Source organism: Bacillus sp. ISL-34 (genome assembly GCF_018613325.1).
Classification (GTDB): Bacteria; Bacillota; Bacilli; order Bacillales; family DSM-1321; genus Peribacillus.
This window is the reverse complement of the sequence record NZ_JAGGQJ010000040.1, coordinates 1-56,227: the sequence shown is the minus strand read 5'-3', so window position 1 is coordinate 56,227 and position 56,227 is coordinate 1. Positions and strand designations below refer to the sequence as shown.

At 41.1% G+C, this 56,227-nt stretch carries 72 protein-coding genes and 2 other annotated features (1 of these 74 cut by a window edge); of the genes, 69 read left to right on the top strand and 3 right to left on the bottom strand.

Annotation, left to right across the window (positions count from 1 at the left end):
- The 62 genes from radA to rpsI form a co-directional block, all read left to right on the top strand.
- Nucleotides 1-420, top strand: the 3' end of a protein-coding gene (gene radA, locus J7E52_RS25105) for a DNA repair protein RadA (protein WP_214751077.1). 969 nt of this gene lie to the left of the window's left edge; the window shows 420 of its 1,389 coding nt (coding positions 970-1,389); the start codon falls outside the window, past its left edge; the stop codon is at nt 418-420.
- Nucleotides 421-422: 2 nt separating this feature from the next.
- Complete coding sequence (gene disA, locus J7E52_RS25100) at nt 423-1,496, top strand: DNA integrity scanning diadenylate cyclase DisA (RefSeq protein ID WP_214751075.1); 1,074 nt, start codon at nt 423-425, stop codon at nt 1,494-1,496.
- 227 nt (nt 1,497-1,723) lie between these two features.
- Nucleotides 1,724-2,821: a PIN/TRAM domain-containing protein gene (locus J7E52_RS25095; protein WP_214751073.1), complete on the top strand. Its 1,098-nt coding sequence runs from the start codon at nt 1,724-1,726 to the stop codon at nt 2,819-2,821.
- Between the two features lie 21 nt (nt 2,822-2,842).
- Nucleotides 2,843-3,532 carry a 2-C-methyl-D-erythritol 4-phosphate cytidylyltransferase gene (ispD, locus tag J7E52_RS25090; protein WP_214751071.1) on the top strand — a complete coding sequence of 230 codons (690 nt, stop codon included), beginning with the start codon at nt 2,843-2,845 and terminating at the stop codon, nt 3,530-3,532.
- Nucleotides 3,533-3,546: 14 nt separating this feature from the next.
- Nucleotides 3,547-4,026, top strand: a complete 480-nt coding sequence (ispF, locus tag J7E52_RS25085) for a 2-C-methyl-D-erythritol 2,4-cyclodiphosphate synthase (protein ID WP_134784433.1) — start codon at nt 3,547-3,549, stop codon at nt 4,024-4,026.
- Between the two features lie 90 nt (nt 4,027-4,116).
- Entirely contained in the window at nt 4,117-5,574 is a 1,458-nt protein-coding gene (gene gltX, locus J7E52_RS25080; RefSeq protein WP_214751069.1) for a glutamate--tRNA ligase, read from the top strand.
- Nucleotides 5,575-5,616: 42 nt separating this feature from the next.
- Nucleotides 5,617-5,865: a binding site (T-box leader), on the top strand.
- 93 nt (nt 5,866-5,958) lie between these two features.
- On the top strand, nt 5,959-6,600 hold the full coding sequence (gene cysE / locus J7E52_RS25075; protein WP_286198069.1) for a serine O-acetyltransferase: 642 nt from the start codon (nt 5,959-5,961) through the stop codon (nt 6,598-6,600).
- A gap of 1 nt (nt 6,601) precedes the next feature.
- Complete coding sequence (gene cysS, locus J7E52_RS25070; RefSeq protein WP_214751067.1) at nt 6,602-7,999, top strand: cysteine--tRNA ligase; 1,398 nt, start codon at nt 6,602-6,604, stop codon at nt 7,997-7,999.
- A 3-nt stretch (nt 8,000-8,002) separates the two neighbouring features.
- The gene (locus J7E52_RS25065; RefSeq protein WP_214751065.1) at nt 8,003-8,425 is read left to right on the top strand and encodes a Mini-ribonuclease 3; all 423 of its coding nucleotides are present in this window, start codon (nt 8,003-8,005) and stop codon (nt 8,423-8,425) included.
- Entirely contained in the window at nt 8,422-9,165 is a 744-nt protein-coding gene (gene rlmB, locus J7E52_RS25060; RefSeq protein ID WP_137016895.1) for a 23S rRNA (guanosine(2251)-2'-O)-methyltransferase RlmB, read from the top strand. Before J7E52_RS25065 ends, rlmB begins: the two co-directional genes overlap by 4 nt.
- A 4-nt stretch (nt 9,166-9,169) precedes the next feature.
- Nucleotides 9,170-9,679, top strand: a complete 510-nt coding sequence (locus tag J7E52_RS25055) for an NYN domain-containing protein (RefSeq protein ID WP_034305067.1) — start codon at nt 9,170-9,172, stop codon at nt 9,677-9,679.
- Nucleotides 9,680-9,764: 85 nt separating this feature from the next.
- A complete protein-coding gene (gene sigH / locus J7E52_RS25050; RefSeq protein ID WP_094246690.1) occupies nt 9,765-10,397 on the top strand; it encodes an RNA polymerase sporulation sigma factor SigH in 633 nt (210 codons plus the stop codon).
- A 201-nt stretch (nt 10,398-10,598) separates the two neighbouring features.
- Nucleotides 10,599-10,748, top strand: a complete 150-nt coding sequence (rpmG, locus tag J7E52_RS25045; protein ID WP_101225867.1) for a 50S ribosomal protein L33 — start codon at nt 10,599-10,601, stop codon at nt 10,746-10,748.
- 50 nt (nt 10,749-10,798) lie between these two features.
- Entirely contained in the window at nt 10,799-10,981 is a 183-nt protein-coding gene (gene secE, locus J7E52_RS25040) for a preprotein translocase subunit SecE (protein WP_214751063.1), read from the top strand.
- A 257-nt stretch (nt 10,982-11,238) separates the two neighbouring features.
- Nucleotides 11,239-11,772: a transcription termination/antitermination protein NusG gene (nusG, locus tag J7E52_RS25035; RefSeq protein ID WP_048677866.1), complete on the top strand. Its 534-nt coding sequence runs from the start codon at nt 11,239-11,241 to the stop codon at nt 11,770-11,772.
- Between the two features lie 174 nt (nt 11,773-11,946).
- Nucleotides 11,947-12,372, top strand: a complete 426-nt coding sequence (gene rplK / locus J7E52_RS25030) for a 50S ribosomal protein L11 (RefSeq protein WP_034305057.1) — start codon at nt 11,947-11,949, stop codon at nt 12,370-12,372.
- 104 nt (nt 12,373-12,476) lie between these two features.
- Entirely contained in the window at nt 12,477-13,172 is a 696-nt protein-coding gene (gene rplA / locus J7E52_RS25025; protein ID WP_061141095.1) for a 50S ribosomal protein L1, read from the top strand.
- 46 nt (nt 13,173-13,218) lie between these two features.
- Nucleotides 13,219-13,369: a sequence feature (ribosomal protein L10 leader region), on the top strand.
- Between the two features lie 39 nt (nt 13,370-13,408).
- Nucleotides 13,409-13,909 carry a 50S ribosomal protein L10 gene (rplJ, locus tag J7E52_RS25020; RefSeq protein ID WP_137016894.1) on the top strand — a complete coding sequence of 167 codons (501 nt, stop codon included), beginning with the start codon at nt 13,409-13,411 and terminating at the stop codon, nt 13,907-13,909.
- A gap of 61 nt (nt 13,910-13,970) precedes the next feature.
- Nucleotides 13,971-14,330 carry a 50S ribosomal protein L7/L12 gene (gene rplL / locus J7E52_RS25015; RefSeq protein ID WP_034305050.1) on the top strand — a complete coding sequence of 120 codons (360 nt, stop codon included), beginning with the start codon at nt 13,971-13,973 and terminating at the stop codon, nt 14,328-14,330.
- Nucleotides 14,331-14,525: 195 nt separating this feature from the next.
- Complete coding sequence (locus tag J7E52_RS25010) at nt 14,526-15,131, top strand: class I SAM-dependent methyltransferase (RefSeq protein WP_214751085.1); 606 nt, start codon at nt 14,526-14,528, stop codon at nt 15,129-15,131.
- A 238-nt stretch (nt 15,132-15,369) separates the two neighbouring features.
- Nucleotides 15,370-18,939 (top strand): DNA-directed RNA polymerase subunit beta, encoded by a 3,570-nt coding sequence (gene rpoB / locus J7E52_RS25005; protein ID WP_214751061.1) that lies wholly within the window; start codon nt 15,370-15,372, stop codon nt 18,937-18,939.
- A 184-nt stretch (nt 18,940-19,123) separates the two neighbouring features.
- Nucleotides 19,124-22,723: a DNA-directed RNA polymerase subunit beta' gene (gene rpoC / locus J7E52_RS25000; protein WP_214751059.1), complete on the top strand. Its 3,600-nt coding sequence runs from the start codon at nt 19,124-19,126 to the stop codon at nt 22,721-22,723.
- Nucleotides 22,724-23,018: 295 nt separating this feature from the next.
- Nucleotides 23,019-23,267 carry a 50S ribosomal protein L7ae-like protein gene (locus J7E52_RS24995; RefSeq protein ID WP_034305040.1) on the top strand — a complete coding sequence of 83 codons (249 nt, stop codon included), beginning with the start codon at nt 23,019-23,021 and terminating at the stop codon, nt 23,265-23,267.
- Between the two features lie 104 nt (nt 23,268-23,371).
- Nucleotides 23,372-23,794, top strand: a complete 423-nt coding sequence (gene rpsL / locus J7E52_RS24990; protein WP_034305038.1) for a 30S ribosomal protein S12 — start codon at nt 23,372-23,374, stop codon at nt 23,792-23,794.
- Nucleotides 23,795-23,835: 41 nt separating this feature from the next.
- On the top strand, nt 23,836-24,306 hold the full coding sequence (gene rpsG, locus J7E52_RS24985; RefSeq protein WP_048677878.1) for a 30S ribosomal protein S7: 471 nt from the start codon (nt 23,836-23,838) through the stop codon (nt 24,304-24,306).
- A gap of 44 nt (nt 24,307-24,350) precedes the next feature.
- Nucleotides 24,351-26,429, top strand: a complete 2,079-nt coding sequence (gene fusA, locus J7E52_RS24980) for an elongation factor G (protein ID WP_214751057.1) — start codon at nt 24,351-24,353, stop codon at nt 26,427-26,429.
- A 121-nt stretch (nt 26,430-26,550) separates the two neighbouring features.
- A complete protein-coding gene (tuf, locus tag J7E52_RS24975; RefSeq protein ID WP_214751055.1) occupies nt 26,551-27,738 on the top strand; it encodes an elongation factor Tu in 1,188 nt (395 codons plus the stop codon).
- 420 nt (nt 27,739-28,158) lie between these two features.
- Nucleotides 28,159-28,467, top strand: coding sequence for a 30S ribosomal protein S10 (gene rpsJ, locus J7E52_RS24970; RefSeq protein WP_019244375.1), 309 nt, complete (start codon nt 28,159-28,161; stop codon nt 28,465-28,467).
- A 40-nt stretch (nt 28,468-28,507) separates the two neighbouring features.
- Nucleotides 28,508-29,137, top strand: a complete 630-nt coding sequence (rplC, locus tag J7E52_RS24965) for a 50S ribosomal protein L3 (RefSeq protein ID WP_214751053.1) — start codon at nt 28,508-28,510, stop codon at nt 29,135-29,137.
- A 25-nt stretch (nt 29,138-29,162) separates the two neighbouring features.
- Nucleotides 29,163-29,786 carry a 50S ribosomal protein L4 gene (gene rplD / locus J7E52_RS24960; RefSeq protein WP_053349064.1) on the top strand — a complete coding sequence of 208 codons (624 nt, stop codon included), beginning with the start codon at nt 29,163-29,165 and terminating at the stop codon, nt 29,784-29,786.
- Complete coding sequence (rplW, locus tag J7E52_RS24955; RefSeq protein ID WP_170946989.1) at nt 29,783-30,070, top strand: 50S ribosomal protein L23; 288 nt, start codon at nt 29,783-29,785, stop codon at nt 30,068-30,070. Before rplD ends, rplW begins: the two co-directional genes overlap by 4 nt.
- A 26-nt stretch (nt 30,071-30,096) precedes the next feature.
- The gene (gene rplB, locus J7E52_RS24950) at nt 30,097-30,927 is read left to right on the top strand and encodes a 50S ribosomal protein L2 (RefSeq protein ID WP_034305021.1); all 831 of its coding nucleotides are present in this window, start codon (nt 30,097-30,099) and stop codon (nt 30,925-30,927) included.
- 60 nt (nt 30,928-30,987) lie between these two features.
- Complete coding sequence (gene rpsS, locus J7E52_RS24945; RefSeq protein WP_034305018.1) at nt 30,988-31,266, top strand: 30S ribosomal protein S19; 279 nt, start codon at nt 30,988-30,990, stop codon at nt 31,264-31,266.
- Nucleotides 31,267-31,283: 17 nt separating this feature from the next.
- Nucleotides 31,284-31,625, top strand: coding sequence for a 50S ribosomal protein L22 (gene rplV / locus J7E52_RS24940; protein WP_034305017.1), 342 nt, complete (start codon nt 31,284-31,286; stop codon nt 31,623-31,625).
- A 3-nt stretch (nt 31,626-31,628) separates the two neighbouring features.
- Entirely contained in the window at nt 31,629-32,285 is a 657-nt protein-coding gene (gene rpsC / locus J7E52_RS24935; protein WP_034305014.1) for a 30S ribosomal protein S3, read from the top strand.
- Between the two features lies 1 nt (nt 32,286).
- Nucleotides 32,287-32,721 (top strand): 50S ribosomal protein L16, encoded by a 435-nt coding sequence (gene rplP / locus J7E52_RS24930; RefSeq protein WP_034305012.1) that lies wholly within the window; start codon nt 32,287-32,289, stop codon nt 32,719-32,721.
- Nucleotides 32,711-32,914 (top strand): 50S ribosomal protein L29, encoded by a 204-nt coding sequence (rpmC, locus tag J7E52_RS24925; protein ID WP_034305010.1) that lies wholly within the window; start codon nt 32,711-32,713, stop codon nt 32,912-32,914. Before rplP ends, rpmC begins: the two co-directional genes overlap by 11 nt.
- An 18-nt stretch (nt 32,915-32,932) precedes the next feature.
- Complete coding sequence (gene rpsQ, locus J7E52_RS24920; protein ID WP_048677887.1) at nt 32,933-33,196, top strand: 30S ribosomal protein S17; 264 nt, start codon at nt 32,933-32,935, stop codon at nt 33,194-33,196.
- A gap of 41 nt (nt 33,197-33,237) precedes the next feature.
- Nucleotides 33,238-33,606, top strand: coding sequence for a 50S ribosomal protein L14 (gene rplN / locus J7E52_RS24915; protein ID WP_034305005.1), 369 nt, complete (start codon nt 33,238-33,240; stop codon nt 33,604-33,606).
- Nucleotides 33,607-33,649: 43 nt separating this feature from the next.
- Nucleotides 33,650-33,961 carry a 50S ribosomal protein L24 gene (gene rplX, locus J7E52_RS24910; protein WP_214751051.1) on the top strand — a complete coding sequence of 104 codons (312 nt, stop codon included), beginning with the start codon at nt 33,650-33,652 and terminating at the stop codon, nt 33,959-33,961.
- Between the two features lie 29 nt (nt 33,962-33,990).
- Entirely contained in the window at nt 33,991-34,530 is a 540-nt protein-coding gene (rplE, locus tag J7E52_RS24905; protein ID WP_048677889.1) for a 50S ribosomal protein L5, read from the top strand.
- Between the two features lie 25 nt (nt 34,531-34,555).
- The gene (locus J7E52_RS24900) at nt 34,556-34,741 is read left to right on the top strand and encodes a type Z 30S ribosomal protein S14 (protein WP_034304998.1); all 186 of its coding nucleotides are present in this window, start codon (nt 34,556-34,558) and stop codon (nt 34,739-34,741) included.
- 30 nt (nt 34,742-34,771) lie between these two features.
- Nucleotides 34,772-35,170 (top strand): 30S ribosomal protein S8, encoded by a 399-nt coding sequence (gene rpsH / locus J7E52_RS24895; RefSeq protein WP_034304995.1) that lies wholly within the window; start codon nt 34,772-34,774, stop codon nt 35,168-35,170.
- A 30-nt stretch (nt 35,171-35,200) separates the two neighbouring features.
- Nucleotides 35,201-35,737 carry a 50S ribosomal protein L6 gene (rplF, locus tag J7E52_RS24890; protein ID WP_076372861.1) on the top strand — a complete coding sequence of 179 codons (537 nt, stop codon included), beginning with the start codon at nt 35,201-35,203 and terminating at the stop codon, nt 35,735-35,737.
- A gap of 32 nt (nt 35,738-35,769) precedes the next feature.
- Complete coding sequence (gene rplR / locus J7E52_RS24885; RefSeq protein ID WP_063235799.1) at nt 35,770-36,132, top strand: 50S ribosomal protein L18; 363 nt, start codon at nt 35,770-35,772, stop codon at nt 36,130-36,132.
- A gap of 22 nt (nt 36,133-36,154) precedes the next feature.
- The gene (rpsE, locus tag J7E52_RS24880; RefSeq protein WP_034304987.1) at nt 36,155-36,655 is read left to right on the top strand and encodes a 30S ribosomal protein S5; all 501 of its coding nucleotides are present in this window, start codon (nt 36,155-36,157) and stop codon (nt 36,653-36,655) included.
- A gap of 16 nt (nt 36,656-36,671) precedes the next feature.
- Nucleotides 36,672-36,854, top strand: coding sequence for a 50S ribosomal protein L30 (gene rpmD, locus J7E52_RS24875; RefSeq protein WP_034304984.1), 183 nt, complete (start codon nt 36,672-36,674; stop codon nt 36,852-36,854).
- A 32-nt stretch (nt 36,855-36,886) separates the two neighbouring features.
- Complete coding sequence (rplO, locus tag J7E52_RS24870) at nt 36,887-37,327, top strand: 50S ribosomal protein L15 (RefSeq protein ID WP_034304982.1); 441 nt, start codon at nt 36,887-36,889, stop codon at nt 37,325-37,327.
- Complete coding sequence (secY, locus tag J7E52_RS24865) at nt 37,327-38,622, top strand: preprotein translocase subunit SecY (protein ID WP_214751049.1); 1,296 nt, start codon at nt 37,327-37,329, stop codon at nt 38,620-38,622. The genes rplO and secY overlap by 1 nt, the downstream gene beginning before the upstream one ends.
- A 58-nt stretch (nt 38,623-38,680) precedes the next feature.
- Nucleotides 38,681-39,334: an adenylate kinase gene (locus J7E52_RS24860; protein WP_214751048.1), complete on the top strand. Its 654-nt coding sequence runs from the start codon at nt 38,681-38,683 to the stop codon at nt 39,332-39,334.
- A 565-nt stretch (nt 39,335-39,899) separates the two neighbouring features.
- Entirely contained in the window at nt 39,900-40,118 is a 219-nt protein-coding gene (gene infA, locus J7E52_RS24855) for a translation initiation factor IF-1 (protein ID WP_028390440.1), read from the top strand.
- A gap of 40 nt (nt 40,119-40,158) precedes the next feature.
- Nucleotides 40,159-40,272: a 50S ribosomal protein L36 gene (rpmJ, locus tag J7E52_RS24850; RefSeq protein ID WP_003156543.1), complete on the top strand. Its 114-nt coding sequence runs from the start codon at nt 40,159-40,161 to the stop codon at nt 40,270-40,272.
- 22 nt (nt 40,273-40,294) lie between these two features.
- Nucleotides 40,295-40,660 carry a 30S ribosomal protein S13 gene (rpsM, locus tag J7E52_RS24845; protein WP_034304978.1) on the top strand — a complete coding sequence of 122 codons (366 nt, stop codon included), beginning with the start codon at nt 40,295-40,297 and terminating at the stop codon, nt 40,658-40,660.
- Between the two features lie 22 nt (nt 40,661-40,682).
- The gene (gene rpsK, locus J7E52_RS24840) at nt 40,683-41,072 is read left to right on the top strand and encodes a 30S ribosomal protein S11 (RefSeq protein WP_028390438.1); all 390 of its coding nucleotides are present in this window, start codon (nt 40,683-40,685) and stop codon (nt 41,070-41,072) included.
- A 177-nt stretch (nt 41,073-41,249) separates the two neighbouring features.
- Entirely contained in the window at nt 41,250-42,194 is a 945-nt protein-coding gene (locus J7E52_RS24835; protein ID WP_034304976.1) for a DNA-directed RNA polymerase subunit alpha, read from the top strand.
- 83 nt (nt 42,195-42,277) lie between these two features.
- A complete protein-coding gene (rplQ, locus tag J7E52_RS24830) occupies nt 42,278-42,640 on the top strand; it encodes a 50S ribosomal protein L17 (protein WP_034304973.1) in 363 nt (120 codons plus the stop codon).
- Between the two features lie 366 nt (nt 42,641-43,006).
- Complete coding sequence (locus J7E52_RS24825; RefSeq protein WP_214751046.1) at nt 43,007-43,846, top strand: energy-coupling factor ABC transporter ATP-binding protein; 840 nt, start codon at nt 43,007-43,009, stop codon at nt 43,844-43,846.
- Nucleotides 43,822-44,688: an energy-coupling factor ABC transporter ATP-binding protein gene (locus J7E52_RS24820; RefSeq protein WP_214751044.1), complete on the top strand. Its 867-nt coding sequence runs from the start codon at nt 43,822-43,824 to the stop codon at nt 44,686-44,688. The genes J7E52_RS24825 and J7E52_RS24820 overlap by 25 nt, the downstream gene beginning before the upstream one ends.
- On the top strand, nt 44,688-45,485 hold the full coding sequence (locus J7E52_RS24815) for an energy-coupling factor transporter transmembrane component T family protein (RefSeq protein ID WP_214751042.1): 798 nt from the start codon (nt 44,688-44,690) through the stop codon (nt 45,483-45,485). Before J7E52_RS24820 ends, J7E52_RS24815 begins: the two co-directional genes overlap by 1 nt.
- Nucleotides 45,486-45,499: 14 nt before the next feature.
- Nucleotides 45,500-46,240 (top strand): tRNA pseudouridine(38-40) synthase TruA, encoded by a 741-nt coding sequence (gene truA / locus J7E52_RS24810; RefSeq protein ID WP_214751040.1) that lies wholly within the window; start codon nt 45,500-45,502, stop codon nt 46,238-46,240.
- A 267-nt stretch (nt 46,241-46,507) separates the two neighbouring features.
- Nucleotides 46,508-46,945: a 50S ribosomal protein L13 gene (rplM, locus tag J7E52_RS24805; protein WP_034304960.1), complete on the top strand. Its 438-nt coding sequence runs from the start codon at nt 46,508-46,510 to the stop codon at nt 46,943-46,945.
- A gap of 20 nt (nt 46,946-46,965) precedes the next feature.
- A complete protein-coding gene (gene rpsI / locus J7E52_RS24800) occupies nt 46,966-47,358 on the top strand; it encodes a 30S ribosomal protein S9 (RefSeq protein ID WP_034304957.1) in 393 nt (130 codons plus the stop codon).
- 143 nt (nt 47,359-47,501) lie between these two features.
- Here rpsI and J7E52_RS24795 read toward each other — a convergent pair whose 3' ends face one another.
- Nucleotides 47,502-48,950 carry a DHA2 family efflux MFS transporter permease subunit gene (locus J7E52_RS24795; protein WP_214751038.1) on the bottom strand — a complete coding sequence of 483 codons (1,449 nt, stop codon included), beginning with the start codon at nt 48,948-48,950 and terminating at the stop codon, nt 47,502-47,504.
- A 176-nt stretch (nt 48,951-49,126) separates the two neighbouring features.
- Between J7E52_RS24795 and J7E52_RS24790 the strand changes: the two genes are divergently transcribed.
- The 5 genes from J7E52_RS24790 to J7E52_RS24770 all read left to right on the top strand — a co-directional run bounded on the left by J7E52_RS24790 (nt 49,127) and on the right by J7E52_RS24770 (nt 53,359).
- The gene (locus tag J7E52_RS24790; protein WP_214751036.1) at nt 49,127-49,681 is read left to right on the top strand and encodes a TetR/AcrR family transcriptional regulator; all 555 of its coding nucleotides are present in this window, start codon (nt 49,127-49,129) and stop codon (nt 49,679-49,681) included.
- A gap of 258 nt (nt 49,682-49,939) precedes the next feature.
- Complete coding sequence (locus J7E52_RS24785; protein WP_214751034.1) at nt 49,940-50,470, top strand: ECF transporter S component; 531 nt, start codon at nt 49,940-49,942, stop codon at nt 50,468-50,470.
- A gap of 466 nt (nt 50,471-50,936) precedes the next feature.
- Complete coding sequence (locus J7E52_RS24780) at nt 50,937-51,362, top strand: DUF2521 family protein (protein ID WP_101225882.1); 426 nt, start codon at nt 50,937-50,939, stop codon at nt 51,360-51,362.
- 83 nt (nt 51,363-51,445) lie between these two features.
- Nucleotides 51,446-52,162: an N-acetylmuramoyl-L-alanine amidase CwlD gene (gene cwlD, locus J7E52_RS24775; protein ID WP_214751032.1), complete on the top strand. Its 717-nt coding sequence runs from the start codon at nt 51,446-51,448 to the stop codon at nt 52,160-52,162.
- Nucleotides 52,163-52,300: 138 nt separating this feature from the next.
- On the top strand, nt 52,301-53,359 hold the full coding sequence (locus J7E52_RS24770) for an Mrp/NBP35 family ATP-binding protein (protein WP_214751030.1): 1,059 nt from the start codon (nt 52,301-52,303) through the stop codon (nt 53,357-53,359).
- Nucleotides 53,360-53,403: 44 nt separating this feature from the next.
- Here the strand turns inward: J7E52_RS24770 and gerD are convergent, their stop codons facing one another.
- Nucleotides 53,404-53,964 (bottom strand): spore germination lipoprotein GerD, encoded by a 561-nt coding sequence (gene gerD, locus J7E52_RS24765; protein ID WP_214751028.1) that lies wholly within the window; start codon nt 53,962-53,964, stop codon nt 53,404-53,406.
- A gap of 137 nt (nt 53,965-54,101) precedes the next feature.
- Here gerD and J7E52_RS24760 point away from each other — a divergent pair, with 137 nt between their 5' ends.
- Nucleotides 54,102-54,782: a KinB-signaling pathway activation protein gene (locus J7E52_RS24760; protein ID WP_214751026.1), complete on the top strand. Its 681-nt coding sequence runs from the start codon at nt 54,102-54,104 to the stop codon at nt 54,780-54,782.
- 82 nt (nt 54,783-54,864) lie between these two features.
- Here J7E52_RS24760 and pdaB read toward each other — a convergent pair whose 3' ends face one another.
- Nucleotides 54,865-55,617, bottom strand: a complete 753-nt coding sequence (gene pdaB, locus J7E52_RS24755) for a polysaccharide deacetylase family sporulation protein PdaB (RefSeq protein ID WP_214751024.1) — start codon at nt 55,615-55,617, stop codon at nt 54,865-54,867.
- Nucleotides 55,618-55,749: 132 nt separating this feature from the next.
- Between pdaB and J7E52_RS24750 the strand changes: the two genes are divergently transcribed.
- A complete protein-coding gene (locus tag J7E52_RS24750; protein WP_214751022.1) occupies nt 55,750-55,986 on the top strand; it encodes a hypothetical protein in 237 nt (78 codons plus the stop codon).
- Nucleotides 55,987-56,227 lie beyond the last annotated feature (241 nt).

Here is a 56,227-nt window from a genome sequence, read left to right as displayed (position 1 = left end):
TTTGGAAACCCGAGGCGAATGGCCACGGGAATCGACCACAATCGTGTTTCGCTTTTAATGGCTGTTCTGGAAAAGAGAGTGGGCTTGCTGCTCCAAAACCAGGATGCGTATTTAAAGGTTGCTGGTGGTGTTAAGCTGGATGAACCGGCAATTGACCTCGCTGTCGCAATAAGCATTGCATCAAGCTTCCGTGATAAACCAACAAACCCTGCCGATTGCATCATTGGTGAAGTGGGGCTGACTGGGGAAGTCAGAAGGGTGTCACGAATTGAACAAAGGGTGCAGGAAGCTGCGAAATTAGGGTTTGAGCGGGTTATCATACCGGCTAATAATATAGGGGGATGGACTGCGCCGAAAGGTATTAAGATCGTTGGTGTTTCATCGGTTTCGGAGGCTCTTAAACAATCGTTAGGGGGTTAAGTATGACAGATAAAAAAGGGTACGAGAAAACAAAATTGGAAATCCTGCAAATTGTAGCACCGGGTACCCCGCTTCGGGAGGGTATTGAAAATGTCCTGAGGGCAAATACAGGTGGTTTGATAGTGGTCGGATATAACGATAAGGTGCGAACGATCGTGGATGGCGGCTTCGAAATCAACTGCAGCTGTACCCCCAGCACACTATATGAGTTGGCGAAGATGGACGGGGCCATCATTTTAAATGAAACAGCCGATAAGATCATTTTCGCAAATGCCCAATTAGTTCCCGATAATAGCACACCTTCCACTGAAACGGGAATGCGGCATAGGACAGCGGAACGTGTGGCAAGGGAGACCAAGTCGTTGGTCGTCGCAATCTCACAACGTCGGAATGTCATCACTTTATATCAAGGCAATTTCCGGTATGCCCTTAAAGATATAGGAGTCATACTTGCTAAGGCTAATTTAGCCATCCAGACCTTGGAAAAATACAAGGTGGTCCTGCAGCAGAGCATATCGGTTTTAGGAGCGCTCGAGTTTGAGGAAATCGTGACCTATGCCGACCTTTTGCAGGTATTTCACCGTTATGTAATGGTACTCAGAATCAAGGCCGAGCTACTAACGTACCTTAATGAGCTTGGTACTGAAGGAAGATTGATCCGTTTGCAAATGAATGAAATCCTGGCAGATATTGAAACGGAAGGAAAATGGCTTATCAAGGATTATACATCCAGTAATGATGAAAATCCCGAGGAAATCATTTTTAGGCTTCAAGAGTTGGCCATGCAGGAAAAACTGGATGAAAGCATTCTTCTGAAGGTGCTGGGCTATCATGGATACATACATCTTGATGAGTCAGTACATCCCCGTGGTTACCGTATTCTTCATAAAATCCCACGCCTGCCGGGTTTGATCATCGAAAATTTAGTGAAACAGTTCGGAAGCTTTAGTGAAGTCAATAAAGCTACGGTTGAAAACCTTGACGATGTGGAGGGCATAGGCGAAGTCCGCGCCAATAAAATCAAAGAAGGACTCCGCATTTTAAAAAATCAGCTGGTCACAAATAGAAGGATGTAAGGTGCAACTGGCCCTTTAACATTCTCCTGAAACAGCTTGAAATTGATTGGTGTTTATTTTTGACACTCAAAACTCAGGGTGCTAGGCTAATATTACGAAAAAGAGAAGAAGTCATATTTGTAAATCCACTAATTCCTTAAGTGAATTTAACGTATATAATGAAAACGAATTTTCGAAGGTTTCATTTTATTTTATTGGTCAATAATGAGTAGAAGGAGGTGAAAGGGATGTTAAAACGCATTATACAAGCATGCTTCTTAATAGTCGGCGGAACACTTGGTATGTTACTAATTCCTGAATTATTAATTGTTTTACATGCAGACGATATTGCTTTATTAAACAATCCTTATGTAAGTGTACTGTTGGGTGCCATTATCTTTTATCTTATAACTTTTTGGGCAGTAGATCATGTGATCTATTTTATGAAGTGGCTGGAGGAACAGCTTGTAAAGATACCAATAACGGATATAATCTTTGGCAGCGTCGGTCTTTTAGTGGGACTGCTTGCGGCGTTCTTGGTTGGCTCCGCATTCAGTGCCATCAAGGTTCCTATTTTAAATACAGTGGTACCTATCATCCTTACGCTTTTATTCGGTTATCTTGGTTTTCAGGTGGGCTTTAAAAAACGTGATGAGCTATTGAGTTTATTCATGAAAGGCAATAAGAAAAAGAATACTGATGGTGAAGCAAGCGAAGAGGATGAAGAGGGGTATAGCAAGCGGCTGAAGATTCTCGATACAAGCGTCATCATTGATGGAAGAATTGCGGATATCTGTCAGACGGGCTTTCTGGAGGGTACCATAGTCATTCCTCAATTCGTATTAAACGAACTGCAGCACATTGCCGATTCATCTGATGCATTGAAAAGGAATCGCGGAAGACGTGGCTTGGATATCTTGAATCGGATTCAAAAAGACCTTCCGATTAAAGTGGAGATGTACGAGGGGGATTTTGAAGACATTCAGGAAGTGGACAGTAAACTAGTGAAGCTTGCCAAAATATCGGGCGGAATGGTCGTTACCAATGATTTCAATTTAAACAAAGTATGTGAGTTTCAAAATGTGGCGGTCCTTAATATCAATGACCTGGCCAATGCCGTAAAACCTGTTGTACTTCCTGGGGAAGAGATGAATGTCCAGGTCATCAAGGACGGGAAAGAGCAGAACCAGGGCATCGCTTATTTAGACGATGGCACCATGATCGTTGTCGAGGGTGGCCGTGACCATATCGGGAAACGCATCGATGTACTTGTCACAAGTGTATTGCAAACCTCTGCAGGCCGTATGATCTTCGCTAAACCGAAACTATTAGAAAAAGCATTATAAAGAAGAGTAGGAGAAACCGTTATGTTTTATGAAGTAGTGATACCTGCAGCTGGACAAGGCAAAAGAATGAAGGCGGGCAAGAATAAACTTTTTATTGAACTATCGGGCATCCCGATTATTGTTTATACATTGCGGGTCTTCGAAGAAGATCCTGACTGTCGGGGGATTATCCTTTCGATAAACCCGGCAGAAAAGGATTATTTCAGTCAATTGATAGCAGCGTATGGGCTTAAAAAGGTCAAGAAACTGGTCATGGGTGGCAAGGAGCGCCAACAAAGCGTTTATAATGGACTGCAACATGCAGGAGAAGAAATCATCCTGGTCCACGACGGTGCTCGCCCTTTTATCAATCTTGGGCAAATCAGTGAATTGACTGCCGCCGCCTCCCTTCATGGAGGTGCCGTAATTGCAGTGCCCGTTAAGGATACGATTAAAAAAGCGGCAAACCAAAAGGTAATGGAAACAGTGGAACGATCAAGCTTGTGGGCGGTGCAAACTCCACAAGCTTTTCGTGTATCCATATTAAAAAGGGCGTATGAACAGGCAGAAGCGGAAGCATTTTTAGGGACGGATGATGCAAGTTTACTAGAGCGGATCAATGAACAGGTAGTTATTATTGAGGGCAATTATGATAATATTAAAATTACGACTCAGGAAGACCTATATTTTGCAGAAGCGATTTTACATAAACAACAACATGGAAAAAGATGATTGGGGAGAATGATATGTTTAGAATAGGACAAGGATATGACGTTCATCAGCTTGTGGAGGGCAGACCTTTGATTATTGGCGGGATTACGATTCCGTATGAGAAAGGTTTGCTAGGGCATTCTGATGCGGATGTCCTTCTGCATACTGTTGCTGATGCCTGCTTGGGTGCAATTGGTGCAGGGGATATCGGTAAGCATTTTCCGGATACCGATCCTGAATTTAAAGATGCTGATTCGGCAAAACTGCTGCAGTATATTTGGGCAATTGTAAAAAAAGAAGGATATTCCCTAGGCAATGCGGACTGTACAATCATTGCACAAAGTCCTAAAATGGCACCGTATATTGAGGAAATGCGAGGTAGGATTGCTGAACTCTTAGATGCGTCGATAGACAGAATTAATGTAAAGGCGACCACTACCGAGAAACTTGGATTTACAGGCAGGAGCGAAGGAATCGCGGCACAGGCTGTAGTCTTATTGGTTAAATCAAACTAAATTCGTTTTTATAGTGGATGCCTTTATCCCAATGTATTTAAATGATAATATATACAATAGAATAGAACGACTGGGAGGTCTATATATATCATGAGCAGCGATATTCGAGTTCGCTATGCACCGAGTCCGACTGGACATTTACATATTGGTAATGCACGGACTGCTTTATTTAATTATTTATACGCACGAAATAAAGGCGGGAAATTCATCATCCGTATTGAAGATACCGACCAAAAGAGAAATATTGAAGGCGGAGAGGAAAGTCAGCTTAAATATTTGAAATGGCTTGGCATTGATTGGGATGAAGGTGTTGATGTTGGCGGTGAATACGGGCCATATCGTCAATCCGAAAGGAACGACCTTTATCAGGAATTGTATCAAGAGCTTTTAGATAAGGGTTTGGCATATAAATGCTATTGTACGGAAGAAGAGCTTGAAGCAGAGCGTGAAGGACAGGTCGAACGGAATGAAACGCCAAAATATTCAGGGAAGTGCAAGCATTTAACTGAAGAAGAGCAAGCGGAACTAGTGGCTCAAGGAAGAAAACCGAGCATTCGCTTTGCCATTCCAGCTGGGAAGGTCCTTACTTTCAAAGATATGGTCAAGGATGAGGTTTCTTTTGAAACAGATGGCTTTGGTGATTTTGTTATCGTAAAAAAAGATGGCATACCAACCTATAACTTTGCAGTGGCCGTCGATGATCACTTGATGAAGATTTCCCATGTCCTTCGCGGTGATGATCATATCTCCAATACTCCAAAACAATTGATGATTTATGAAGCTTTCGGCTGGGAACCGCCGGTATTCGGACATATGACTCTGATTGTAAACGAAAGCAGGAAGAAACTGAGTAAACGTGACGAGTCGATCATTCAATTCATTGAGCAATATGAAGAGCTTGGTTATGTACCTGAAGCTTTATTCAATTTCATAACATTACTTGGATGGTCTCCGGTCGGGGAAGAAGAGATTTTCACGAAGGAAGAATTCATTAATCTTTTCGATGCTGACCGGTTGTCTAAATCGCCTGCACTATTCGATAAACAAAAGCTTACATGGATGAATAACCAATATGTGAAGCAATTGGACGGAAATCGTGCAGTGGAATTGTCAATGCCTCACTTAATTAAAGCCGGGAAGGTTTCAGAGACACTGACTGCCGAAGAAGAAGAGTGGGTACATGGGCTAGTTTCCCTTTTTCAAGAGCAGATGAGCTATGGAGCGGAAATAGTCGAGCTTTCGGAACTGTTTTTCAAGGATGAGGTCGTGTTCGAGGAAGAAGCTAAGGAAGTACTGGCTGAAGAACAGGTACCGGAAGTCATGAAAGCTTTCCTTCAGGAGATCGAAGTGCTTGAAGAATTTAACGCGGATGAAATCAAGAAGTCGATTAAAGCCGTACAAAAAAGCACAGGTCATAAAGGGAAAAAATTATTCATGCCGATAAGGGCTGCCGTCACGGGTCAAACACATGGTCCTGACTTGCCTAAGGCGATTTCATTACTGGGCAAAGAAAAAATTAAACAGCGTATTCAGAGTATTTTATATTAACAATTTGTCGAAAATGTAATATAGTATTTAATAATCTTACAAAAGAACGCGTAGATGGGGAGAAGTAAGTAAACGAAGCTTTTTAGAGAGAACCATAACCTGCTGAAAGTGGTTCAAGCCTCTCGTTTTCTGAAATGCACCCTTGAGTCCTTTGCTGAACTAACCTATAGTAGGCACAGGCGGAATGTCCTCCGTTACAGGGATTAAAGTTGGGGATGAAAAAACAGGAAAAAGCTTTACCTGGTTTCTACATTCCAAACAGAGTGGAACCGCGCTTCAAGCGTCTCTGTCTATTTGGACAGAGACGCTTTTTTATATGCTTTAAAAGCTTCAAAGGGGATGTTGGAAAAGGACGGAACATAGGGGGGAATCATTTTGTTAAAGATGTTTAAAGAGGATATCGAAGTGGTTTTTGATCAAGATCCTGCTGCGCGCAGTTACTTGGAAGTCATATTGACGTACGCGGGTTTACATGCGATTTGGAGTCATAGGATGGCTCACGCACTATTTAAGAAGAAATTCTTTTTCCTGGCAAGAAGTATATCTCAAATCAGTCGTTTTTTTACCGGAATTGAAATTCATCCAGGGGCTACGATTGGCCGTCGTTTCTTCATTGACCATGGAATGGGGATCGTCATTGGTGAAACTTGTGAAATTGGAGACAATGTATCTGTCTTTCAAGGCGTAACCCTTGGGGGGACAGGAAAGGAAAAGGGAAAACGTCATCCTACGATAAAGGATAATGTTCTGATTGCTACAGGAGCAAAAGTGCTGGGTTCCATCACCGTTGGGGAAAACTCAAAAATCGGTGCAGGATCGGTCGTTTTAAAGGAAGTGCCACCTAATTCTACAGTGGTGGGCATTCCAGGTAAAGTGGTCATTCAAGATGGTATCAAAATCAATAAAGACCTAAATCATTGTGATCTTCCTGATCCAATCGCTGATCGCTTTAAGGAATTGGATAGTGAACTCAGGGCCTTAAGAGAGAAGCTGGCTGAACAGAAGCAGGAAGAAAGGAGTCTATAATATGGCGATTAAAATATATAACACAGCAACAAGAAAAAAGGAAACCTTCGTCCCGATTGAAGAGGGAAAGGTGAAGATGTATGTATGCGGACCCACTGTCTATAATTACATTCATATAGGTAATGCAAGACCGGCAATCGTATTCGATACCGTTCGTAGGTATTTGGATTACCGTGGATATGATGTGCAATTCGTTTCGAACTTTACGGATGTGGATGATAAGCTGATTCGCGCGGCAAAAGAATTGGGTGAAGATGTCCCGACCATATCAGAGCGTTTCATCAAGGCTTATTTTGAAGACGTGTCGGCATTGGGCTGCAAAAAAGCGGATGCTCACCCAACCGTAATGGAGAACATGGATGCAATCATTGAATTCATCTCGGCATTAATTGAGAAAGGATTCGCTTATGAATCTGAAGGGGATGTGTATTACCGCACTCGTAAGTTTGAGGGGTATGGAAAGCTTTCACATCAGTCCATTGATGAGCTGCGAGTGGGGGCCCGCATTGAAATAGGGGAGAAAAAACAAGATGCCCTTGATTTTGCCCTTTGGAAAACGGCCAAGGATGATGAGATATCTTGGGAGAGCCCATGGGGTAAGGGGCGTCCTGGCTGGCATATCGAATGCTCCGCAATGGTCAAAAAGTATTTGGGCGATACAATCGATATTCATGCAGGAGGTCAAGATCTGGCTTTCCCGCATCATGAAAATGAAATTGCACAATCCGAAGCATTGACGGGGAAGACCTTTGCGAATTATTGGATGCATAACGGGTATATAAATATTGAGAATGAAAAAATGTCTAAGTCCTTAGGCAATTTCGTCCTTGTGCATGACATCATTCAGAAGCATGATCCACAAGTGTTACGCTTCTTCATGTTATCTGTACATTACCGTCATCCCATCAATTATAGTGAAGAAGTGCTTGAAAATGTAAAAGCGTCCCTTGATCGCTTAAGGACATCTTATCAAAACTTAAAGCATCGCCTTCAAGTAAGTGACGGATTGACTGAGAATAATGATGTTTGGTTGGAGAAGCTGAATGAATTACATGAACAATTCATTAAGGAGATGGACGATGATTTCAACACAGCTAATGCAATATCCATGCTCTTTGAACTTTCCAAACAGGCTAATTATTACTTGATGGAGAAAAACACAGACAAGGAAGTGATTGATGCTTTCCTTGATAAATTCAATATCTTATTTTCTGTCCTGGGTTTATCCCTTGAAGAAGAGGGGCTTTTGGATGAAGAAATTGAAGGGTTGATACAGCAGAGAATTCAAGCGCGGAAAGACCGCAATTTTGGGTTATCTGATGAAATTCGTGATCGCTTGAAAAACATGAATATCATATTAGAGGATACCCCTCAAGGTACAAGATGGAAAAGAGGGTAAGTAATGCTTCATTACGATAGTAAGGTAGATGCAAAAATGCTGAACAGTCTTGCTTTAGCATATATAGGTGATGCTGTATACGAAACGTATATACGGCATCACCTCATTCAAAAAGGATCGGTCAAGCCCAATCTACTTCACAAAAAAGCTACATCTTTTGTAGCGGCTAAAGCGCAAAATAAAGTCATCCACTTTTTCCTGGAGTCAGATTGGTTATCGGAAGAGGAATCCGCTGTCGTTAGGCGCGGCCGAAATGCAAAATCCGGTACGGTACCGAAGAATACGGATGTGCAAACGTATCGCTACAGTACAGCCTTCGAGGCACTTATGGGATTTTTGTATTTATCCGGCCGAATAGAAAGAATGGAAGAACTCATCAAAAAATCCATTGAATACATTGAAGAAGAAAAGGGGAGTAACCCATGAGCGAAGAATATATCATTGGCAGAAACCCCGTATTGGAAGCACTTCGCTCCGAACGGGATATTAATAAAATTTGGATAGCCGAGGGCTCGCAAAAAGGCTCGATGCAACCACTCATCGGTCTGGCGAAGGAAAAGAAGGTATTCGTGCAAATCGTACCGAAGAAAAAAATTGACCAAATGGCAGAAGGCATCCATCAAGGCGTTATCGCACAAGTGGCTGCATATGAATATGTGGAGCTGGATGACCTATTCGCAAAAGCGGCTGAACGGGACGAAGCACCTTTTTTCATGATCCTTGATGAAGTTGAAGATCCGCATAATTTAGGTTCGATCATGAGGACGGCTGATGCAGTCGGGGCCCATGGCATCATCATTCCAAAAAGAAGAGCGGTGGGCTTGACGGCAACAGTGGCAAAAGCCTCGACGGGTGCAATCGAATATATTCCGGTAGCTCGCGTCACAAATTTGGCAAGAGCGGTGGAAGAGTTGAAAGAGCGTGGGGTATGGATAGTAGGTACCGATGCGAAAGGCAGCGATGATTACCGTAACATGGATGGGAAGATGCCTATCGGACTTGTTATCGGCAGTGAAGGAAAAGGCATGGCCCGGTTAATGAAGGATAAATGTGATTTTCTCGTCCGTCTCCCTATGGCAGGTCAAGTAACTTCGTTAAATGCATCGGTAGCAGCCGGTTTATTGATGTATGAGGTTTATAGAAAAAGAAATCCCCTAGGGCAATGATGAAATGAATATTCTGTTGGTGGACGGTTATAACATTATTGGAGCTTGGCCGGAACTGAGAGAATTAAAAGAACGGGATCTTGCTGCTGCAAGAGACCGGTTGATAGAAATGATGGCGGAATATCAAGCATTTACCGGATACCGTGTAATTGTCGTATTTGACGCTCAATATGTTCAGGGAATTGCCCGCATATTCAAAAATCACAAAGTTGACGTAATTTTTACAAAAGAAAATGAAACTGCGGATGAAAGAATAGAAAAGATGGCCATTGAACTGAATAATGTCAAAACGCAAATTCAAGTGGCAACCTCTGACTTCACGGAACAGTGGGTGATCTTTGGCCAAGGGGCCCTAAGGAAATCCGCTCGTGAACTGCTTATTGAAATGGAAGAAATTCAAGGCGAAATCAAGAAAGATGTAAGAAAAACAACGACGATAAGACCCGTGGCTAAAATTCCTTTAAGTGAAGAAGTGGCAGAAATTTTCGAAAAATGGCGCCGGGGTAAAATTTGAACCATTGACGGGTAAAATTTACCTGCTGTATAATATTTCTATCTGAGTCAGGTCAGGGGGATAAAATGTGGGTCTCAAATTCGGAATGAAGCTGAACGAAAAGTATCTGCAGTTTGAGGATGATGAATTGATAGGGTTGGTGCACACTGGAGACAGTGAAGCGCTGGATTATTTGATCCAAAAGTATCGTAATTTTGTAAGAGCGAAGGCAAGGACTTATTTCTTGATTGGTGCCGATAAGGAAGACATCGTGCAAGAAGGTATGATTGGTTTATATAAAGCAGTCCGTGATTTTAAAGGGGATAAGTTATCTTCTTTTAAAGCATTTGCAGAACTATGCATTACAAGGCAGATCATTACAGCTATCAAAACAGCAACACGTCAAAAACATATTCCGCTCAATTCCTATGTTTCCCTGGACAAGCCCATTTATGATGAGGAATCGGATCGAACTCTAATGGATATTATATCGGGTACGAAAGTTTTGGACCCGGAAGAACTGATCATCAACCAAGAAGAGTTTGACGATATCGAATTAAAGATGGCCGAGCTCCTGAGTGATCTTGAGAGAAAAGTGTTAGCTCTTTACCTGGATGGACAAACCTACCAAGAAATTTCGGAAGAGTTGAACCGGCATGTTAAGTCAATCGACAACGCCCTTCAGCGGGTGAAAAGAAAGCTCGAGCGCTATCTGGAAGTAAGGGAAATCAGTTTATAATCCCTCCGCTTTTTCCGCTTAATTTCATCTGTCCCTTCTCCACATGGAAGTTTATTATTCACTAAGATTTTCAATGAGTGTCAAGTAAACCGATATTTTGATTTCCGGTGTCCATAATCGTCGAAACCCGCTTTGATATTGACAATAAAAAACAGCCGTGATAAGGTTTTATGGATATAGTAGATAGGATAGGTGTATCTAATGCGAAAAAAAATAGTTCTTGCCTGCACTGATTGCGGTACAAGGAATTATAGTTATGAAAGCAAACAATCGACAAGCGGCGAACGACTGGAAATCAAGAAATTTTGCAGTACGTGCAATTCCCACTCGATTCATAAAGAAACGAAATAACCGTTTTATAAATAGATTGACAGAAGCTTCTAATGCTTGGAGGTACATTCATGAAACGTTTTACCGAATTTTTCAGCGGAGTCGCTCGCGAAATGCAAAAAGTAAGCTGGCCGAAACGCAAGGAGCTTACCAAATATACGATCGTGGTTGTAACGACTGTATTATTTATGGCATTATTCTTTACAGTGGTGGATTTGGGCATTTCCGAATTAATTCGCTTAGTTATTGAATAAGAGATTCGAAAATAAGGTATAATAGTGATAGAATAATATGTGTCAGCAGAAAAGCCCGGAAACGGGTTTTTTAATTTGTCTTTTTTAATAAGTGAAGAAGTTCAATATCGAGCACTGCTGTAATATGATTCATCACAATATATTCTAGTTAAGTCGGGATGACGCCTGTATGGTTTTTTGGCTAAAACGTTCAAAGATAAAGATTAATAAAGAAAATGATTGATTGCAGGGAGGGAAGGACGTTAAAGTCCTAACACATGGAAAAGAATTGGTATGTAGTTCACACCTATTCAGGTTATGAGAACAAGGTTAAGGCTAACTTGGAAAAACGTGTTGAAACTATGGGGATGGAAGACAAGATCTTTCGCGTTGTAGTTCCAGAAGAAGAAGAAACAGAAGTGAAAGATGGCAAAAAGAAAGTGACCAAAAAGAAAGTGTTTCCAGGTTATGTGTTGGTTGAGATCATCATGACGGATGATTCATGGTATGTTGTCCGGAATACGCCTGGCGTAACAGGTTTCGTAGGTTCATCTGGAGCTGGGTCAAAACCGACTGCATTGCTGCCGGAAGAAATTGAAGTCGTTCTTAAGCGAATGGGCGTAGATGAAAGCAAAATCGAAGTTGATTTTGAAATCGGTGATACGGTTCAAGTTAAAGAAGGACCATTTGCAACCTTTGCAGGGCCAATTGAAGAACTTGATAAAGATAAAGGAAAAGTAAGGGTCCTAGTCAATATGTTCGGCCGTGATACACCGGTTGAACTTGATTTTAATCAAGTGGAAAAATTATAAACGGAAAAAAACTTGAAATTGCCTTTTGAAAGTGGTAAAATTTCAAAGGTCAGTATGTTTCAATTTTTAGGCCTCAACGATACAAGCATTCTTTATTAATATATAAAGAATTCAAGATGAGTGGGAGGGTATTACCCTATTACCACATCACGGACTTATAAGGAGGTGTGTCTCGTGGCTAAAAAAGTAATTAAAATGGTTAAATTGCAAATTCCTGCTGGTAAAGCGAATCCGGCACCGCCAGTCGGTCCTGCATTAGGTCAAGCTGGTGTAAACATCATGGGATTCTGTAAGGAGTTCAACGCTCGTACAGCAGATCAAGCTGGTCTAATTATTCCTGTTGAAATCACGGTATTTGAAGACCGTTCATTTACATTCATTACAAAAACTCCGCCGGCTGCAGTATTGCTTAAGAAAGTAGCTGGTATCGAGTCTGGTTCTGGTGAACCTAACCGTAATAAAGTTGCTACAGTCAAGCGTGATCAAGTGCGCGAGATTGCTGAAACTAAAATGCCTGACCTAAACGCTGCAAGCGTTGAAGCTGCAATGCGTATGGTTGAAGGTACTGCTCGCAGCATGGGTATTGTCATCGAAGACTAATCCATGTAATTGCTATTTGTTTCTACGGGGTTGCGATTGATACTCGCAACCTTTATTCGTGGGAGGTCATTCCGTTAAAACCACAATTTAGGAGGATTTATATCATGGCGAAAAAAGGTAAAAAGTATCTTGAAGCAGCTAAGCTTGTAGAAGTTTCTAAGGCTTATGCTGTAACTGAAGCAATCGAAGTTGCTAAAAAAGCAAACTTCGCAAAATTCGATGCGACTGTTGAAGTGGCTTTCCGTTTAGGCGTAGACCCTAAGAAAGCTGACCAACAAATTCGTGGAGCTGTTGTTCTTCCGAATGGTACTGGTAAAACTCAACGCGTATTAGTATTCGCTAAAGGCGAAAAAGCAAAAGAAGCGGAAGCTGCTGGTGCTGACTACGTTGGTGAATCTGACTTCATCAACAAAATCCAACAAGGATGGTTCGAATTCGATGTAATCGTTGCGACTCCAGACATGATGGGTGAAGTTGGTAAACTTGGCCGTGTATTAGGACCTAAAGGTTTAATGCCTAACCCTAAAACTGGCACAGTAACTTTCGATGTAACGAAAGCTGTTAATGAAATCAAAGCTGGTAAAGTTGAATACCGCGTAGATAAAGCTGGTAACATCCATGCTCCAATCGGTAAAGTATCTTTCGAGGATGCTAAACTAGTGGAAAACTTCACTACTATCTATGATACATTATTGAAAGTTAAACCTGCGGCTGCTAAAGGAACTTACATGAAAAACGTTTCTGTAACAACTACAATGGGCCCTGGCGTGAAAGTTGATCCTTCTACTTTCAATAAATAATTGACATACCAAAACTATTATTGTTATAATAAGTTTTGTTGTGAATAAATGAATACTATTTGTACCGTAGACAGTAGGTGCTCGTTACGAGCTTAATTCCCTGCCGAGGTAATTCGATAATAATAGTCCTGGACTATGACTTTTGAAATTACTGCCTTCATGTCTGCAATAGAGATGAAGGCTTTTTCTTTGAAACGGTATAAATGTTTTCAAGCAAATCTACAGGAGGTGTAAGGATGAACGCAATTATTGAACAAAAGCAAAAAATCGTTGCTGAGATTTCTGATAAGTTAACTTCAAGCCAATCAACAGTAGTTGTTGACTACCGTGGATTGACTGTTGCTGAATTAACAGAACTTCGTAAGCAACTTCGTGAAGCTGGCGTTGAGTTTAAAGTTTACAAAAACTCTATGACTCGCCGTGCTGCGGAAAGTGCTGAACTTAGCGCTTTGAACGAATCATTAACAGGACCAAACGCAATTGCATTCTCAACTGAAGATGTTATTGCGCCAGCAAAAATCCTTAACGATTTTGCGAAAAAACATGAAGCGTTAGAAATCAAAGCTGGAGTTATCGAAGGAAATGTTGCAACTGCTGAAGAAATTAAAGCTCTTGCAGAACTACCTTCACGCGAAGGCCTACTTTCAATGCTACTCAGCGTGCTACAAGCACCTATGCGCGGACTTGCTCTTGCTACAAAAGCTGTTGCAGAGCAAAAAGAAGAACAAGGCGCGTAAGCTGACCGCTTATTTAGCCTACTGATTCAAAAAAACCAACCATTTCGAGGAGGAAATAAAAATGACTAAAGATCAAATCATTGAAGCAGTTAAAAATATGACTGTTTTAGAATTAAACGACCTTGTAAAAGCAATCGAAGAAGAATTTGGCGTAACTGCTGCTGCACCTGTAGCTGTAGCTGCTGCTGGTGGCGCTGCTGCTGAAGAAAAAACTGAGTTTGATGTAATCCTTACATCTGCTGGAGATCAAAAAATCAAAGTTATCAAAGCTGTACGTGAAGTTACAGGTCTTGGACTTAAAGAAGCAAAAGAACTTGTTGACAACACTCCAAAAGCAATCAAAGAAGCTGCTTCTAAAGAAGAAGCTGAAGAAATCAAAGCTAAACTTGAAGAAGTTGGAGCTGGCGTTGAAGTTAAGTAATCTTGCATAAACAAAAAGCTCGCTATCACTGGCGGGCTTTTTTTCTTCATTTTTAAAGAAATGACGGAAACTAGCCGTTAATGGATTGATAACGAGGGTTTCGTTATTCGAACATTCCGGCGTGCAAGCATCCATTCTTCAATTCTCTTCTCTCATTAAATCTTCAATATTCCTTTCTGATAGGGGGAGATGACTCTGACAGAGCATTACTACTCACATAAACCGGATGTCGTAAGCAATCCGAAATTTTGGGATTTCACATTAAAGGGACGTACATTTCGCTTCAAAAGTGATAATGGTGTTTTTTCGAAAAAGGAAGTTGATTTCGGATCGCGTCTTTTGGTTGAGAGTTTTAACCTTAATGAAGCTGTGGAAGGTGATATTCTCGATGTTGGTTGCGGTTATGGACCAATCGGAATATCGATTGCGGCAGCTTATCCCGATAGAACGATAGAAATGATTGATATAAATAGCCGGGCAGTTGAATTGTCAAAAGAGAATGCCGCTTCCAATGGGATTGCAAATGTGAAGATTTACGAAAGTGATCGTTTTGACAAAGTTGGCTCCAATCAATTCGCGGCGATTCTTACGAACCCTCCCATTCGCGCAGGTAAAAGTGTAGTCCACGAAATTTTAGAAGAAAGCTATCGTAGTTTGGTAGCTGGTGGAGAATTATGGGTTGTCATTCAAAAAAAACAAGGGGCTCCATCCGCAATGGATAAAATGGAGCAATTATTTGGAAATATTGAAGTGCCCGTTAAGAAAAAAGGTTACTATATACTATTATCCAAAAAGGTTTGACTCTAAATTTTCGCTATGTTAGTATTATAAAATGCATATATATAATTCCGTAACTATGCAATTTTTATACCATTGGTGTATAATCAATGGATAATATGGGAAAAATATATAAATAATAGTTCGTTTTATGAGAAATAGTGGTTTTTAAAATAAAAACCATTTTCTTTTTGTCTATGGAAATGATTCCTTTTCCGAGGCAAATGGATCCTTATAACGCTTGATTTAAGGGGTGAATCAGTTGACAGGTCAACTTGTTCAGTATGGACGACACCGCCAACGTAGAAGTTATGCAAGAATCAGTGAGGTTTTGGATCTTCCGAATCTGATTGAAATTCAAACAGCTTCTTATCAATGGTTTCTAGATGTAGGTTTAAAGGAAATGTTCCAGGATATTTCTCCTATTGAGGATTTTACAGGTAATTTATCGTTAGAATTCATCGATTACAGCTTAGCTGAGCCGAAGTATTCTGTGGAAGAAACAAAAGAACGCGATGTTACGTATTCTGCACCACTTCGTGTGAAAGTGCGCCTTGTTAACAAAGAAACAGGGGAAGTGAAAGACCAGGATGTATTTATGGGTGACTTCCCGCTGATGACTGAAACAGGTACATTTGTCATCAATGGTGCTGAACGGGTAATTGTATCCCAATTAGTGCGCTCACCGAGTGTTTACTACAATGGGAAAATGGATAAAAACGGTAAGCTTGGGTTCTCTGCGACCGTTATTCCTAACCGTGGTGCATGGCTCGAATATGAAACAGACGCCAAGGATGTTGTGTATGTTCGAATCGATCGCACCAGGAAATTACCGATCACGGTATTGATGCGTGCCCTTGGATTCGGAACAGATCAAGAAATCATCGATTTGATCGGAGACAACGAATACCTTCGCAACACTCTTGAAAAGGATAACACTGAGAGTGTGGAAAAAGCATTACTAGAAATCTATGAGCGTCTACGCCCAGGTGAACCGCCTACTGTCGAAAACGCGAAAAGTCTTTTAGTATCACGCTTTTTTGATCCAAAACGTTATGATTTAGCTAATGTAGGCCGTTATAAAATAAACAAAAAACTGCATATTAAGAACCGTTTATTCGGACAACGTATTGCAGAGACTTTGATTGACCCTGAAACAGGTGAAATCATCGTTGAAAAAGGTACGATGCTTGACCGTCGGACTCTTGATAGAATCCTGCCTCATATAGAAGGTGGAATCGGATTCAAAACATTCCATCCATCAGGTGGTGTAGTGGAAGAAGAAACTCTTCTTCAACCTATTAAAGTGTTTGCACCAAACGATGCTGAAGGCGAAAAAGTGATCAATATCATCGGTAATGCCTATGTGACCGACCAGGTCAAAAACATTACACCGGCTGATATCATTTCTTCCATCAGTTATTTCTTTAACTTATTGCATGGTGTGGGAATCACGGATGACATTGACCATTTAGGTAACCGTCGTCTACGTTCCGTTGGTGAATTGCTGCAAAACCAATTTAGAATTGGTTTATCCCGTATGGAGCGTGTTGTCCGTGAAAGAATGTCCATTCAGGATACGAACACAATCACTCCACAGCAACTAATCAACATTCGCCCGGTCATTGCATCAATTAAAGAGTTCTTTGGAAGCTCGCAGCTTTCCCAATTCATGGACCAAACGAACCCGTTGGCTGAATTGACGCATAAACGTCGTCTATCTGCATTGGGACCTGGTGGTCTTACACGTGAGCGTGCTGGCTTTGAAGTACGTGACGTTCATTATTCCCACTATGGCCGTATGTGTCCGATTGAAACGCCTGAGGGACCGAATATTGGTTTGATTAACTCGTTATCCAGTTTTGCAAAGGTTAACCCATATGGCTTCATTGAAACACCATATCGCCGTGTGGACCCTGAAACAGGTAGAATTACGAGCCAAATCGATTACTTAACAGCTGATGAGGAAGATAATTATGTAGTTGCCCAAGCGAATGTACGCCTGTCTGATGACGGCTCATTCCTTGATGATGATGTTGTTGCACGTTTCCGCGGTGAAAATACCGTTGTTCCGCGTGACCGCGTAGATTACATGGATGTATCTCCTAAACAAGTTGTATCTGCTGCGACTGCATGTATTCCTTTCTTGGAAAATGATGACTCCAACCGTGCCCTTATGGGAGCGAACATGCAACGTCAAGCAGTTCCTTTGCTTCAACCGGAAGCCCCTCGAGTCGGAACGGGTATGGAGTATGTTTCAGCGAAAGACTCCGGTGCTGCTGTCATCTGTAAACACCCTGGTATCGTAGAGCACGTTGAATCACGTGAAGTATGGGTACGTAGGGTAAGTGAAGTTGACGGACAGCAAGTAAAAGGAAACCTTGATAAATACCGTCTATTAAAATTCATTCGTTCCAACCAAGGAACGTGCTATAATCAACGCCCTATCGTAAGTGTTGGCGACAACGTCGTAAAAGGTGAAATTCTTGCTGATGGTCCTTCAATGGAAAAAGGTGAGTTGGCACTTGGACGTAACGTATTGGTTGCCTTCATGACTTGGGATGGATACAACTATGAAGATGCCATCATCATGAGCGAACGATTGGTTAAGGATGATGTGTACACTTCCATTCATATTGAAGAATATGAATCTGAATCACGCGATACAAAATTAGGGCCTGAAGAAATCACCCGTGATATCCCTAACGTAGGGGAAGATGCGCTTCGTAATCTTGATGAGCGCGGAATTATCCGTGTGGGTGCTGAAGTGAAAGACGGAGACCTTCTCGTTGGTAAAGTCACGCCTAAAGGTGTAACGGAACTGACTGCCGAGGAACGTCTATTACATGCAATCTTCGGTGAAAAAGCACGTGAAGTAAGGGATACATCACTTCGTGTACCTCACGGCGGCGGAGGAATCGTTCTTGATGTTAAAGTTTTCAACAGAGAAGATGGCGATGAACTGCCTCCTGGTGTAAACCAACTAGCACGTGTATATATCGTTCAAAAACGTAAAATCCATGAAGGCGATAAAATGGCTGGACGACATGGTAACAAAGGGGTAATCTCTAGGATTCTTCCTGAAGAAGATATGCCTTATTTACCAGATGGCACTCCAGTCGACATCATGTTAAACCCGTTGGGTGTACCTTCACGTATGAACATCGGTCAGGTGCTGGAGCTTCACTTAGGTATGGCTGCACGCGCACTTGGCATTCATGTAGCATCTCCTGTATTCGATGGTGCCACTGAGGAAGACGTTTGGGGTACGATTGAAGAAGCAGGGATGTCCCGTGATGCAAAAACCGTCCTTTATGATGGCCGTTCAGGTGAAGCATTCGATAACCGTGTATCAGTTGGTGTCATGTATATGATCAAACTGGCACATATGGTCGATGATAAACTTCATGCACGTTCAACTGGACCTTACTCCCTTGTTACGCAGCAACCACTTGGTGGTAAAGCGCAATTTGGTGGACAGCGTTTCGGTGAGATGGAAGTATGGGCACTTGAAGCTTACGGTGCTGCTTATACATTACAAGAAATCCTAACCGTTAAATCAGATGATGTCGTTGGTCGTGTTAAAACGTACGAAGCCATTGTCAAAGGTGAAAATGTCCCTGAACCAGGCGTTCCTGAGTCCTTCAAAGTATTGATTAAGGAGCTTCAAAGTTTAGGATTGGATGTTAAAATCCTCAATGCCGAAGATCGTGAAATCGAAATGCGTGATTTGGAAGATGAAGATGAAGCCAACCAAGCAGACAAATTAAGCCTTGATTCAGAATCTAAAGATATGGTTGCTTCCGAAGTAGGGGCACCTGTCAAAGAATAAAATTAAATATAAACATTTCTAGTTATATATTACCCGCTCTGACTGGCAGCAAGTTGTTCATTTGAAGATCATGCTGCCTTGTTAGAGCCTTATTGATTCAATCAACCATCATCCGGTGTAAGATTGCCTGATATTTGACGGCAATCAAGGGTTAAACCTGGAGATTAAAAGGGAGGTAGGCCCCTTGTTAGACGTTAATAATTTTGAGTATATGAAAATTGGTCTTGCTTCACCAGACAAGATTCGTTCTTGGTCCCATGGAGAAGTTAAAAAACCAGAAACAATCAACTATCGTACGTTAAAGCCAGAAAAAGACGGTTTATTCTGTGAGAGAATTTTTGGACCTCAGAAGGACTGGGAATGTCATTGCGGAAAATATAAACGTGTTCGTTATAAAGGCGTAGTCTGTGACCGTTGTGGCGTTGAAGTCACTCGTGCTAAGGTGCGTCGTGAGCGTATGGGACATATTGAGCTGGCAGCTCCAGTTTCACACATATGGTATTTTAAAGGAATTCCTAGCCGTATGGGACTTGTACTTGACATGTCTCCACGGGCTTTGGAAGAAGTTATTTACTTTGCATCTTACGTCGTAACTGAAACGGGCGATACAACTTTAGAAAAGAAACAGCTTCTTTCTGAAAAGGAATATCGTACATACCGTGAAAAATACGGTAAGAAATTCCAAGCTGCCATGGGTGCGGAAGCTATTAAAAAACTTTTACAAGATATTGATACGGAAAAGGAAGTAGAGTCGTTGAAAGAGGAGCTTAAAACAGCTCAAGGACAACGCAGAACCCGTGCAATCAAACGCTTGGAAGTGCTTGAGGCATTCCGTAACTCCGGAAATGAGCCTTCATGGATGATCCTTGACGTGCTTCCGGTCATTCCACCGGAACTTCGTCCTATGGTTCAACTTGATGGAGGACGTTTTGCCACATCTGATTTAAATGATTTATATCGCCGTGTTATCAACCGTAATAATCGTTTGAAAAGATTATTGGATCTTGGAGCACCAAGCATTATCGTTCAAAATGAGAAGCGTATGCTGCAAGAAGCTGTCGATGCTCTTATCGATAATGGCCGTCGCGGCCGTCCGGTAACTGGACCTGGTAACCGTCCGTTAAAATCTTTATCTCACATGTTAAAAGGTAAACAAGGTCGTTTCCGTCAAAACCTTCTTGGTAAACGTGTTGATTACTCTGGCCGTTCCGTTATCGTAGTCGGACCAAACTTAAAGATGTACCAATGTGGTCTTCCGAAAGAAATGGCGATTGAATTATTCAAACCATTCGTTATGAAGGAGCTTGTTCAAAGAGGTCTAGCGCATAACATCAAATCCGCTAAGCGCAAAATTGAACGTTTATCTCCTGAAATATGGGATGTACTAGAAGAAGTTATTAGAGAACACCCAGTACTATTGAACCGTGCACCGACTCTTCATAGACTTGGGATCCAAGCATTTGAACCAACGTTGGTTGAAGGTCGCGCAATTCGTTTGCACCCGCTTGTATGTACAGCTTATAATGCTGACTTTGACGGTGACCAAATGGCGGTCCACGTTCCTTTATCTTCTGAAGCCCAAGCCGAAGCACGCATGCTTATGCTTGCAGCGCAGAACATTTTGAACCCTAAAGATGGTAAACCTGTCGTTACACCTTCTCAAGATATGGTATTAGGTAACTATTACCTAACATTGGAAAGAGAAGGCGCTATCGGTGAGGGTATGATCTTTAAAGATACAAGTGAAGCATTACTTGCATACCAAAACGGATATGTACACTTACATTCCCGTTGTGCCGTACATGCATCGTCACTAAATAATGAAACATTCACTGAAGAACAAAACGGCCAACTTCTAATTACCACTGTCGGTAAATTGATCTTCAATGAAATTTTACCAAAATCATTCCCGTATATTAACGAACCGACACGATATAATTTGGAAACCAAAACTCCAGAGAAATATTTTGTGGAAAAAGGCGCTAATATCCCTGAATTGATTAAGGCTCAACCTGCTATCGATCCTTTCAAGAAAAAAATTCTTGGGAATATCATTGCGGAAGTCTTTAAACGCTTTAAAATTACCGAAACATCTAAAATGCTTGACCGGATGAAAGATCTTGGATTCAAATATTCGACAAAAGCTGGTATTACCGTTGGTGTGGCTGATATTGTCGTTTTAAAAGAAAAACAAGAAATCATTACTGAGGCTCAAACCAAAGTGGATAATGTCTTGAAACAATTCAGACGTGGTCTAATTACTGAGGATGAGCGTTATGATCGCGTCATTTCAATATGGAGTGCTGCCAAGGATACCATCCAGTCCAAACTTATGGACTCACTGGACCGACGCAACCCGATCTTCATGATGAGTGACTCCGGTGCCCGTGGTAATGCTTCCAACTTTACGCAGCTTGCGGGTATGCGTGGTTTGATGGCCAACCCGGCTGGACGTATCATTGAATTACCGATCAAATCAAGTTTCCGTGAAGGTTTAACAGTGTTGGAGTACTTCATCTCTACACATGGTGCTCGTAAAGGTCTTGCCGATACAGCCCTTAAAACAGCCGATTCCGGTTACCTTACCCGTCGACTTGTTGACGTTGCCCAAGATGTCATCATCCGTGATGACGATTGTGGAACGGACCGCGGCTTGAAAATTTCAGCCTTGAGAGAGGGTACTGAAATAATCGAGCATCTTGAAGAGCGCCTAGTGGGCCGTTATGCAAGAAAAGCGATCAGACATCCAGAAACAAATGAAGTAATCGTGGCTGAAAATGACCTTATTACTGAAGATCTTGCTAATTATATTGAATCACTTGGAATTGAAACAGCATGGATCCGTTCTGCCTTTACATGTAACACCAGCCATGGTGTATGTAAAAAATGTTATGGACGCAACTTGGCTACCGGTCAAGAAGTTGAAGTGGGCGAAGCAGTCGGTATTATTGCCGCTCAATCAATCGGAGAACCTGGTACACAGTTGACGATGCGTACATTCCATACAGGTGGGGTTGCCGGGGATGATATCACTCAAGGTCTTCCTCGTATCCAAGAAATATTTGAAGCGAGAAATCCTAAAGGTCAAGCTGTCATTTCCGAAATAGAAGGAACGATTGTTTCGATCAATGAAATTCGGGATAAACAACAGGAAATCGTCGTTCAGGGTGCTGTTGAATCACGCACGTATACTGCGCCATACACAGCGCGTTTAAGAGTAACTGTTGATACACCTGTCCGTCGTGGTGAAGAGTTGACAGAGGGTTCCATCGATCCGAAAGAATTGCTGAAGGTTACAGACGTGCTTACTGTTCAGGAATACCTGCTTCATGAAGTTCAAAAAGTATACCGGATGCAAGGTGTTGAAATCGGTGATAAACATATCGAGGTAATGGTTAGACAAATGATGCGTAAAGTCCGTGTGCTTGATGCAGGCGAAACTGAAGTGCTTCCAGGTACATTATTGGATGTTAACCAGTTCACTACTGCAAACACCGATGCATTGCTGACCAACAAATTACCAGCTACAGGCCGCCCTGTATTGCTAGGTATCACAAAAGCATCTCTAGAAACGGATTCCTTCTTGTCCGCCGCGTCATTCCAAGAAACAACTAGAGTCTTGACTGATGCAGCAATAAAAGGAAAACGTGATGAATTGCTTGGACTTAAAGAAAATGTCATCATCGGTAAACTTGTCCCTGCAGGAACGGGAATGCTTAGATACAGAAAAGCAAACCCAGTCGTTGTTGGTGACGAAAGTGCCGATACAGTAACAGTGGATTAAAGGAAAAAGGACCAGCTCAATAATTAAAACTGAAAACCGCACTCCTGTTTCCTATTGGAGCTGATGGATCAGAAATTTATTGAGCTGGTCTCTCTTATTACTCATGGCTGGCTTTAAAAGCCGTATGAGGATTCGATATATTCCGTTTAGGCAAATTGATAATCTTAATAGAATTTTGTAAGGAAAACCTTTTGCTTGAATTATTTTTTTGAAAGAAGTTGACAGTATCCGACTTATAATGATACTATAGCAAAGGTGCTCCTATGTTACCCTGTAACTTTGGAGGATATGGACCATGTCTTATGAAAAAGTAATACAGGCAAAGTCAGTGATTATAGGGACGAAGCAAGCAGTTAGAGCTCTTAAAAACAATTTAATTCAAGAAGTTATCATCGCTGATGATGCAGATATATACTTGACTGGGCGTGTCGTTGAGACTGCCAAAGAATTGGATGTTCCTATCACATATGTTGATTCGATGAGAATGCTTGGCAAAGCATGTGGTATTGATGTCGGAGCAGCAACTGTTGCCATCAAAAAGTAAAGATGTTTTTGCAATAGTATTTGCAAAGACTTTGTTTTTACCCATTTATGAACCACCTGGATGTGTGGTACTAGAAATGAAAACGTGAAGGGAGGAAAAATGTAATGCCTACTATTAATCAATTAGTGCGTAAAGGACGCGAGTCTAAAGAGGTTAATTCAAAATCTCCAGCACTTAACAAAGGCTACAACAGCTTTAAAAAAGCACAAACTAACGTATCATCTCCGCAAAAACGTGGTGTTTGCACTCGTGTGGGTACTATGACACCGAAAAAACCAAACTCCGCGTTACGTAAATATGCGCGTGTACGTTTAACAAACGGTATCGAGGTAACAGCTTATATCCCAGGTATCGGTCACAACCTACAAGAACACAGCGTGGTTCTTATCCGTGGCGGTCGTGTAAAAGATTTACCAGGGGTACGTTACCATATCGTACGTGGTGCTCTTGATACTGCTGGAGTTAACAATCGTATGCAAGGCCGTTCTAAATACGGTACTAAGCGTCCGAAAGCAGCTAAAAAATAATCTTAAACAAAAATTGAACTTTCTTGAAAGGAGGAAATATAATGCCTCGTAAAGGACCTGTAACGAAAAGAGACGTATTACCAGATCCAATTTATAATTCAAAACTTGTGACTCGCTTAATCAACAAATTAATGGTTGATGGACAAAGAGGTAAATCACAAAAAATTCTTTACTCTGCATTTGATTTAATCAAAGAACGTACTGGCAATGAGCCGATCGAAGTTTTCGATCAAGCACTTAAAAACATCATGCCTGTATTAGAAGTAAAAGCACGCCGTGTGGGTGGAGCTAACTACCAAGTACCAGTTGAGGTGCGTCCAGACCGTAAATCGACTCTAGGACTTCGTTGGTTAGTAAACTACTCTCGCCTTCGTGGAGAAAAAACGATGGAAGAGCGTTTAGCTTATGAAATCATGGATGCTGCCAACAATACTGGAGCAGCAGTTAAGAAACGTGAAGATACACACAAAATGGCTGAAGCCAACAAAGCTTTCGCACATTATCGCTGGTAAGATCAAACACTATAAAATCCTTATAGAAGGAAGGAGAAAGACAAATGGCAAGAGAGTTCTCCTTAGCAAACACTCGTAATATCGGTATCATGGCTCACATCGATGCTGGTAAAACGACAACAACAGAACGTGTTCTATATTACACTGGTAAAATCCATAAAATTGGTGAAACGCACGAAGGTGCTTCACAAATGGACTGGATGGAACAGGAACAAGAACGCGGAATCACGATCACTTCCGCTGCTACAACTGCACAGTGGAAAGGTCACCGTGTAAACATCATCGATACACCGGGACACGTAGACTTCACAGTTGAAGTTGAACGCTCTTTGCGCGTACTTGATGGAGCTGTAGCTGTACTTGATGCCCAATCAGGTGTTGAGCCTCAAACTGAAACAGTTTGGCGCCAAGCTACAACTTACGGTGTACCACGTGTCGTGTTCGTAAATAAAATGGACAAAATCGGTGCAGATTTCTTGTATTCAGTTGGAACAATCCACGATCGTTTACAAGCTAACGCCCACCCGGTTCAGTTACCAATTGGAGCAGAAGATCAATTCTCTGCAATCATCGACCTTATTGAAATGAAAACTCATTTCTACGGTAATGACCTAGGAACTGATATCACTATCGGTGAAATTCCTGAAGAACATCGGGAATTAGCTGAAGAATACCGTGAAAAGTTAATTGAAGCAGTAGCAGAGGTTAATGAAGACTTAATGGAAAAATACCTTGGCGGCGAAGAAATCAGCATTGCTGAATTGAAAGCAGCTATTCGTACAGCAACCGTTAATGTTGAATTCTTCCCTGTTATTTGCGGATCAGCTTTCAAAAACAAAGGTGTTCAATTAATGCTTGATAACGTTATCGACTTCCTTCCATCTCCATTGGATGTACCAGCTATCAAAGGTACATTACCGGATTCAGAAGAAGAAGTGGAACGTCATTCAGATGATTCTGAACCGTTCTCAGCTTTAGCGTTTAAAGTTATGACTGACCCTTACGTTGGTAAACTTACATTCTTCCGTGTGTACTCAGGTACATTAGAATCCGGGTCTTATGTAATCAACTCAACTAAAGGAAAACGTGAGCGTATTGGACGTATCCTTCAAATGCACGCAAACAGCCGTGAAGAAATATCTACTGTATATGCAGGAGATATCGCAGCTGCTGTCGGATTGAAAGATACTACTACTGGAGATACTCTATGTGATGACAAGAACCAAGTAATTCTTGAGTCCATGGTATTCCCAGAGCCAGTTATCTCACTATCAGTTGAACCGAAATCAAAAGCAGACCAAGACAAAATGTCTCAAGCTTTACAAAAGCTTCAAGATGAAGATCCAACATTCCGTGCGCATACTGACCAAGAAACTGGTCAAACAATCATCGCTGGTATGGGTGAACTTCACTTGGACATCCTTGTTGACCGTATGCGTCGCGAATTCAAAGTGGAAGCAAACGTTGGTGCTCCTCAAGTAGCATACCGTGAAACTTTCCGTGGTTCAGCTAAAGTTGAAGGTAAATTCGTTCGCCAATCTGGTGGTCGTGGACAATTCGGACACGTATGGATCGAATTTGGTCCAAACGAAGAAGGTAAAGGATTCGAATTTGAAAATGCTATCGTCGGTGGTGTAGTACCACGTGAATATATCCCTGCTGTACAAGCTGGATTAGTTGATTCACTTGACCGTGGTGTACTTGCTGGTTACCCGCTAGTCGACATTAAAGCAAAATTATTTGACGGATCTTACCATGACGTTGACTCCAACGAAATGGCATTTAAAATCGCTGCATCTATGGCACTTAAAAATGCAGCATCTAAATGTAAGCCTGTCATCCTTGAACCGATCATGAAAGTGGAAGTAGTTATTCCAGAAGATTACCTAGGCGACATCATGGGAGATATCACATCTCGTCGTGGTCGTGTAGAAGGTATGGAAGCTCGCGGTAACACGCAAATGGTTAAAGCGATGGTTCCACTATCTGAAATGTTCGGATATGCTACATCTTTACGTTCTAACACTCAAGGACGCGGAACATTCTCTATGCACTTCGATCATTATGAAGAAGTACCTAAGAGCATTTCTGAAGAAATCATCAAAAAAAATAAAGGTGAATAATTGATTTTCATCTCTTATTAAAGTATAACTATCTTATGTAAGCTGTGATGGAAGAATTAGTCTTCTTTCACAGCCCCTATATACTTAATTTTTTATTTATAATTTTAAGGAGGAATTCCTAATGGGAAAAGCTAAATTTGATCGTTCAAAACCGCACGTTAACGTTGGAACAATTGGTCACGTTGACCATGGTAAAACTACTCTAACTGCTGCAATCACAACTGTACTTGCTAAATCAGGTGGCGCAGAAGCTCGCGCTTATGACCAAATCGATGGTGCTCCAGAAGAAAGAGAACGTGGTATCACAATCTCTACTGCACACGTTGAGTACGAAACAGCTACTCGTCACTATGCACACGTTGACTGCCCAGGACATGCTGACTATGTTAAAAACATGATCACTGGTGCTGCACAAATGGACGGCGGGATCCTAGTAGTATCTGCTGCTGATGGCCCAATGCCACAAACTCGTGAGCACATCCTTCTTTCTCGTCAAGTAGGTGTACCATACCTAGTAGTATTCATGAACAAATGCGACATGGTTGATGACGAAGAACTTCTTGAATTAGTAGAAATGGAAATCCGTGATCTTCTATCTGAATACGAATTCCCTGGCGATGACATTCCAGTTATCAAAGGATCTGCTCTAAAAGCTCTTCAAGGAGACGCTGAATGGGAAGAAAAAATTCATGAATTAATGACGGCTGTTGACGAGTATATCCCAGAACCTACTCGTGACACTGAAAAACCATTCATGATGCCAGTTGAGGATGTATTCTCAATCACTGGTCGTGGAACAGTTGCTACTGGCCGTGTTGAGCGTGGACAAGTTAAAGTCGGTGACGTTGTTGACATCATCGGTTTCAACGAAGAGTCTAAACCAACAACAGTAACTGGTGTTGAAATGTTCCGTAAACTTCTTGACTATGCTGAAGCTGGTGACAACATCGGTGCACTACTTCGTGGTGTATCCCGTGAAGATATCCAACGTGGACAAGTACTTGCTAAACCAAGTACAATCACTCCACACACAAAGTTCAAAGCTGAAGTTTATGTTCTTTCTAAAGAAGAAGGTGGACGTCACACTCCATTCTTTACAAACTACCGTCCTCAGTTCTACTTCCGTACAACTGACGTAACTGGTATTTGTAACCTTCCTGAAGGCGTAGAAATGGTTATGCCTGGAGACAACATCGAAATGACTGTAGAACTTATCGCTCCAATCGCTATCGAAGAAGGTACTAAATTCTCTATCCGTGAGGGTGGACGTACTGTAGGCGCTGGCGTAGTTGCTACAATCCAAGAATAATTGATTCATAAAACAATATTGGAAGGGACGCCTTCCGGGAGAAGCAGATGGGACGCCATCTGCTTCTTTTTTATTTCAAAGAATATTCATTCTTTCTTCTATAATAGGTGTAAAAAAAGAAGTGTTTTTATTGGGTATCATGGGGATTTTTCAAATTGAAGAAAATGGATATGATAGTCCGTGTAGAATGTACTTGTAAATACTTGTGATAGTATGTATAATAATAAAAGTGTGTTGCACAAGAAAAATTTAAGTTTAACTTGCATTCTACTTGTGTTTTATGTATAATAGACAATGTTGGTCTTTGACTGCGATGATATGGAAGGTTGCTGACACACCCGGCCGCTTTGCCATGGCGAGTGTGTGGGAAATTTCCATTGAGAAGGTCTATTTTAAAATAGGCGAAAAGGAGGGAAAATTATGGCAAAACAAAAAATTCGTATCCGTTTAAAAGCATATGATCACAGAATTCTTGATCAATCTGCTGAGAAAATTGTTGAAACTGCAAAACGTTCTGGTGCGGCTGTATCTGGTCCAATTCCATTACCTACTGAAAGATCGGTATATACGATCCTACGTGCGGTTCATAAATACAAAGATTCTCGTGAACAATTCGAAATGCGTACGCATAAACGTCTAATCGACATCGTTAATCCAACTCCACAAACAGTTGATTCATTGATGCGTTTAGATTTACCGTCAGGCGTTGACATTGAAATCAAATTATAATTCATATAAATATGAACAATTACTCTAGGAGGTGTGACTTATGACCAAAGGAATCTTAGGAAGAAAAATCGGTATGACTCAAGTTTTTGCTGAAAACGGTGAACTTATTCCGGTAACAGTTATCGAAGCTGCTAATAACGTGGTTCTTCAAAAGAAAACTGTTGAAACTGATGGCTATGAAGCAGTTCAAGTTGGTTTTGAAAACAAACGTGAAAAGCTTTCTAACAAACCTGAAAAGGGCCATGTTGAAAAAGCAAATACTACTCCTAAGCGCTTCATTCGCGAATTCCGCGGAACGGATCTTACTGAATTGGAGATCGGTCAAGAAGTCAATGTAAGTATTTTCGCTGAAGGCGATTTAGTAGATGTAACAGGAATTTCAAAAGGTAAAGGATTCCAAGGCTCTATCAAGCGTCATGGACAATCTCGCGGACCTATGTCTCATGGTTCTCGTTACCACCGTCGCCCAGGTTCAATGGGTCCTGTAGCTCCAAACCGCGTATTCAAAGGTAAACTTTTACCAGGACGTATGGGTGGAGAGCAAATCACTGTTCAAAACTTAGCTATCGTTAAAGTTGATGTTGAACGTAACCTACTATTGATCAAAGGTAATGTACCTGGTGCTAGAAAAGCATTGATCAAAGTTAAATCTGCTGTTAAAGCAAAGTAATTTCTGAGAAAGGAGGAGCAATAGAATGCCAAAAGTTACATTGTTCAACCAAACAGGTTCACAAGTTGGCGACATCGAACTGAATGAATCCATCTTTGGTATCGAACCTAATAATCACGTATTATTCGAAGCAATCATCATGCAAAGAGCTTCCTTACGTCAAGGAACTCATAAAGTTAAAAACCGTTCTGAAGTTGCAGGCGGTGGACGTAAACCTTGGAAACAAAAAGGAACTGGACGTGCGCGTCAAGGTTCTATCCGTTCTCCACAATGGCGTGGCGGTGGCGTTGTTTTTGGACCAACTCCAAGATCTTACGCTTACAAGCTACCTAAAAAGGTACGTCGTTTAGCTATTAAATCTGCATTGTCTGCAAAGGCATTGGAAGAGAACATTTTGGTTCTTGAAAGCTTGTCTTTCGAAGCTCCAAAAACAAAAGAGTTTGTAGCGGTACTTAAAAACCTTTCTGTTGATACTAAGACGTTAGTCGTTACTGACGGTTTAGATGAGAAAGTTGCTCTTTCTGCACGTAACATCCCTGGTGTTACTGTAGTTGAAGCTGTTGGTCTTAATGTTCTTGATGTTGTTTCACACAACAAATTGATCTTGACTAAATCAGCTGTCGAAAAAGTAGAGGAGGTGCTTGCATAATGGATGCACGCGATATCATTAAGCGCCCCGTAATCACTGAACGCTCTTCAGACATAATGGCTGAAAAGAAATATACTTTTGAAGTTGATGTTAGAGCTAATAAAACTCAAGTTAAAGATGCTGTTCAAGAAATTTTCGGCGTTAAAGTTGAGAAAGTAAACATCATGAACTACAAAGGTAAATTCAAACGCATGGGCAAACATGCAGGCTATACTAACAAGCGCCGTAAAGCTATTGTTAAATTAACTGCTGACAGCAAAGAAATCGAGCTATTCGAGGCTTAATTCATTAGAGAAGGAGGGAAATACAAATGGCGATTAAGAAGTATAAACCTACCTCTAACGGTCGACGTAATATGACAACTTCCGATTTTGCTGAGATCACTACAGACAAACCGGAAAAATCATTACTTGCTCCTTTACACAGCAAAGGCGGCCGTAATAACCAAGGTAAGTTAACAGTTCGTCATCAAGGTGGCGGCCACAAGCGTCAATACCGTATCATCGATTTCAAACGGAATAAAGATGGTATACCAGGACGCGTTGCTACTATTGAGTACGATCCAAATCGTTCTGCAAACATTGCATTAATTAATTACGTTGATGGAGAAAAACGTTATATCCTAGCTCCGAAAAACCTAGAAGTAGGTTTGGAAGTTATGTCAGGTCCAGAAGCTGACATCAAAGTGGGTAACGCTCTACCTCTTATTAACATCCCAGTTGGTACAGTAATTCATAACATCGAACTTAAACCAGGAAAAGGTGGACAATTAGTCCGTTCAGCAGGTACATCTGCTCAAGTACTTGGTAAAGAAGGTCGTTATGTACTTGTACGTTTAAACTCAGGTGAGGTTCGTATGATTCTTGCTACTTGCCGTGCTTCAATCGGTCAAGTTGGTAATGAACAACATGAACTTATCAACATTGGTAAAGCTGGCCGTAACCGTTGGTTAGGTAAACGCCCAACAGTTCGTGGATCTGTAATGAACCCGAATGATCACCCACACGGTGGTGGTGAAGGTAAAGCACCAATCGGACGTAAATCACCAATGTCTCCATGGGGTAAACCTACTCTTGGATTCAAAACTCGTAAGAAGAAAAATAAATCCGATAAATTTATCGTACGTCGTCGTAAAAAATAACGGGATTGAGCTACGGTTCATATATAGAACCGTAGAACAGTCACGAAGGGAGGTACTCGCATGGGTCGTAGCTTAAAAAAAGGGCCTTTTGTTGATGATCATTTATTGGTAAAAGTTGAAAAATTAAATGAAGCTGACAAGAAACAGGTAGTAAAAACTTGGTCTCGTCGTTCAACAATCTTCCCGCAATTCATCGGACACACAATCGCCGTTTATGACGGTCGTAAGCATGTGCCGGTTTATGTAACAGAAGATATGGTAGGTCACAAACTAGGCGAATTCGCGCCTACACGCACTTATAAAGGTCACGCAAGTGATGACAAGAAAACAAGACGTTAATGAGAGGAGGGCATCTCATGCAAGCTAAAGCTGTCGCTAAAACAGTTCGTATTGCTCCTCGGAAAGTGCGTTTAGTCGCAGATTTAATTCGAGGAAAACAAGTAGGTGAAGCAGTAGCGATTCTTCGCTTAACACCAAAATCTGCTTCTCCAGTCGTAGAAAAAATTCTGAAATCTGCTATCGCAAATGCAGAACACAACTACGAAATGGATATTAATAACCTAGTCGTTTCAGAGGCATACGTTAACGAAGGACCAACATTAAAACGTTTCCGTCCTCGCGCTCAAGGTCGTGCGAGTGCAATAAACAAACGTACTAGTCATATTACAATCGTTGTATCAGAAAAGAAGGAGGGGTAATCTGTGGGTCAAAAGGTAAATCCAATCGGTATGCGTATCGGGATAATCCGTGACTGGGAATCCAAATGGTACGCTGATAAAGACTACGCAGTTCTTTTGCATGAAGACATCAAAGTTCGTGAATATATCGCGAAACGTCTAAATGATGCTTCAGTTTCAAAAGTTGAAATCGAACGTGCAGCTAACCGTATCAATGTATCTGTCCACACTGCTAAACCAGGAATGGTTATCGGTAAAGGCGGTACTGAAGTCGAAGCACTTCGTAAAGCTTTGAACCAGCTGACTGGCAAAAGAGTTCATATCAATATCATTGAAATTAAAAGAGCAGATCTTGACGCAAAATTGGTTGCTGAAAACATCGCTCGTCAATTAGAAAACCGTGTTTCATTCCGACGCGCTCAAAAGCAAGCTATCCAACGTACTATGCGTTCTGGAGCAAAAGGAATCAAAACTCAAGTTTCTGGTCGTCTTGGCGGTGCTGATATTGCTCGTGCTGAACATTACAGCGAAGGAACAGTTCCACTTCACACACTTCGTGCTGACATAGATTATGCTCATGCTGAAGCAGATACTACTTACGGTAAGCTAGGCGTGAAAGTTTGGATCTACCGTGGAGAAGTTCTTCCTACTAAGAAGAAATCTGAGGAAGGAGGAAAATAATATGTTATTGCCAAAACGCGTAAAATACCGTCGTGAACACCGCGGTAAGATGAGAGGGATGGCTAAGGGCGGCACTGAAGTTCATTTCGGAGAATTTGGACTTCAAGCTCAAGAAGCTTCCTGGATCACGAACCGCCAAATCGAAGCAGCTCGTATTGCGATGACTCGTTATATGAAACGTGGAGGAAAAGTTTGGATCAAAATCTTCCCAAGCAAACCTTACACAGCTAAGCCGCTTGAAGTACGGATGGGTTCCGGTAAAGGTGCTCCTGAAGGATGGGTAGCAGTAGTTAAACCGGGCAAAGTTATGTTTGAAATCTCTGGTGTATCTGAAGAGGTGGCAAGAGAAGCATTGCGCCTTGCAGCACACAAACTTCCAATCAAATGCAAGTTTGTAAAAAGAGAGGAAATTGGTGGTGAAACAAATGAAAGCTAATGAAATCAAAGATCTAACCACTGCTGAAATTGAACAAAAACTAAAATCTCTTAAAGAAGAACTATTTAATCTTCGTTTCCAGTTAGCTACTGGACAACTTGAAAATACAGCTCGCATCCGTGAAGTTCGCAAATCGATTGCTCGTATGAAAACAGTTGTTCGTCAAAGAGAGATCGGTGTCACTAATCGATAATGAATGGAGGTTTGCAGAATGAGCGAACGCAACCAACGCAAAATCTACACTGGACGCGTAGTATCCGACAAAATGGATAAAACAGTTACAGTTGTTGTAGAAACCTATAAAAAGCATTCTTTATACGGTAAACGCGTGAAATACTCTAAAAAGTTTAAAGCTCATGACGAGCTAAACGAAGCTAAAGCAGGCGACGTAGTACGTATCATGGAAACTCGTCCACTTTCAGCTACAAAACGCTTCCGTCTTGTAGAAGTAGTAGAAAAAGCAGTAATCATTTAATATAGTTCGGATTAAGCTAATTCCGAAGGGAGGTACCGTACATGATTCAACAAGAATCTCGTTTAAAAGTCGCTGACAATTCAGGTGCTCGTGAAGTGCTAACAATTAAAGTCCTAGGTGGTTCTGGCCGTAAAACTGCAAACATCGGTGATATCATCGTTTGTACAGTCAAACAGGCAACACCAGGAGGCGTTGTTAAAAAAGGTGAAGTCGTTAAGGCTGTTGTTGTCCGTACAAAACGTGGTATGCGTCGTCCTGACGGTTCTTACATTCGTTTCGATGAAAACGCATGTGTAATTATCCGTGACGATAAGAGCCCACGTGGAACACGTATTTTTGGACCTGTTGCTCGTGAATTACGTGACAATAGTTTCATGAAGATCGTTTCTCTTGCTCCAGAAGTTCTATAATATGTAAAATTTGTATAAAGCCTTTCAAGGAGGTGCCAAGCTAATGCATGTTAAAAAAGGTGACAAAGTCGTAGTCATCTCTGGTAAGGACAAAGGCAAACAAGGAACAATTCTTTCAGCATTTCCGAAACAAAATCGTGTGCTTGTAGAAGGAATTAACATCGTGAAAAAGCATTCCAAGCCATCTCAACTTAATCCACAAGGTGGAATTATCAGCAAAGAAGCTGCTATTCACGTATCCAATGTAATGCCACTTGATCCTAAATCAGGTAAACCGACTCGTGTTGGATATAAGATCGAAAATGGTAAAAAAGTACGCGTAGCTAAAATTTCAGGTGAATCTTTAGATAAATAAGTCATAAATGAAGGGAGGTACACTAAGCAATGAGCCGCCTTAAAGAAAAATTCAAAAGTGAAATTACACCGTCATTGATGGGTAAATTCAACTATCAATCAGTAATGCAAGTACCAAACATTGAGAAAATCGTTATTAACATGGGTGTGGGTGACGCAGTATCTAACTCGAAAGCTTTGGATACGGCTGTTGAAGAACTTACATTGATCACTGGTCAAAAACCAGTTATAACTAAAGCAAAAAAATCAATCGCAGGCTTCCGTTTGCGTGAAGGTATGCCTATCGGAGCGAAAGTTACATTACGTGGAGAGCGTATGTATCAATTCCTTGATAAGCTAGTATCTGTATCTTTACCGCGTGTACGTGATTTCCGCGGCGTTTCAAAGAAATCCTTTGACGGACGTGGGAACTATACATTAGGCGTTAAAGAACAACTTATCTTCCCTGAGATTGATTACGATAAAGTGAGCAAAGTTCGTGGTATGGACATCGTTATCGTAACGACTGCCAACACTGACGAAGAAGCTCGTGAACTACTTACTCAAGTTGGAATGCCGTTCCAAAAGTAATCTCTAAATAAAGGGAGGCGAAATCGTGGCTAAAAAGTCTATGATCGTAAAGCAAAAACGCGAACAGAAGTTTAAAGTACAAGAATATACACGTTGCGAACGTTGCGGACGTCCACATTCTGTATTACGTAAATTTAAACTTTGTCGTATTTGTTTCCGCGAACTTGCATATAAAGGACAAATTCCTGGCGTTAAAAAAGCTAGCTGGTAAAACCCGAGTTTGGGAAGGAGGTAAAATATAATGGTCATGACAGATCCTATTGCAGATATGCTTACTCGCATCCGTAATGCGAATATGGTTCGTCACGAAAAACTGGAAGTTCCTGCTTCAAAGATCAAAAAGGAAATTGCTGAGATCTTAAAAAGTGAAGGCTTCGTACGTGACTTTGAATTAATCGAAGACAACAAACAAGGTATCATCCGTATCTTCTTAAAATACGGTGCAAACAACGAACGTGTTATCACTGGTCTAAAACGTATCAGCAAACCTGGTTTGCGTGTATATGCAAAAACTGGAGAGGTACCACGCGTTCTTAACGGTTTAGGTATCGCAATTGTTTCTACTTCTCACGGAGTTTTAACAGACAAGGAAGCTCGCTCTAAACAAGTTGGCGGAGAAGTTTTAGCATACGTTTGGTAATACATTTTCACAAGAATGGAGGTGCACATTATGTCTCGTATAGGTAAAAAACCTATTGAAATCCCTGCAGGCGTGACAGTTACTGTTACTGGAAGTGAAGTAACTGTTAAAGGACCTAAAGGTGAATTAACTAGATCATTCAATCCTGACCTTTCAATCGTTGTTGAAGAGAACGTGTTAACTGTTACACGTCCGTCTGACGAGAAGGCTCACCGTTCTTTACACGGTACTACTCGCGCACTTATCTCTAACATGGTTGAAGGCGTATCAACAGGTTTCGTAAAATCACTTGAACTTATTGGGGTTGGGTACCGTGCACAAAAGCAAGGTAACAAGCTTGTCCTTAACGTAGGATATTCCCACCCTGTAGAAATAGAGCCAGAAGCTGGCGTTGAAGTCGAAGTTCCTTCTAATACAAAAGTAATCATCAAAGGTGCAAGCAAAGAACGTGTAGGAGCTCTAGCAGCTAATATCCGTGATGTTCGCCCGCCTGAACCGTATAAAGGTAAAGGTATCCGTTACGAAGGCGAATTCGTTCGTCGTAAAGAAGGTAAAACTGGTAAGTAATGCCGCATAAGTAAACGAAAGGAGTGACGTAAATGATTACGAAGCTTGATAAAAATGCTACTCGTCAGAAAAGACATGCACGTGTACGTGCTAAGCTTTCTGGAACAGAAGCTCGTCCTCGTTTAAATGTGTTTCGTTCAAACAAACACATTTACGCACAATTAATTGACGATGCAAAAGGCGTAACATTAGCAAGTGCTTCAACTCTTGATAAAGAGATCAGTATCGAAGCTAGTAGCAATGCTGAAGCAGCTCAAAAAGTTGGCGAACTTATTGCGAAACGTGCTGTTGAAAAAGGTTTCAAAGCTGTGGTATTTGACCGCGGTGGTTACCTCTTCCATGGTCGTGTTAAAGCATTGGCTGACGCTGCTCGTGAAAACGGCTTAGAATTTTAATGGATAAGGAGGGACATAACAGATGCGTAGCATTGATCCTAATAAATTAGAACTTGAAGAACGCGTAGTTACAGTAAATCGTGTAGCTAAAGTTGTTAAAGGCGGACGTCGTTTCCGTTTCACTGCACTAGTTGTTGTTGGTGATAAAAATGGTCATGTTGGATTTGGTACTGGTAAAGCTCAAGAAGTTCCGGATGCTATCCGTAAAGCTATTGAGGATGCTAAGAAAAATCTAATTACTGTACCAATGGTTGGTACTACTATTCCTCACCTTGTGAACGGTCGCTATGGCGCAGGTCACATTCTATTGAAACCAGCTTCTGAAGGTACAGGAGTAATTGCTGGAGGTCCTGTTCGTGCGGTACTTGAATTAGGCGGAGTTAGCGATATCTTGTCTAAATCACTAGGTACTAATACACCTATTAATATGGTTCGCGCAACAATCGAAGGATTGAAGCAATTGAAACGTGCTGAAGACGTAGCTAAGTTACGTGGAAAATCAGTACAAGAACTGTTAGGATAAGGAGGGAAATCGAATTATGGCTAATAAATTAGAAATTACCCTCACTCGCAGCTTGATTGGTCGTCCTGAAGATCAACGTGTTACAGTTAACACTTTGGGTTTACGCAAAATGCATCAAACGGTTGTTCAAGAAGATAACCCTGCGATTCGCGGTATGATTACCAAAGTTGCTCATCTTGTTACTGTAAAAGAACAATAAAAAAATTTTTAACTTAACAAGGAGGTGCCAACATGAAACTTCATGAGTTAAAAGCTGCAGAAGGTTCTCGTAAAGAACGTAAACGTAAAGGTCGCGGTATTGGATCTGGTAACGGTAAAACAGCAGGTAAAGGACACAAAGGACAAAACGCTCGCTCCGGCGGCGGTGTGCGTCTTGGATTTGAAGGGGGTCAAACTCCTCTATTCAGACGTTTACCTAAACGTGGATTTACCAACATCAACCGTAAAGACTACGCTATCGTGAATCTTGATACGTTAAATCTTTTCGAAGACGGTACTGAAGTAACACCAGCTCTTTTACTTGAGACTGGGGTTGTAAGTAAAGAAAAAGCAGGAATCAAAATTCTTGCCAAAGGAAGCATTGAGAAAAAGCTTACTGTTAAAGCTCACAAATTCTCGTCTACTGCTAAAGAAGCTATCGAAGCTGCTGGCGGTAACACAGAGGTGATCTAATGTTTCGCACGATCTCCAATTTTATGCGCGTGGGTGAAATAAGGAATAAGATTATTTTTACCCTTCTAATGTTAATCGTCTATCGCATCGGTACATTTATACCTGTACCGCATGTGAATGCCGATTTTCTCGCTGAACAGGACCAGCTGAGCGTCATCGGTCTTTTAAATACCTTTGGCGGCGGAGCGCTGCAAAACTTCTCCATATTGGCGATGGGTATCATGCCGTACATCACGGCATCCATCATCGTTCAGCTGTTACAGATGGATGTTGTTCCTAAGTTCACTGAATGGTCTAAACAAGGGGAAGCAGGGCGTCGTAAATTAGCTCAATTCACTCGTTACTTCACTATTATCCTAGGATTTATCCAAGCTGTTGGTATGTCTTATGGGTTCAATAATATGTCAGGTGGCCAGTTGATTGAAAATCCTGGAATTGCAACATACTTGCTTATTGCGACTGTCTTAACGGCAGGAACAGCTTTTCTTTTGTGGTTAGGGGAGCTGATCACTTCTAAGGGTGTGGGTAATGGGATCTCCATCATAATCTTTGCTGGTATCGTAGCTAGTTTGCCAAATACGGCAAATCAGATTTACGCCCAACAATTTGAAAATGCCGGTGATCAATTATTCTTGCGAATAATAACGATTATCCTCATTGTTTTAGCAGTATTAGCAATCGTGGTTGCTGTTATCTTCATTCAGCAGGCATTACGAAAAATTCCTATTCAGTATGCGAAACGTGCTGCGGTAGGTCGTACACAAATGGGTGGCCAGTCTACTCATTTACCATTGAAAGTAAATGCTGCGGGGGTTATTCCGGTAATCTTTGCAATGGCATTTATCATCACTCCAACTACAATCGCTTCTTTCTTTGGAAAGAACAGCGTGACTAGCTGGATATCAACAAACCTTGATTACACCAAGCCTATTGGTATGATCATCTATGTTGCTCTTATCATTGCTTTTGCGTATTTTTATGCATTCATTCAGGTTAACCCTGAACAAATGGCTGAGAATTTGAAAAAGCAAGGTGGCTATGTGCCGGGGATTCGTCCAGGTAAGAGTACACAAGAATATTTAACACGTGTTTTATACCGTCTGACGTTTGTAGGCTCTATATTTTTAGCCATCATTGCCGTTTTACCGGTATTTTTCATTAAGCTTGCTGATCTACCTCAATCTGCACAGATTGGTGGCACCAGTTTGCTGATCGTAGTGGGGGTTGCCCTTGATACGATGAAGCAGCTGGAATCACAACTTGTGAAGAGACACTATAAAGGCTTTATAAAGTAATGAGTTTTGGGAACGGCTTGTTCCCTTTACCCATTATAGAGTTTGAGGGGGAAGAAAATTGAATCTAGTGTTAATGGGTCTGCCGGGTGCTGGTAAGGGCACTCAAGCTGAACAAATCGTAGAAAAATATAATATCCCTCATATCTCTACTGGAGATATGTTCCGAACAGCTATCAAAGATGGAACAGATTTAGGTCTAAAGGCGAAATCATTCATGGACAAAGGCGAATTGGTACCTGATGAAGTTACCATTGGCATCGTACGTGAACGTTTAAGCAAGGAAGACTGCCTCAAAGGATTTTTGCTTGATGGATTTCCACGTACTGTGGCACAGGCGGAAGCACTTGAAGGCATTCTTACTGATTTAGATCGCAAAATGAATTTTGTCATTAATATCGATGTTGATAAAAGCATCTTAATGGAAAGATTGACAGGACGTCGTATTTGCAAATCATGTGGTGCGACATACCATCTTGTATTCAATCCCCCCGCTAAAGATGATGTATGCGACCGCTGCGGCGGAGAGTTATATCAACGTGCCGACGATAATGCAGAAACGGTTCAAAATCGCTTAGATGTGAATTTGAAACAAACCAAGCCACTTCTTGATTTCTACGGAGATAAAGGATACTTGGTCAACATTAACGGACAGCAAGATATTAATAAGGTATTTGAAGATATCGATGTGTTGCTTGGTGCTTTACAAAATTAATCATTCGTATTGATTTATGAAATTCATACCATTTTTATAACTTACTAGTTAAACTTGGTGCATTCCTATAATACAAAGGGTATAATGGATTTCGCGAGAGCATTCGCACATTTATTAATCAGGTTCTTGTACTTGGTATTCCCTGAATTGGGCGATTACTTTTTAAGTGATCTTCATGGACATATCCGGTCGGCAAAATTGATGAAGAAATGCAGTGACTCTATTGGGATTCCTAAAGAGTCGTGATATAGAGGGTTGAAAGAAGCTATGTCAGGCGTGCGCCTTTCAAACATCTCCCATGCTATTCAAACCTATGTCGAGACTAATTGCTTCTCTATTTTGAGAGTATGTCGGTCACGGAATCGGTCAAGACTTACATGAGGACCCATAAAATCCTCATTTCGGTCCAACTGATAAAGGTCCTCAGTTAAAGCCTGGTTCTACAAAATGGTGAATACTTGATGCAGAATTGTAAGACTTATGAGGATAATTGGACTGTAGTAATGTTGACGGAAAGATGTGTACCTTTAATAGGTTCACGCATAGAGAAGGGAGAATCACTTTAATGGCGAAAGATGATGTAATTGAAGTAGAAGGCACAGTACAAGAGACTTTGCCAAATGCAATGTTTAAGGTAGAATTAGAAAATGGTCATACTGTTTTAGCTCATGTATCCGGTAAAATTCGTATGCACTTTATTCGCATTTTGCCTGGAGATAAAGTTACGGTTGAGCTTTCCCCGTATGATCTAACTCGCGGCAGAATCACATACCGGTTCAAATAATCCGGTTACGCTCCGATCTGTATAAGGAGGTTAGATAGCAATGAAAGTCAGACCATCAGTCAAACCAATCTGCGAAAAGTGTAAAGTTATCCGCAGAAAAGGTAAAGTTATGGTTATTTGCGAAAACCCTAAACATAAACAAAAACAAGGCTAAATAGAAGGAGGTGCACTCAAGCATGGCACGTATTGCTGGAGTAGATATTCCCCGTGACAAACGTATTGTTATCTCATTAACATATATTTATGGTATTGGAAAACAAACAGCGATCAAGATTCTTGCAGAAGCAGGCGTTTCTGAAGAAACTCGCGTTCGTGACTTAACGGAAGACGAATTGAACAAAATTCGTGATATCATTGACAAGCTTAAAGTAGAAGGCGACCTTCGTCGTGAAATCTCCCTAAACATCAAACGTTTAATGGAAATCGGTTCTTACCGTGGTTTACGTCACCGTCGTGGTCTTCCTGTTCGCGGTCAAAATACAAAAAACAATGCTCGTACGCGTAAAGGACCTCGTCGTACTGTAGCTAACAAGAAAAAATAATTAGTAAAGGAGGTTACTTTTCATGGCACGTAAAACTAATACACGTAAACGTCGTGTGAAAAAGAATATAGAAACTGGTATTGCACATATTCGTTCAACATTCAATAACACTATCGTTACGATCACTGACTCTCATGGTAATGCTATTTCATGGTCAAGTGCTGGAGCTCTAGGATTCCGTGGATCTCGTAAATCCACTCCATTCGCTGCACAAATGGCTGCTGAAACAGCTGCTAAAACATCAATTGAACATGGTATGAAAACTCTTGAAGTTACAGTTAAAGGACCTGGTGCTGGACGTGAAGCTGCTATTCGTGCACTTCAAGCTGCTGGCCTAGAAGTAACTGCAATTAAAGATGTAACTCCAGTTCCACATAACGGATGCCGTCCACCAAAACGTCGCCGTGTTTAATTTTTCTGTATAGATTTTGTATTCCTGTCAATAATGGGATATAATACTGAGTTTGCGTTCTTACAGAGGATTAATTTTCAGTTGTTGCGCACAGCGGGAACGTATACATGGGGAATTTCGGTTTAAGTGACTTCGTTTACTTGCCGGGGTTTTGACGTTTTGAAGGAGGGTTTATTGATGATCGAAATAGAAAAACCAAAAATCGAAACGGTTGAAATCAACGACGATACCAAATACGGTAAATTCGTCGTAGAGCCACTAGAGCGTGGGTATGGTACTACATTGGGTAACTCCTTACGTCGTATCCTTTTATCCTCACTCCCAGGTGCTGCTGTCACAGCTATACAAATTGATGGAGTGCTACATGAGTTCTCAACAATTGAAGGCGTCGTGGAAGATGTAACATCTATCATTCTTAATGTAAAAAAACTAGCTCTTAAGATTTACTCTGATGAAGAGAAGACGCTAGAAATTGACGTTCAAGGTGACGGAGTCATCACGGCTGCTGATATCACTCATGATAGTGATGTAGAAATTCTTAATCCGGATTTATATATTGCTACAATTGGTAAAAACGGTCATATGCGTATGCGTTTATCTGCACGTCGCGGCCGCGGCTACACTCCTGCTGTTCAAAACAAGAGAGAAGACCAGCCAATTGGTGTAATTCCAATCGATGCTCTTTACACTCCAGTTTCACGCGTATCTTTCCAAGTTGAAAATACACGTGTTGGACAGTTGTCTAACTTTGACAAGTTAACGTTCGATGTTTGGACTGATGGCAGTACTGGTCCGCAAGAAGCGGTAGCACTTGGAGCTAAGATTTTAACAGAGCATTTAAATATCTTTGTTGGTTTAACCGATGAAGCTCAAAATGCTGAAATTATGGTTGAAAAAGAAGAAGATCAAAAAGAAAAAGTTCTTGAGATGACGATCGAAGAATTAGACCTTTCTGTTCGTTCTTACAACTGCTTGAAACGTGCTGGAATCAATACCGTTCAAGAGCTAGCTCATAAAACGGAAGAAGATATGATGAAAGTACGTAATCTAGGACGTAAATCACTTGAAGAAGTGAAAGCGAAACTAGAAGAATTAGGCTTAGGTCTTCGTAAAGACGACTGATAACATGGCGGAATCAATCCATTATGTTGTGAGCCTTGTTATAGACACACAATATAGAACTTCAACAAAGGAGGGAATCTCTAATGGGTTACAGAAAGTTAGGACGCACTAGCGCACAACGTAAAGCATTACTTCGTGATTTAGCTACGGATCTTATTATCCATGAGCGCATTGAAACTACTGAAGCACGTGCAAAGGAATTACGTTCTGTAGTAGATAAAATGATCACTCTTGGTAAACGTGGTGACTTGCATGCACGCCGTCAAGCTGCATCTTTCATCCGTAACGAAATCGCTGACGCTGAGAATGGCACAGATGCCCTTCAAAAACTATTCAGTGACGTGGCTCCACGTTATGAAGAACGTCAAGGTGGATACACTCGTATCATGAAAGTTGGTCCACGCCGCGGTGACGGTGCACCAGTCGTGGTTATTGAATTAGTTTAATAACAACGATGAAAAAGGGCTGGACAAATGAATATACTCACTTGTTCTATGCCCTTTTTCTATTTTTAAAATAGAAATTCTGTCATTTAGAAATTCGCATTGAGTGTTACGATGGCTGGCGGAACCTGTATTATGCAGGGAGCCTTCACGTCTAGCTCAAGCATCCCTTCCCGCTTTTGATAAGCGATTATAAGATAACCTGTTTTTCGTAACAGGCCCGCTGTTAGCTGCTCTTAATTTACCGAAAATTCTTTCGGTGGAAGGGGTGCAGCGTTTTTTTATATTTTCAGAAGGAAAAACCACTATATTTATATAAGTGAGCAGAGTTTAGATTAGACGAGTGCAGTCGAGGACGAGGAGGGCCACATGGTGAAGAAGCTGGTTTCTTTAAATAATATTGTTTTTAAATATGAGGGTCAGTCTCGAAACGCCTTGGATGATGTTTCTTTTGATATTCATCAGGGGGAGTGGCTTGCGATTGTCGGACATAATGGTTCTGGCAAGTCGACATTAGCGAAGTTACTGAATGGTCTTCAGTTCGCTAACTCAGGTACCATTACGATTAATGATCAACTTTTGACAGAAGAATCCGTTTGGGATGTACGCCAGAAAATTGGCATGGTTTTTCAAAACCCAGATAATCAATTTGTAGGCACTACAGTTCAGGATGATGTGGCTTTTGGTTTAGAAAACGCCGGTGTTTCTCAGCAGGTTATGGTGGAGCGTGTTCATGGTGCGTTAAATAAGGTTAAAATGAATGACTTTCTTAATCAAGAGCCGCACCATCTATCCGGCGGTCAAAAGCAAAGAGTGGCCATAGCAGGTGTAATAGCCTTGCAGCCAGACATAATCATCTTAGATGAAGCAACCTCCATGCTTGACCCAAGAGGCCGTGAAGAAGTGCTAGAAACAGTCAGGGAATTAAAGCAGGAAAACGAGATTACTGTCATATCAATCACCCATGATCTTGAGGAAGCCGCGAAAGCTGATCGAATGATAGTCATGAACCAAGGTCGGTTATATCGTGAAGGATCGCCTCAGGATATTTTTGAGTTAGAGGAAGAATTGATTGCTCTTGGTCTGGATATTCCCTTTTCAGTGAAACTAACCAAGGAGTTACAAAAAAATGGTGTTCGTGTAGTTGATGGGCATTTGACAGAGGAAGAGTTGGTGAAGGATTTATGCGAATTACACTCGATGATGTAGAATACCGCTATCAGGTGAATACTCCTTTTGAACATCTAGCCCTTCATGATGTCAATATTTCAATGGAGCCGGGAACCTATACCGCGATCATCGGGCATACAGGGTCCGGGAAATCCACGCTACTGCAGCATTTGAATGCTCTTTTAAAACCGACGAAGGGTCGGGTTTTCATTGGGGATCGGACGATTGAAGCCGGAAGAAAAGAAAAGGATTTGCGGCCAATAAGACAAAAGGTCGGAATTGTTTTTCAGTTTCCGGAACATCAGTTATTTGATGAAACGGTTGAAAAGGATATATGTTTCGGGCCGATGAATTTTGGCGTTTCTGAAATCGATGCTAAGAAACTGGCCAGGAAAGCCATCGCACAAGTCGGATTGAATGAGGAAATTCTTGAAAAATCTCCATTCGACTTATCCGGCGGACAAATGCGGCGGGTGGCCATTGCTGGGGTACTTGCCATGGAGCCGGAAGTATTGGTACTTGATGAGCCCACAGCGGGACTGGATCCGAGAGGACGCAAAGAAATCATGGATATGTTTTATGATCTGCATAAAGCAAGGAGCATATCAACGATTCTGGTGACACATAGCATGGAGGATGCAGCCAAGTACGCGGATGACATCATTATCATGCACAAGGGTACGGTGTTCAAAAAAGGAACCCCCCAGGAAATTTTCTCAGAGCCGGAACAATTAATGGAGCTTGGCCTGGATGTCCCTGATACGGTCCGTTTTCAGCTAAAGCTCCAGAAGGAACTTGGTGTCCGGTTTGATCATCCATGTCTTAATATCGGTGATTTAGCGATAGAAATAGATAAAGCCATGAAACGGGGGAACCGCTGATGCTGGATAAAATGATTATCGGGCGTTATGTCCCTGCAAATTCACTGATGCACAAGATGGACCCAAGGGCTAAGTTGCTCCTCGTGTTCCTGTTTGTTTGTGTCGTCTTTTTGGCGAATAATGTCGTTTCTTACGGTTTGCTTGCTGTATTCACCACCCTTTTGATCAGTCTTTCCAAAATACCGCTTCGCTATCTTTATAATGGGTTAAAACCAATCTTTTTCTTGATCGTATTTACATTCCTTCTCCATATATTTTTTACGAAAGAAGGGGAATTGCTTTTTGAATACGGTTGGTTTGAAATCTATGAAGGCGGTCTGATTCAAGGGTTTTTCATATCCGTTAGATTTACTTTACTAATCCTTGTTACGTCACTTCTAACTTTGACGACATCCCCGATATCCATTACAGATGGGATGGAAGAGCTGTTGGGTCCCTTGAAAAAGTGGAAGATGCCTGTACACGAACTGGCATTGATGATGTCCATTGCCCTTCGATTCATTCCAACGCTAATGGAGGAAACGGAAAAAATCATGAAGGCCCAAACTGCAAGGGGCGTTGACTTTTCATCTGGACCGATAAAGGACAGGGTTAAATCGATTGTACCGCTGCTTGTTCCTTTATTTGTTAGTTCGTTCAAACGGGCCGAGGAATTGGCAACTGCCATGGAATCAAGAGGATACCGTGGCGGGGAAGGCCGCACAAAATACCGCCAATTGGACTGGAAGACGAGTGATAGTCTTTTGATGGTCTCAATAGGCATTCTAACGGTCATGTTATTTTTATTACGTTCATAATAAGGAAGAGAACTATGCCAAAATATAAATGTGTGATCGCTTATGACGGCACGGATTTTGCTGGTTATCAGGTACAGCCTGAGAAACGCACCATACAAAGTGAATTCGAGGCAGTCTTGGCCCAAATGCATAAAGGCACAATTATAAAAGTGACTGCTTCAGGCAGGACAGATTCAGGGGTCCATGCAAAGGGGCAGGTACTCCACTTTGAATCGCCCCTTACATTCCCTACGGAAAATTGGGTAAAGGCGTTCAGCGCCCTTCTTCCGACCGATATCATCGTTCTGGAAGTCGAAGTCGTGCCTGACGATTTTCATGCGAGGTTCCATACGACTGGGAAAGAGTACCGTTATATCATAGCCCGCTCGAAACTGCGGGATCCGTTCCAGCGGAATTACGCCTATCATTATCCCTACCCATTAGATGGGGAGGCGATGAGGGAAGCAATCTCCTATTTGATAGGGACACATGACTTTACAAGTTTTTGTTCGGCAAAAACGGAAGTTGTCGATAAAGTTCGAACGATACAAGTTATGGATTTTGAAGAGAGCGATGGTTTCATGGTTTTCCGCTTCGTTGGCGAAGGTTTTTTATATAACATGGTGCGTATCTTGGTTGGGACGCTCCTGGATGTCGGCAGCGGTAAGATGTCACCCCGTGACATGAGCGGGATTTTGGCCAAGAAGGACCGCAGTTTTGCAGGGAAAACAGCGCCAGCCCAAGGCTTGTATTTATGGAAAGTATTTTACAAATAAAAATATTTTCGAAGTGATACCAGTTTTTTTACAACTGGAAAACGGGATGAAATCAGTAATGGAGCGGTTTGTCGCTATACTGACCTTTTTATGGAGTTACAGAGAGTGTTTTATAGACAACTTATCCTAGTGTAACATTCCCTTGACAATGAATCTGGGAGAAGTTAATATAATATGGTATGTATTTTAATCCCACGATAAGCCCCGGAAGTTTATTGTGATTGAAAATAAATATAAAAAATTAAAAAGTTTTTTAGGAGGTTAACCATGCGTACGACATTTATGGCGAAAGCTAATGAAGTAGAACGTAAATGGTATGTGATTGACGCTGAAGGCAAAACTTTGGGTCGCCTTTCTACTGAAGTAGCATCCATCTTACGTGGTAAACATAAACCAACTTTTACACCGAACATTGACACTGGTGATCATGTAATTCTAATCAATGTTGAAAAAATCCACTTGACTGGTAAAAAATTGACAGACAAAATTTATTACCGTCACACTATGCATCCAGGCGGTCTTAAAACTAGAACTGCTCTTGAAATGCGTACAAACTACCCTGAGAGAATGCTTGAACTTGCTATCAAAGGTATGCTTCCAAAGAATTCTCTTGGTCGTCAAATCTACAAAAAATTACACGTATACGCTGGAGCTGAGCACCCACACGCTGCTCAACAACCAGAAGTATACGAATTACGCGGATAATTACTAAGGAGGTTACTATCTTGGCACAAGTTCAATATTATGGTACTGGTCGCCGTAAGAGCTCAGTAGCTCGTGTACGTTTAGTACCAGGCGAAGGTCGCATCGTTATTAACGGTCGTGACATCAATGAATATATTCCTTTCGCAGCATTACGTGAAGTTGTTAACCAACCACTAGTTGCAACAGAAACTACTGGAAATTACGACGTTCTAGTAAACGTTAGCGGTGGTGGATACACTGGTCAAGCTGGAGCAATCCGTCACGGTATCGCCCGTGCATTGCTTCAAGTTGATCCAGAATACCGTCCATCTCTTAAAACTGCTGGTTTACTAACTCGTGACCCACGTATGAAAGAGCGTAAAAAATACGGTCTTAAAGGCGCACGTCGTGCACCTCAGTTCTCAAAACGTTAATTCTATTACCGTTTCAAAGACTCTCAACCATTTCGGTTGGGGGTCTTTTTTATGCCCGGAAAATGAGGGACTGAAATATATTAAAAAGCATAACTGGGATATCCCAGTTATGCTTTATTTTACATACTCTATTGTTAACAATTTTAGTTATGAGATTTACTCTCGCTTTTTTTGATTACCGCTTTTCTCGGCATGAAGCATGCGAAAATTAAAGCCACAAAAGATAAGACTAACATAAAAACATAGGCATCACTTGAGCCAAAGATAGAAGCTAATGCCTTTAGTTGAATAGCTGATATATTTTCATTTTTCATTGATAGCTCAGAAGCATGTGAAGTTGCTTGCATTGTATACACTGTGATGACGACTGCCGTTCCAATAGCACCTGACAATTGGCGGATGGTATTATTTACAGCTGAACCATGGGAACCCAATTCTCTTGGTAAAGCATTCAACCCTGCTGTATTTAATGGCATGGTAATAAAGCTCAAACCAATTCGTAATATTATGGTACGAACCATTAAATAGCTATAGGTTGTGGATTCGTTTATATCTATGACTCCCCACATCGAAACAATGATAAATAACAAACCTGTAATAAAGAGTGGTTTTGCACCATATTTATCATACATTTTACCTGTGACAGGGGATAAGAAGGCATTAATCACAGCTCCAGGTAATAACAGTAAACCTGCTTCAAATGCTGTAAAACCTCGTCCATTTTGCAAGTAAATTGGTAATAGAATCAAATCCGCATACATGATCATCGTAATTAGTATATTGATGAAAGATGTGAGCGTGAAAATTTTATACTTGAATACAGATAAATTCAATAATGGATCGCTGGATTTCATTTGACGTAAACAAAATAGGGTCGTCACGATCATTCCGACAATTATTATAATAATGACTACGAGATCATCCCAGCCCTTGCTTCCTGCGCTGCTAAATCCAAATAATATACAGCCAAAACCAATCGTTGATAAAATGACACTTGCGAGATCTAATTTTGCTTTTGTTGTCTCGGCAACATTCATTAAATATTTGATCGCTAGAACTATGACGATTAATATAAAGGGAATTAACCCAATAAATAGCCATCTCCATGAAACATATTCAATGATAAAACCAGATAATGTAGGGGCTATGGCTGGAGCAAAAATCATCGCAAAGCCAATTGTCCCCATAATACTTCCACGCTTTTCGCTAGGATATAAATATAAAATAACTGTCATCATTAGAGGCATAATAATTCCGGCACCAATTGCTTGAATCATTCTTCCCGTTAGCAGCACGCCAAAATTCCCCGCACATGCACAAAGTACAGATCCGATGAACAAAAAGAACATCGAGCTAATAAAAAGCTGTCTTGTTGTACACCGTTTCATTAAAAAGGCAGTAATCGGCACTAAAACACCGTTCACTAGCATGAACCCTGTTGATAACCATTGTACAGTTGCGGCGGTTACATCAAATACTTCCATTAAACCACTCAATGCAACATTTAATAAAGTCTGATTTAAGGTCGATAAAAAACAGCCAGCAATCAGTACAATTAATAAAACTTTTTTATTTCCTTCTGTTATGTCCATTTCATTCGTAAACCCCTTTGTTTTTGACTTGCATTCTCAACATCGTGTCGATAAAATCGATGGTAACAAAAATATTTGTTGCTTACCATGAACAGTTTTCCTGAACATGTTCACTAATCGACATAGAAATATATGCTGTTGAGAAAGTCAGGGAAAAATCTATAAAGGAGTTTAAAATGTCTATATCTAAAAAAGAAGATCCTCGCACAATTCGCTCAAGAGAGATGTTTAAAAACGCTGTCATCACTCTCTTATGCGAGGACCCCATTATTTCAAATTTAACGGTTCAGAAAATCGCAGCCAAAGCGGGATTAAACCGGACAACATTTTACTTACACTATCAGGATATTCAAGATTTACTAACGCAAATAACCGATGAGATTTTAAATGAGCTTTCTGATAAGGTTGTTGCTTTAATGCATGCGAAAGATTTATCAGAAAAGCAACAGCTGACACAATTACTTGATTATTTATATATCCATCGAAATTATTTACTTATTTTATTTAAAACGAATCAGTTTGAGGAACAATTGTTTTCTTTATTAAAGCAATTAGTGGAAATAAGAAGGAAGAATACCAAGAAGGATTTACCTGCTGATTATGTTGATATTGACATTAAAACAGCCTCATTGGCAGGCATTATAATATGGTGGTTAAGAAAGGGGCTTCATTTTAGTTCAGATTATATTGCCAATCAAATTTATTTAATGTACAGAGTGCAATGGTGCTAAAACCGATTAAATGTGCCCGGAAAAAGATAAGACCACATCACGCACCATGAACCTTCTGCGTCATTATAAATCCATCCCAGTCTTCCAGCCTCAATGTAATGAAACGCCGCGGTAAGGGGCTTCAGATGGTGATGACAGCATGTTCCATTTGTTTACACATGAGTTTATTTATGGAATACAGAATTATTTGTAAAATCCATATTTATTAAGTTTCTATTTAGGAGTATGATAATACTTAAAAAAGAAAGAGGACTTCATATGAATTCAACATACTCACCGATTGAAACAACTAAAACAAAAGCCTTGGTCATCAATGCGCTATTCATTGCATTAACCCTTGTAGCGACAATGTTCATCAACATCAAGCTCCCAATAATGGGTAACGGAGGCCTGGTCCATCTTGGTAACGTTCCCCTTTTTATAGCAGCCTTGGTATATGGCAAAAAAACAGGGGCGATAGCAGGCGCCTTCGGTATGGCCTTCTTCGATCTATTCTCCGGTTGGGCAGCGTGGGCACCGTTTACATTCGTCATCGTAGGAGCAATGGGCTTTCTAGCCGGCCTTATATCCGAAAAGGTACCGGGAAAAAGAGAACTTGTATACTCTATCGCCGTTGCCGTTGCATTGGTTATAAAAATCGTCGGCTACTATTTTGCCGAAGTTATTCTTTATGGTAACTGGATACAGCCATTCGGCTCCATCCCCGGAAACGTAATGCAGGTCGTAATAGCCGGTATAATCGTAGTGCCGCTTGCTGGACGATTAATGAAAAGAGCTGGACAGATATAAAGTAAAACATGGGAAACCATGTAGCACCACCGATTGAATTTCGGACAGTAAAAAAACTTCCTGCCAATTGAGCGGGTATTAAATGACTTCGCTATAATAAAATGTTATATCAAAGGACATCCGTTCATCATGGATGTCCTTTTTTCTTAATAAATCTCAAATAGTACTGATTAAAGTCCAAAGAGACATGCGCAGTGAGCGACCCAAGTCGGCAAGGTCAGCCTCAGGTAGCGGCCCGAGGGGCGGTTTATGGATGATGGTTCCAAGTTTTCTGCCATGCAGTCTGCCCTTTGACAGGCTTATTAGCATATTGCATATCGATAGGCCTTTTTCTTTTTACCTGCCGAACCTATCCTCATTATTTTTTGCCAATAGAATAAATGAATGGTTCAAAATAGAACGCAAAAACTAAATTATGTCTTGGGAAATAATTTTGGGAAATGGGGAATTGCCCCGGAGGTGAATTATGGCTGTCATATTAGGTTTACAGGAGATGCAAAGGGAAAGGCAATTGAAGTTCGAACGCAGGCTGCTCAGGGAACTTTCCATCGAGGATATGAAGGGAAGGATCCAGCGGTACTTCGGACAGGATTTGATGGATGTTTTGGAGGAAGGCTACTTTGATGTTGCCATCGAGGCTTATTTATTAGGAGCGAACTATAGTAAGTTTGGCTATTATGGTGAGTCGGAAGAAGATGTAAGGTCCAGGTGCTGGAAGGAAGAGAAGTTTTTGGTCGATACTCTTTTTAACTTTATTTTGTATTGGCGTGAAGTTACAGCGAATAATGCTTTTGATGAAGGTCTGTTTTATTGCTGTGAAGGGTTTGTGGGGGATTGGTGGCTGGACGGCTTCAAGACTGGTGAAAAACGTTATAAAATGAAACTGCATTAAGAAGGCAAAAATCCCATTCCTTGTTCTAATTCCATGGTTTGTCCCATACTTTTTAGTAGAGAGATCATGGAAGGGGAACGGTCATGCGCAGAAAGCTGAAATATACAGGAATCGCTATGGGATTGTTTGTCCTTTTTTTAATTGTGACTTTTAAATTTGTTGAAGATGATTCTTGGGACTCCTGGAACCTTCCGTTGGCAGGTAAGGTCATCATTCTGGATGCAGGTCACGGAGGAATGGACGGCGGGGCAAATGTACAAGAGGTTATGGAAAAGGAAATTGCCCTTTCCGTTTCATTAAAGGTCAGGGACTATTTGCAGGAACAGGGTGCCCTTGTCATCATGACCCGTGAGAAGGATGAGGATTTGGCACAGGGAAATACAAAGGGAATCCGCCAGCGAAAACAGGAGGACTTACGGAACCGGGTTGAAATGATCAATGATTCGGAAGCGGACTTATTCTTAAGCATTCATTTGAACTCTTTTCCATCAGCGTCATCTAAAGGTGCCCAGACCTTTTATACAAGCAGGTATGAGGAAAATGAACAGGTGGCAAAATTCATTCAGACTGAAATCATTAGAAACCTGGAAAATACAAAGCGTGATGCAAAAACGATTAATAATGTGTATTTGATGAATTATGCTAAGAAACCGGGAGCGCTTGTGGAAATTGGCTTTCTTTCCAATTCAGAGGAAAGGGAACGCCTTATCAGTGATAAGTATCAAGAAAAGGTTGCCAGCTCGATATATATGGGTATTTTACGGTACTTTACAGAGGAAAAAGTATCGGATGATGAGTGATGTCTGGGTCTTGTAAGGTACAAGGCCTTTTTATTATGGGAAATTATCAGGTATCGCATGAGGGTCAGATAATAATCTTTCTTTTCGTAATATGTTATACTGAAAAATGGGAAAATAAATTTCAAAGGGGTGCTCGACTTGTTAACAGAAGAGAAAGTACTGAATTTATTAAAGGATCTTAAAGACCCTTTTCTACATAAAAACCTTGAAGAAACAAATGGAATTATAGAAATCAAAATAAAACCTGAAAAGAATCATGTAAGCGTTAAACTCGCGATTGCGAAAACGGGGACTGCCGAGCAAATGCAAATGCAATCGGAAGTTGTGGACTTGCTGAAAACGAACGGAGCGGAATCGGTAGGCATCCGTTTCACGGAACTTTCAGAAGAGGAGTTAGCCAAGCACCGTGAAAGCATTCCTCAGGATGAAGCGGACCAAGGCTTGCTTGGACCTAACAGCAAGACACAATTCATCGCAATCGCCAGCGGTAAGGGCGGAGTGGGAAAATCTACGATTTCAGTGAATTTCGCCACTTCACTTGCTCGTTTAGGTAAAAAGGTCGGGCTGGTTGATGCCGATATTTATGGATTCAGCGTACCTGATATGATGGGGATAACAAAAAGACCGGTTGTTCGCGGCGAAAAAATCATTCCTGTAGACCGGTTTGGCGTTCAAGTTATCTCAATGGGCTTTTTTGTAGAGGATAACGCGCCGATCATCTGGAGAGGGCCGATGCTGGGGAAAATGCTCAACAGTTTCTTTAATGAAGTGGAATGGGGAGATTTGGACTATTTGGTCCTTGACTTACCGCCGGGCACAGGCGATGTTGCTTTGGACGTGCATACGATGCTCCCTTCATGTAAAGAAATCATCGTTACGACACCGCATCCGACTGCTGCCTTCGTTGCTGCAAGAGCTGGTGCCATGGCCATCAAGACAGAACACGAAGTCATTGGTGTCATAGAGAATATGTCATTCTTCGAAAGTAAAACGACCGGTGAAAAAGAATATGTATTCGGAAAAGGCGGCGGCGAGAAGCTTGCAGAAGAGCTTCGTACAGAAGTTTTAGGTCAACTTCCCCTGCAACAGCCGGATTGGAACGAAGAGGACTTTGCTCCATCCATTTACGCAGCGGACCATAGGCTCGGCCGGATTTACGAAGATATTGCTAAAAAGGTCATTGAAAAACTACAATAAAAATAAGGCTGATTCCGATTGGGATCAGCCTTATTTCATTCTTTTTACTTTTTCTCCTTCTCGGCCGCTTTAGTGGCTGCTTTATCCAATTTCTCTTGCATTTTCGCTTGAACGAGAGGACTCTCCATGGTTTCAATGATCAGCTCTTTGTAGACCGACCGCATCTCCTTGGTTTTTAATAACTTATTTATTTCTTTTTCCATATCCGGTTCTTTCATTATTTCCATGAGCATTCCACGATACTGAGGATCAGCAGTCAGGTCCTTCAATACCTTTTTATGTTCGTCTTCTAATGCTTTAGCATAAGCGGAAGCGAATTCAGGATCATTGAATGTCTTTTTCCAAAATTCCTTCCCTTTATCTGAAGTGACCATATCTTCAATGGATTTTTTAATGTCATCTGAATCCATAATAAGTTCAGCTTTCGTTTTATCATCAGTAATGATATCCTGGATGGCTTTTTTTCCATCATCTGTCTTCAAGATATCGACGACCATTTTCTTTGTCTCTTCATATTCCATTTTTTCTGCGCCTGCTCCATTTTGAGCACAACCGGAACAAACGAGTAAGAATGACGTGAAAAGCAAAGCAACTCCCACTCTCATACGCAGGGCCCCTTTCATCCTTCTTACTGTTAATATGGTTCCATTCGGCGATATTATTCCTTAGTGGAATAAGTGGATTTTTCCAAATTTGGTTGGTACAATTAAGGAAATGAAATAGAAATGTATGGAGGAAAACAATGAACAGCCGTAATTTAGTTAAATTGTTTTTAACAACATTGCTTATAGGTGGTGTAACGGGCGGAGTTGTAGGGTTCTTGGCTCGATGGAGTGAGTTTAAGCCTTATTTTTCTTCTTTTGAAGTCAGTGCCATCCTATCAACTTTTATTTGGTTATTCGGTGTTGGATTAATTTTCAGTGTCATAAGCCAAGCCGGCTTTTTTGCCTATTTAACGATACATCGTTTTGGTCTGGGGATATTTAAAAGCGCTTCCTTATGGAATGCCGTTCAACTTGTACTCATTCTTTTTGTTGTATTCGATCTTGTTTACCTGCGATATCTCAGCTTTGGTTCAGGCGAGGGGATCAGTTCCTACATCGTGTTAGCATTGGTTGTGTTGGCTGCAGGGCTTGTTACAGCTTATTTCAAAATGAAACAAACGAATAAACAGTCGTTCATACCGGCCTTGTTTTTCATGGTCGTGGTCACGGTTTTGGAGTGGATACCTGTCCTGAGTGCCAATGATGAAAGCTGGCTTTACTTCATGCTGTTTCCGCTGCTAGTCTGCAATGCTTATCAATTATTGGTCCTGAGCAAATTGATTGAACGTTCACAAAAGGAATTGGCCAGTAAAAGAGGGCGTAAGCAACCTCCGGCAAAGGGAAAGATGAAAGCCGGTGAACTAGGTAAAGGCAGCTAACCTATATGTAAGTCGGGCCATACATAAGGAAAAACTGCGTACTAAAGGTTCATGGAAACCATTAGTACGCAGTTTTTTTCGGTCAGCGGATTTCCTCACTGCTTGCTGACGAATTGGAAATCATCTCTGAAACATTAACGAAGTTTAAATTTTTTGATCGAAGTTCACTTATTAACTCCGGCAAGGCCTTATTCGTTTGTTTTGCTGAGTCTGAAGCATGTAATAAGATGATATCACCCTTTTGGGCCTTGGTGATGTTCTGAAGGATCCGATCCACACCTGGATTGGTCCAATCCTTTGAATCAATGCTCCAATGGACAACGGTATATCCGAATTTCTCGCTGATCTTTAAGAGGCGTTTATCAAAGTGACCGGTGGGAGCGCGTAAAAGTTCTATATTCTTTATATTAAGTTTTTTAAATGCTTCCTGGGCTCTAGAAATATCCCGGATGATTTCTTGATCTTCCATGTCGGAATAATCCTTATAATCGTAACCAAGCATGCCGATTTCATATCCTTCTTTCACAATTTCCGCTACTATGTCCGGATGACGTTCAGCCCAAGATCCCGAGAGGAAAAAAGTGGCGGATTTAATCTTTTCCCTTTTTAATGTCTCAATTATCGGAGCGGCTTTCTCATCACCCCAGCCAATATTGAACGTGATCGCAACATTCTTTTCCCCTTTATAAACCGCTTTAGGCCCATCTTCTGTAGAAAAAACGGGGGCATGAAGAATGTTTTGTACAAAAAGGAACCAAGCGGTAAACAGTGCCGTAAGTAATATTAACGAATAATATTTGATCTTCTTGGCTTGAAGCACCATGAAAAATTTCATTAATCCATCCCCTTGTCCAAAGTACTCTTGTCTTCAAATTTATGCGCGAGGATTATTGTTATGCAAAAAAATCAGTTGAAAGTTCATAAAAATGATGGCAATGGGGAATGCTGTCTGGTGGAGGTGTGAACCATGCTCGGTTTATTGATTAATGACAAGGAAAAGATGGAATTGGAGTACCTTTTAAAAAGAGAGATGGATGAAATACTATTCGATTTGCAGGATGACAGACTCGATCACTTAGTCAAAAGGGCAATAAACGAGAAATATAACATCCTTTTCAGACTGTTTAAAAGGGTGAGCACCGAGGAGGAATGCCTAATGTATATGAGGGGAAAAATGAATTTATCCAAGTGGGATCAGTCATGATATTTAAAAGTGAATTATATTCAAAAAATCTATTGACTATTGATTTATACGCTGGTATATTATAAAAGTTGCTGCAACGTACAAGCTTTTGAAAAAGAATGAAAAAAACTTTTTAAATAAAGTTGTTGACGAAGCAGTGATAAGATGTTAAGATATTAAAGTCGCTAAGAGATATGGCGAACAAATTGCTCTTTGAAAACTGAACAAAACAAAGCGCCAACGTTAAATTTTAAGTGAGCAC

Coding starts and splice junctions, on each gene's coding strand:
- disA (WP_214751075.1), top strand. CDS start 423: ATGACAGATAAAAAAGGGTACGAGAAAACAAAATTGGAAATCCTGCAA.
- J7E52_RS25095 (WP_214751073.1), top strand. CDS start 1,724: ATGTTAAAACGCATTATACAAGCATGCTTCTTAATAGTCGGCGGAACA.
- ispD (WP_214751071.1), top strand. CDS start 2,843: ATGTTTTATGAAGTAGTGATACCTGCAGCTGGACAAGGCAAAAGAATG.
- ispF (WP_134784433.1), top strand. CDS start 3,547: ATGTTTAGAATAGGACAAGGATATGACGTTCATCAGCTTGTGGAGGGC.
- gltX (WP_214751069.1), top strand. CDS start 4,117: ATGAGCAGCGATATTCGAGTTCGCTATGCACCGAGTCCGACTGGACAT.
- cysE (WP_286198069.1), top strand. CDS start 5,959: ATGTTTAAAGAGGATATCGAAGTGGTTTTTGATCAAGATCCTGCTGCG.
- cysS (WP_214751067.1), top strand. CDS start 6,602: ATGGCGATTAAAATATATAACACAGCAACAAGAAAAAAGGAAACCTTC.
- J7E52_RS25065 (WP_214751065.1), top strand. CDS start 8,003: ATGCTTCATTACGATAGTAAGGTAGATGCAAAAATGCTGAACAGTCTT.
- rlmB (WP_137016895.1), top strand. CDS start 8,422: ATGAGCGAAGAATATATCATTGGCAGAAACCCCGTATTGGAAGCACTT.
- J7E52_RS25055 (WP_034305067.1), top strand. CDS start 9,170: ATGAATATTCTGTTGGTGGACGGTTATAACATTATTGGAGCTTGGCCG.
- sigH (WP_094246690.1), top strand. CDS start 9,765: ATGAAGCTGAACGAAAAGTATCTGCAGTTTGAGGATGATGAATTGATA.
- rpmG (WP_101225867.1), top strand. CDS start 10,599: ATGCGAAAAAAAATAGTTCTTGCCTGCACTGATTGCGGTACAAGGAAT.
- secE (WP_214751063.1), top strand. CDS start 10,799: ATGAAACGTTTTACCGAATTTTTCAGCGGAGTCGCTCGCGAAATGCAA.
- nusG (WP_048677866.1), top strand. CDS start 11,239: ATGGAAAAGAATTGGTATGTAGTTCACACCTATTCAGGTTATGAGAAC.
- rplA (WP_061141095.1), top strand. CDS start 12,477: ATGGCGAAAAAAGGTAAAAAGTATCTTGAAGCAGCTAAGCTTGTAGAA.
- rplJ (WP_137016894.1), top strand. CDS start 13,409: ATGAACGCAATTATTGAACAAAAGCAAAAAATCGTTGCTGAGATTTCT.
- rplL (WP_034305050.1), top strand. CDS start 13,971: ATGACTAAAGATCAAATCATTGAAGCAGTTAAAAATATGACTGTTTTA.
- J7E52_RS24995 (WP_034305040.1), top strand. CDS start 23,019: ATGTCTTATGAAAAAGTAATACAGGCAAAGTCAGTGATTATAGGGACG.
- rpsL (WP_034305038.1), top strand. CDS start 23,372: ATGCCTACTATTAATCAATTAGTGCGTAAAGGACGCGAGTCTAAAGAG.
- rpsG (WP_048677878.1), top strand. CDS start 23,836: ATGCCTCGTAAAGGACCTGTAACGAAAAGAGACGTATTACCAGATCCA.
- fusA (WP_214751057.1), top strand. CDS start 24,351: ATGGCAAGAGAGTTCTCCTTAGCAAACACTCGTAATATCGGTATCATG.
- tuf (WP_214751055.1), top strand. CDS start 26,551: ATGGGAAAAGCTAAATTTGATCGTTCAAAACCGCACGTTAACGTTGGA.
- rpsJ (WP_019244375.1), top strand. CDS start 28,159: ATGGCAAAACAAAAAATTCGTATCCGTTTAAAAGCATATGATCACAGA.
- rplC (WP_214751053.1), top strand. CDS start 28,508: ATGACCAAAGGAATCTTAGGAAGAAAAATCGGTATGACTCAAGTTTTT.
- rplD (WP_053349064.1), top strand. CDS start 29,163: ATGCCAAAAGTTACATTGTTCAACCAAACAGGTTCACAAGTTGGCGAC.
- rplB (WP_034305021.1), top strand. CDS start 30,097: ATGGCGATTAAGAAGTATAAACCTACCTCTAACGGTCGACGTAATATG.
- rpsS (WP_034305018.1), top strand. CDS start 30,988: ATGGGTCGTAGCTTAAAAAAAGGGCCTTTTGTTGATGATCATTTATTG.
- rplV (WP_034305017.1), top strand. CDS start 31,284: ATGCAAGCTAAAGCTGTCGCTAAAACAGTTCGTATTGCTCCTCGGAAA.
- rplP (WP_034305012.1), top strand. CDS start 32,287: ATGTTATTGCCAAAACGCGTAAAATACCGTCGTGAACACCGCGGTAAG.
- rpmC (WP_034305010.1), top strand. CDS start 32,711: ATGAAAGCTAATGAAATCAAAGATCTAACCACTGCTGAAATTGAACAA.
- rpsQ (WP_048677887.1), top strand. CDS start 32,933: ATGAGCGAACGCAACCAACGCAAAATCTACACTGGACGCGTAGTATCC.
- rplN (WP_034305005.1), top strand. CDS start 33,238: ATGATTCAACAAGAATCTCGTTTAAAAGTCGCTGACAATTCAGGTGCT.
- rplX (WP_214751051.1), top strand. CDS start 33,650: ATGCATGTTAAAAAAGGTGACAAAGTCGTAGTCATCTCTGGTAAGGAC.
- rplE (WP_048677889.1), top strand. CDS start 33,991: ATGAGCCGCCTTAAAGAAAAATTCAAAAGTGAAATTACACCGTCATTG.
- rpsH (WP_034304995.1), top strand. CDS start 34,772: ATGGTCATGACAGATCCTATTGCAGATATGCTTACTCGCATCCGTAAT.
- rplF (WP_076372861.1), top strand. CDS start 35,201: ATGTCTCGTATAGGTAAAAAACCTATTGAAATCCCTGCAGGCGTGACA.
- rplR (WP_063235799.1), top strand. CDS start 35,770: ATGATTACGAAGCTTGATAAAAATGCTACTCGTCAGAAAAGACATGCA.
- rpsE (WP_034304987.1), top strand. CDS start 36,155: ATGCGTAGCATTGATCCTAATAAATTAGAACTTGAAGAACGCGTAGTT.
- rpmD (WP_034304984.1), top strand. CDS start 36,672: ATGGCTAATAAATTAGAAATTACCCTCACTCGCAGCTTGATTGGTCGT.
- rplO (WP_034304982.1), top strand. CDS start 36,887: ATGAAACTTCATGAGTTAAAAGCTGCAGAAGGTTCTCGTAAAGAACGT.
- secY (WP_214751049.1), top strand. CDS start 37,327: ATGTTTCGCACGATCTCCAATTTTATGCGCGTGGGTGAAATAAGGAAT.
- infA (WP_028390440.1), top strand. CDS start 39,900: ATGGCGAAAGATGATGTAATTGAAGTAGAAGGCACAGTACAAGAGACT.
- rpmJ (WP_003156543.1), top strand. CDS start 40,159: ATGAAAGTCAGACCATCAGTCAAACCAATCTGCGAAAAGTGTAAAGTT.
- rpsM (WP_034304978.1), top strand. CDS start 40,295: ATGGCACGTATTGCTGGAGTAGATATTCCCCGTGACAAACGTATTGTT.
- rpsK (WP_028390438.1), top strand. CDS start 40,683: ATGGCACGTAAAACTAATACACGTAAACGTCGTGTGAAAAAGAATATA.
- J7E52_RS24835 (WP_034304976.1), top strand. CDS start 41,250: ATGATCGAAATAGAAAAACCAAAAATCGAAACGGTTGAAATCAACGAC.
- rplQ (WP_034304973.1), top strand. CDS start 42,278: ATGGGTTACAGAAAGTTAGGACGCACTAGCGCACAACGTAAAGCATTA.
- J7E52_RS24825 (WP_214751046.1), top strand. CDS start 43,007: ATGGTGAAGAAGCTGGTTTCTTTAAATAATATTGTTTTTAAATATGAG.
- J7E52_RS24820 (WP_214751044.1), top strand. CDS start 43,822: ATGCGAATTACACTCGATGATGTAGAATACCGCTATCAGGTGAATACT.
- J7E52_RS24815 (WP_214751042.1), top strand. CDS start 44,688: ATGCTGGATAAAATGATTATCGGGCGTTATGTCCCTGCAAATTCACTG.
- truA (WP_214751040.1), top strand. CDS start 45,500: ATGCCAAAATATAAATGTGTGATCGCTTATGACGGCACGGATTTTGCT.
- rplM (WP_034304960.1), top strand. CDS start 46,508: ATGCGTACGACATTTATGGCGAAAGCTAATGAAGTAGAACGTAAATGG.
- J7E52_RS24795 (WP_214751038.1), bottom strand. CDS start 48,950: ATGGACATAACAGAAGGAAATAAAAAAGTTTTATTAATTGTACTGATT.
- J7E52_RS24790 (WP_214751036.1), top strand. CDS start 49,127: ATGTCTATATCTAAAAAAGAAGATCCTCGCACAATTCGCTCAAGAGAG.
- J7E52_RS24785 (WP_214751034.1), top strand. CDS start 49,940: ATGAATTCAACATACTCACCGATTGAAACAACTAAAACAAAAGCCTTG.
- J7E52_RS24780 (WP_101225882.1), top strand. CDS start 50,937: ATGGCTGTCATATTAGGTTTACAGGAGATGCAAAGGGAAAGGCAATTG.
- cwlD (WP_214751032.1), top strand. CDS start 51,446: ATGCGCAGAAAGCTGAAATATACAGGAATCGCTATGGGATTGTTTGTC.
- gerD (WP_214751028.1), bottom strand. CDS start 53,964: ATGAGAGTGGGAGTTGCTTTGCTTTTCACGTCATTCTTACTCGTTTGT.
- J7E52_RS24760 (WP_214751026.1), top strand. CDS start 54,102: ATGAACAGCCGTAATTTAGTTAAATTGTTTTTAACAACATTGCTTATA.
- pdaB (WP_214751024.1), bottom strand. CDS start 55,617: ATGAAATTTTTCATGGTGCTTCAAGCCAAGAAGATCAAATATTATTCG.
- J7E52_RS24750 (WP_214751022.1), top strand. CDS start 55,750: ATGCTCGGTTTATTGATTAATGACAAGGAAAAGATGGAATTGGAGTAC.